Below are 57,671 nucleotides of genomic sequence, written 5' to 3' on the forward strand. Positions count from 1 at the left end.
GGGACTCTATCATTTTGCAAAGGAACCTTTTATTTATGACCGTGCCGCATTCACCGCAAACCCCGAAAGAATGCAAACGTTATATAACCTACGGATGCTTATCGTGGATCCATGGAATAAAGAGCTGGTTTGGGGTAATTCAAACATCGGCTATTATGACCAAGGTGAACTAGCTCATTCCTCTAATATCCGTTTGCCTGAAGGCTATGGTGATGGGGTCATTAACGAGCCCTCTTATTCCTGGCAGTGGATGGGCGCAACTTATCAGATGGCCGAACGGTATTATACCGAAAATGGATTGCCTATTGATGAGGATCTGACCTATGATTTCACCAACAAATATGAAATCATCAAGACACCGGCCACCAATGAAAGCGACTATACGCAATGGAACGGCTACATGCAGCCCAATACCGAAACCATCAGATTATACATGAACAGAGAGCCCCGGTTCTATGCCAATCTGGGTATTACAGCGGGTTATTGGCGGTCACATACTGTCCGCATCAATACCATGTTTTATGGAAATTCACATGGTGGCTATAATTCGTCACAGCATACGACGGACTTTTTTGCCACGGGTATCGGTACACAAAAGATGGTGCATCCAGAGTCGCAATCTGGGGCCTGGCAGCGTACGATTAAATTTCCTTATCCCATTATCCGAATGGCTGATCTGTATCTGATGAAAGCGGAAGCGCTAAACGAATATTCGGGTCCATCACAGGAAGTATATTCCCTCCTGGATCGTGTGCGAGATCGTGCCGGAATCCCTTCTGTGGAAAAAGCCTGGTCTGATGCCTCACTCGCCAAAACCGTCAATAAGCATCGTTCAAAAGAGGGGCTACGGGATATTATTCTGCAGGAACGTGGTATTGAGTTTGCATTTGAAGGCATCCATTTCTGGGATATGATGCGTCACAAACGGGCAACAGCGGCGTTTTCAATGCCAATATGGGGCTGGAACCATACCGGGACCACAGGTACTTCATTCTTTGTCCTTGATGTCAAACAGGAAAGACGCTTCACCATCCGGGACTGCCTATGGCCAATTGATCTCAATGAGATGAATACAAATGGCAAACTTATTCAAAACCCAGGCTGGTAACGTCAAATTCTTATTGTAACAATTAATAACGATAAACATGATCAGATTAAATCTCCAATATATCGCATTTAGTTTACTATTGCTTTTCTTTTCCTGTAAAGAGGTTGAGCGATTTTCTCCGGCTGCGGACGATAGTACGCCACCCGGAAAGATAGAACTGCGCAGGTATACACCTTTATACGGTGGAGCCCGCTTTTTTTACAATATACCAAAGGATGAAGACCTTATCAGCATCGATGCCGTCTATACCAATCCCAATGGCAAATCATTCACCTTTTCAGCATCTTATTTTGTAGATTCTTTAGATGTATATGGATTGCCAAGCACGGATGAATACACTATACAACTGTATGCGGTAGACCGCACCGGCAACAGATCAGAGCCACTGGATGTAAAAGTGAAGTCACTGGAACCTGCTTTTACGAGGGTGGCCAGTTCTATACAAGTGAAACCGGGCTTCAGTTCCTTCTTCCTGGACTGGGAAAATGAGCTCAAACAGGATGTCAATGTTTATGTAGACTTTACATTTAACCAGAATGGCACACCTCGCAGCCTGACATCGGTCTTTTCGTCCAATCTACCAACCGACCGTAGGTTTATAAACGACCTGGTGCTACCACCGACAGAGAAAGTAAGCGTGAAAGTTCGTGTCGAAGACAGCTATGGGAATACTACCGCTATCATAGACAAAGGGAATATTTCCCTACTTGAAGATACGAAAATACCGAAAAAAGACTGGGTATTACCCAAAACGGCTGATCTCATTGGTGGTGTCCCGATGGCTTTTGGCGACGGACTAGAAGGGCGCTCGCGCTACGTCATAGACGATATCATAGACCGTGGTGACAACCTCAACTTTATGCACACCCACGGAAGGGGACGAACCGGAAAAACGGCTGATGGCAATATGCCATGGAACTTTATCATCGACCTGGGTGCTTATTATGAGCTGAGCCGCATTATTACCGTACAACGGCACTCCGGGGGATTGGCCAATATATCCAGAGGGCAGTACTACCGCAGCGAAAATGTCGGAAGGTTCAAAATGTATATCTGGGATGATGCCAAACAAGACTGGGAACCTGTATCAGAGCACTTTATTCCGGTACCTTTTGGAATCAGTGAACTTGAATTTGTGAAGAAAGGCGAAGCTGGCGATATGGCTTATATGTATCCCGATAATCCGAAGTACACGAAGAAGACAAGATGGTTCAGGTATGAAGCTGTAAAGGGTTTTACATCTGACTATACCTTAGATGATGCGAACTGTCTTTCCGAAATCACCCTTTACGGACGCAAAAGTAACTAAATAGAGACCTCAAAGACATAAAGTATGAAAACAAAAAATAAGTTCAGAAAAATAGCTGGGTTTTTAGTTGTCTTGACGTTAATGGCTTTTAGCTTTTCCTGCAAGAAAATGTACGATAATATAAAACCCTATGCGGAGGAAACTGTGTATCCGCAACGCTATGATACCATTGCTGCCAAGATAGGCTATGAACGGGTCGAAATTGATCTGATAAAGGCAGGACGGATTCCCTCGAGTCAGATCCGGATGGGAAAATCCAAAAAAACGATTGTTGAATATGACAATCAGAAAATCATCATTGATTCATTGGTTTCCTGGCTAAATATCAAAGGACTCAAGCAGTCTAAACTATACCGCTTTAAAGTCTATACAATAGACGAATTTGACAATAAGTCGGTACCACAGCAAATCGCTGTCATTCCATTTACCGAAAGCGATGTAAAAAACCTGGTCATCGCTTCTCCGCGGATTATGACCTCGCCGAATGCGATGGTCATCGACTGGACGAGCTCGCTATCATCGATCCTCTTGACTTATAAAAGTCTTTCTTATGAATATAAAGATAAGACGGGAAAAGTAATTACAGGAACCCGAGGGGTCTCACCGCGTATATTTGCGGCAAACCTCAATCCCGGATCAACGGTGGCAATGAAGCTGTCTTATAATGTCATCCCGAAAGTAGGTGGACAGGAAATAGTAGACTCGATCACCTATACGCAGACGCTCGATATCACTTTGCCGACCGGAGAGACAACCTTCAATCCAACTGAGCGGGATATCCTCATCGCGAACGGGGTCACAACCTTCAATGCGAATGTCGCTGCGGGGATTAAGAAATTGACCTTTCCGATTCACACGAATAGTTTACAGGATTTATTCTATTTTTCAAATGTAACTGAATTGGATCTGACCGGCGGTGAGCTGTTTAACGTTAAAACCCTTGATTACAATAGAAATGGCGTGGTCAAAACGATAGGTGGTGGCAAGTTTCAGCCTTTTATACGCCATGTATCGGCCATATCAAATGCGAATGCACAAGCGATGTTAGATCTGCTGGATCTGGGGATAATCAAAAAAATTAAATATATCCCCAATTCGCTAGGAATAGACGAGTTACTGAAACGCTATGATGGCAAAAACATTGTCGAATGGGTGACACCTCCGGATGAAAGTTTGATTCCGATGAATTTCTTCCTAGACGGAAAGATTCAGGACAATAACTGGGCAACGGATATTGTCAATCCAGCGACGGACGCCCCGGCGGGAACAGATATTGTGAATCCGATGAAAATAACGTTAAAGGCAGCGAGTGCTTCCTTTGTATTTACACTTCCAAAGGAATATCGATTTAATATCGCAACCTACAAATATCTTAAATTTAAGGTCTATGCACCCGACAAATCTAAATTCACTGGCAGTTACAGCGCATTTCAAAAATTGTGGCCTAGATTTATGAACTATATGTGGGCATTTTCCAGTGAAAGTGCTTTTGGTCAGGAGTACTGGGAGCTGGACAGAAATGCCACCCCGATTCCAGACAGCGATCTGACAAAATGGAAGGATGTGACCATTGATTTGTCTTCGGCAAAAGACAAACACAACAGGGTAATTGTCATTAACATTGGTGGTGAACCTGGCGGAACATTCAGTCCACCAGCAGATATTATTTATTACTTTGCTAATTTCAGGTTTTCAAAATAACGCAAAGAAATGATCCCCTCAAAAAACCGCTAGCGTTGAATAGTCGAAAATAGACCATAAGGGGGATTCGAAAAAATGAAATAAAAAACGGGAGTGTCCAAAAAGATTGGACACTCCCGTTTTTTATTATTCAACATGAAGCATATAAACTATGCCTATATTTTTTTCTACTTTTTGTAATATCGCATTGCATTTGGAATCTGCTTCTCAATATCGGCAATACGTCGCGCATCACTTGGGTGAGTGCTCAAGAACTCTGGCTGTCCTTTTTGGCTACCCGCTGCCATGCGCTTCCAAAATCCAATGGCTTCGTTTGGATCGTAGCCCGCCAATGCCATAATAATTAACCCAGCCTGATCTGCAGAAGATTCATCGCTACGTGAGAATTTTAACTGGGCCAAGCTGCCCCCCAAACCATACAGGTTATTAAAAATCCCAAGGGAGCTACTACCAGTCATTCCTGCTGCTGAGCCCAGAATCTGACCACCCATTTGTAAAGCCATCTGGTTGGATGCCTGCGCTACGGAGTGCTCTTCAATGGCGTGGGCAATTTCGTGCCCCATCACTGTCGCCATACCAGCCTCGGTACGCGTTACCTGAAGTATTCCTGTATACACAGCAACTTTCCCGCCTGGCATACACCAAGCGTTCACATCATCACTCTTCACCAGGTTAAATTCCCAATTGAAATTATATTTATTGGCTATACCTTTGCTCTGCAAATATTGATTCACAGCTGTTGCCAATCGGTTACCTACACGTTTTACCATCGCCGCGTCAGCCGTACCGGTAATAACCTTTGTATTATTTTTTGACAAGAAATCTTTGTACGCCAGCGCAGCCTGTTGGTTGACCTGGTCAGCACTGACTAATTTCAAATATTTTTTTCCAGTAACAGCTGAAGTAGCACAACCTGACAACCCCGATGCCAGCGCTACACAGGCCAATACGATAGCCGAATACTTAAACATGCTTTTCATATGTATCTTATTATTCATCTGTGTTTGTTTCAATTACATTCATGAGCTCGCAGGCCCAGTCTCGTTTTCAATGGTTATATGAAATGTCTAGACTAGATTCGGCAGGGTCTCTGCTTCTCCAGCGCAGCTATCTCATAATATTCTATTAAATACTTTTTTAGGATGCAATTATTGTGCCTATTCTTTTGCCTTTGTTTTTTTCTTGAATAGATAAATCTTGGACTCATGTCCTTTTAGCAGGCGCTCAATATTCTTTTGATGGGTAATTAATAGCAGCGTACAGATTGCAATACCATAAAGCAATACCGAAGGAATGGTAGTTTTAAAAATAAATGCCAAGCTAAATGGAAAAGCAAACCCGGCCGAAATTGAACTTAGGGATACATAATGTGTCGTCAATAGGATAATGACAAATACCGATACACAAACTAAGGCTGCCGGCGTATGTATCGCCAGGATCATCCCACACAATGTCGCCACCCCTTTTCCTCCCCGGAAGCCCGCAAATACAGGAAATAGGTGTCCTATAACGGCAATCACTCCCAAAGCCAACTGAAAATTAACGAACTGAACATCACTGGTATTTTGGCCCAACTCAATTAGATAGGCGAGATTTGTTGCTGTCCAACCCTTGAATATATCCACAAACATCACGATAGAGCCGGCACGCGGTCCTAATACACGAAAGGTGTTAGTCGCTCCAGCATTACCACTCCCATACTCACGAACATCTACGCCATAAAATGCCTGACCTAACCAAACTGCTGTAGGTATAGAACCAAACAAATAAGCTAGTAATACTGCAATTACTAAATAAATCGATATCATTAAATTAAATCAGTTCTTATAATAATTTGGCTTTCAGACTAAGATCTAAGCTCTTGACACTGTGTGTCAAAGCGCCCACCGAGATATAGTCTACTCCGGCCTCTGCATAGGCCCGAATGGTTTCAAATGTTATTCCCCCAGAAGCTTCTGTCTTAAATCGATGATCGATAATTTTAACAGCTTTAGCCACATCCGCAGGTGAAAAATTATCCAACATGATTCGGTCCACTTCGCCAAAGTTAAGAACTTCGTCAAGTTCCGCAAAATTTCGGACCTCTATTTCTATTTCAATTGGTTTATTTAATTTCTTTCGATAGTCATTTGCGCGTGTCAACGCCGGTATAATCCCCCCACTATAATCCACATGATTGTCTTTGATCAGAATCATATCGAATAATCCAAACCGATGGTTGGTGCCCCCTCCTATTTTGACCGCTTCCTTTTCCAATACGCGAAGTAAAGGTGTTGTCTTACGGGTATCCAATACCTCTGTATCCGTACCTTTCAACAGCTCCACATATTTTCGGGTTGTCGTCGCTATACCACTCATACGTTGCATCACATTCAATACCAAACGCTCTGCCAACAGAATACTCTGGATATTTCCGCGAATGTAAAACGCGATATCACCAACTTTTACCTGGCTTCCATCGGGAATAAATACCTCACAGGCCAAGGTTTCATCGATGTAACTCATGATCGCCTGAGCAACCTCTACGCCTGCCAAAATACCGTTGTCCTTAACAATCAGTTTCGCTTCTCCCTGTGCTCCCACCTCTATCGTGGATAAAGAGGTATGATCACCATCTCCGAGATCTTCCGCGACTGATTGTTTTACAAACTGCGCCAAATAATCCTTGATTTCCTTCTCCATAAATACAATTTATAGGGCTAAGATGTGGAATAATTTTTTAATCGAAAAATAGAATGATAAAAAAATAGCGTCTGACTTAACTTTTATCGATCCGAAGTTCTTCTATTGTCTGACTATTGGATCCCGCACTTATCTTAATAAACACACGGTAATTGGCTTGTTCGGTCGCTAATGAAAAGGTGAAATACTGATAACCATTGTTTGCATTACTGGCCTGGGTCAATTTGATAGTCTTGGGTTTATGTTGGTTAAAAAATGTACCCAGCATAATCTCGGACTGGTATTTGGTATACACTCCATTTTCTCCCAATAGGGACAGGGTTAGATTGGAACCAAAATATTTCGCAATATTCTTTGCATTCCCCTCCTTTAAATAGGTTTTTAGTTCTTCGGAAATACTTCCAAAAGACTCCTCTCCTCCCCATGCAACAGGCTGTGACGAATAGTTTAAATCTTTCAAAAGATGCCCCGAGGCGTTAGTGTGTATAAAAAGACTATAAACAAATATAAAGACGCAATAGCTTAAAAGTTTCATATAGCTCAAAATAAGACAGAACAGTTTCCACAAATAGATATATCAATCATTAGGTAGCATTGCTTATACGTAAACATAAACTATGCCACAAACCTATAAAATTATTGCATATAAACAAGGGAAGTTTTTAAAGACACATTGATAGATTCTAAAATTAAGATTATCTTTGTTATACGATGAATAAGAAAAAAGTTGCACTCATGATCCTAGACGGGCTAGGATACGGAAAACATGATAAATCAAATGCAGTTGAAGCTGCAAATACCCCATTTTTAGATCATTTATTGGAAACATACCCAAATTCAAGTCTGGAAGCTTCCGGTGAAGCCGTTGGCCTTCCTGATGGACAGATGGGTAACTCTGAGGTTGGCCACATGAATCTTGGCGCTGGACGGGTTGTCTATCAAGAATTAGGGCGTATTCACAAAGCGGTAAATGACGGCGTATTCAATACAGATATCGTTATCCAGGACGCATTTAAATATGCGCTTGAAAATAATAAAAAAGTACACTTTATCGGTTTACTCTCTGATGGTGGTGTACATGCACACACCAAGCACCTAAAAGGTCTCTGTGATGCAGCAAAACATGCTGGACTAAATAGTGAGCAGGTTTTTATCCATGCTTTTCTGGATGGTCGTGATACCGACCCTAATTCGGGGATCGGCTATGTCAAAGATTTACAGGAATATCTAAAAACAACTTCAGGAACTTTTGCTTCCGCCATCGGTCGATATTACGCAATGGACCGTGACAACAGATGGGAACGCGTCAAGTTGGCTTATGATCTTTTGGTGAAAGCCGAAGGTGAAAAAACCAATGACCTGGTTGCTGCGATCCAAAGATCATACGATGCAGGGGTGACAGACGAATTTGTTAAACCAATCGCATTGGTCAATGAAGATGGCACCGCTGTAGCAACAATTCAAGAAGGTGATGTGGTCTTCTGTTACAATTTCAGAACAGACCGCGGCCGTGAAATCAGCATTGCACTTACACAGAAAGCCTTCCCTGAGTATGATCTTGTACCGTTAAATCTGTACTATGTCACGCTAACAGCCTATGACGAAACCTTCAAAAATGTACGTGTTGTTTTCCAAAAAGATAACCTGACAAACACCTTGGGTGAGGTTTTGGAAGCCAATCATAAAACACAGACCCGTATTGCCGAAACTGAAAAATATCCACACGTGACATTCTTCTTTTCGGGTGGCCGTGAACAGCAATTCGAAGGTGAGAACCGTCTTTTGGTACCTTCTCCAAAAGTGGCTACTTACGATCTTCAACCTGAAATGTCTGCAAGTGGAATCACCGAAGCAATCGTCAATGATATGGAAACTCTTCAGCCGGACTTTATCTGCCTCAATTTTGCAAACCCTGATATGGTAGGCCATACTGGTGTATTTGAGGCTGTCGTAAAAGCAGTAGAAACAGTAGATCAATGCACAAAAACAGTGGTGGAAACAGGATTGAAAAATGGTTATTCATTTATCATTTTGGCTGATCACGGTAATTCAGAATTTATGGTCAATGAAGATGGTTCTCCAAATACAGCACATACAACAAATTTGGTTCCTTGTATCTTGATTGATGATCACTACAAAAAAATCGCAGATGGTAAATTGGGTGATATCGCTCCAACCGTTCTAAAACTTTTGGGCGTAGATATCCCCGTTGAAATGACAGGAAATGTATTGGTATCAGAATAAGAATTTATATAAAAAATTAAGCAGCGCACTTCCACTACTGGTGGGAAGTGCGCTGCTTTTTTGGAGCTGTAGCTCCCCCTCAGGCCAACAGAAAGCTAAAAAGACGACGGATATATTTTCGGTAGACTCTTTTTTCAGTGCCGAAGCACAACGCTTGCAGCAACTCAACCCTTCGGTGTTAAAATCCGTCAATAAAGATGGTGAAAAGGAACAACGTGAGCTCAAAATTGAAAACTGGAAAAATGAACTTTCAGCGTTCCAGTCCGCTGATATCAGCAAAAATTTTGATCCCGCACTCTACGATGTCAAAGCCGTAGATTGTGTAACGGAATTTACTGCCAAAAAGGAAGAATTGCAAATACAAAAACTCCGAATCGAGTTTGATCGTAAAAACGAAAAGGTTAAACATATCCAAATCGATAAAAAGATCGCGAACTCCCTCTATGACAGTAATGAAAAACTAGATTATTATAGCGATTCATTGTACAGTATTGTAAAACTACAGGATGTACAAGGACTCGATGCAAACCAATATGAAATTATTGGGAGATTTGTGCAATCAAAAAAATAACTCATGCTGAAAAATGTCTTTATGCGCATTCATAAAGACATTTTTTGTTCCCCAATACAAACAAATAAATGCAACAACATTGCTTTATTTATAATTTTTCTTATATTTGCCTCATTAATTGTCTGCAAAGACATCGTATAGAAAAATAAAGTGCGCGATATTTCATTGAACAAATTAGCTGCGTTAACGCTTTTAATGACCTTTTTAATCGGTCAGTTCATTGTCTATACCCATTCCCATGAGTCGCCGGCATTAAGTATAGTGGACTGCAGCCCAAAAAAACACCATGCAGACCATCCAAAATGTTCTATTTGCGACCAAAGTTCACACCCACAGCTACTTTTCCATTTTAGCCAAAATGAAATTTCTCTTCCTGAACGGGAAATAGCATTTGGTTTCTTTGTACCCAGTGACCAGATGATCAGTGCATTGCTATCTGGCAATCGTGGTCCCCCTATTTGTTAAATTTCATCCACTATGCGACAACAAAGCTTTTATGGAAAGCCTTGTTTACTATGATCAGGAAGCAAAGGCCAACGTTTTGGCAATTGTTGCTGGCGTATTCATATTGGATCTTCCTCCTATTTAGCAATCAAGCAATTCAATGATGAATTCCTCCGTATTGAACAGGCTATTTTTTCACGACTGATGAAAATATAGGTTTAATGCGACAGGTTATCATTTGGATAGGCTCCATCGACAGATGGCATAAAAATATTTACAGATGAAACTCAAAATTAAAGGCGGCATATGTATGCTTGTCTGCTATTTCCTTCTATTCTCTGTCAACGCCGCTACTATATCGGGTAAAGTGACAGATGCAAAAACAAATCAACCGATCGCTGGAGCGACCATATCTTTGCTCCAACTCCGTTCGAGTACCTCTTCAGACCAACAGGGGCGTTATACGTTCAAATCACTGCCCTCGAGTGGACGTTATCTTGTCGAAGTACGTTTTATTGGTTACCAATCGCTGATCAAAACGATAGATCTGACATCAGCGGATGTATCGGTCGATTTTGCACTGACTGAAAGTATAATCGAGACAAATGAAGTGGTGGTTACAGGTACGCTCGTGACTGCACAAAGCCGTCGCAACAGTACCTCTGTCTCTGTTATCTCCAAAGACGAATTACAGGGTGGTGCGACAAATCTGATCGACGCGCTAGCCCGCCAGGTACCTGGTTTAAGTCAGATTACAACAGGACAGGGCATTTCCAAACCAGTCATCCGCGGTCTTGGTTATAACCGTGTTGTCACCGTCAATGATGGCGTGAAGCAAATGGGGCAACAATGGGGCGACGAACATGGTATCGAGATCGACCAAAACCAGCCCGACCGGGTAGAGGTACTTCGGGGAGCAGCTTCACTGATGTACGGATCTGATGCCATCGGTGGTGTTATCAATATCCTCGAGCCCAGCGTCCCCACTGCAGGCGAAATAAAAGGCGAGCTGCTATCCAATTATTCAACCAACAATGGACTGACCAATAATTCACTGATGCTTACAGGCAATGAAAACGGCTTTGTATGGCGCGGACGTGGATCTTATCAAAATGCATATTCCTACAATACACCAGCTGGACGCTATATGAATAGCAGTTTTAATAATACCAGCTTCAGTGGAATGCTGGGTTTAAATAAACAATGGGGGTATTCACACCTTAATTTTTCCTACCTCAAAAATAACATTGGTTTTTACGATGCCGACCCCGGAGATCCGTTATACAATACATCCAAAAGCCGGACATTGGATTTCCCCAAACAGGATATCCGCCATTATAAGCTCGCGCTCAATAATAATTTTGTGATCGGTTCAGGAAATTTAAAACTGGACCTGGGCTACCAGAAAAATCAACGTCGCGAACTTGAGGAAGCAACACCCTCGTTATTTTTTGATTTAAATACCTACTCTCTTGATGCGAAATATTACCTAGCTGAAAGAAACGGTTGGCAGCATGTCGTTGGCATTAGCGCCAGTCAAGAGCATAGTGTAAACAAGGGCGTTGAATTTCTAATCCCTGCTTATGACCAGATCGAATTAGGTGCTTTTGGCTATGCAAAAAAAACCTGGGGTGATAACACCTTCAATATGGGACTACGCTACGATTATGTCAATAGCAAGGGCAAACAACTTTTAGTTGATGATGAGGAGCAGTTCCCGGGTTTTAAAAATAAATTCAGCAATATTAGCGGTGCTTTAGGTTTCACACATAGTTTCAGCGAGGATTTCAACTTCAAAGCAAATGCAGGATCGGCTTTTAGAGCGCCCAATCCAGCAGAATTAGGTTCTAACGGTGTACACGAAGGTACATCACGCTACGAAATCGGCAATGAGAACCTCAAAGCTGAACGTAGTTTCCAAGCGGATGCAACCCTCGAATTTGGACATAGCATCGTCACCGGTAGTATCGGGATCTATGAAAATTATATTCATAATTTTATCTATGCTTCAACAAAAAAGGGCGACACAAAAACCATCATTGATGAGGACAATAATGAACAGACCTACGATGTCTATCGCTATGGTCAGGTGAACGCCAATCTTTATGGTTTTGAGGGAAGTCTAAACTTCCATCCACTGAACTGGGTACACTTGGACAACACCTTTACCTATACTCATGCACAAAACAGGACCTTTGACAGGCCATTGGCATTGATTCCGGCAGGTGTTTTACATAACACACTACGTCTCGAGCCCAAGATAAATGGATTACATGCTTTTTATGTATCGGTAGGTTTAGACAATTATTTTAAACAGAATCGCGTTGACGAAACTTTTGAAACGGCTGCAGATTCGTATTCACTGATCAATGCTGGAATAGGTACTACCCTGCACTTAGGAAAACAACAAGTGAAGCTGTACGCGGCTGCATCTAATCTTACTAACAAGCGCTATTATGATGCTTTGAGCAGACTACGTCCGGGAAGATTATCGCAGGAGAACCCCACTTATGGTGTTTATAATATGGGTAGGAATGTTACTTTTGGAATCTACCTTCCACTCAGCATAAAAAAATAGCCTTCCGGAGCTTTCCAAAAATGTAGCTTTCGGCAAATGGGCTGAATAATATTTTTAGGCTTCAATCTAAAAAATAATGTCCGAGTTCTTAATGAACTCGGACATTATTTTTATACAATTCCCTTTCTATTTAGGATCATCTGCTGTGCCTTCCCGTGCCAAAGGCACATCGTCAGGCATGCTTTCCAATGAGGAATCTAATGCAAATAACGATTCGTCTGAAGCCCGATCTCCACCTGCTATCTTTAATTTATCGATCAGCTCAAGAGCAAGTTTCTCTTCTTCAATCTGTTCTTTGACAAACCATTGTGCAAAGTTCCATGTCGCCCAATCTTTCTGCTCCATAGACAGATTGACGATATTATAAATCGCTTCGGTATTATCTACCTCATGTTTAAATACCCGTTGGAAACACTCGGTTAAGGTTTTCGGATCTGCTGGCGGTGCTGAAATGGCCTGAATCCGGGGACGCCCCCCTCTTTCCAGTATGTACCCCATAATTTTGGTCATATGATTCCGTTCCTCCTGGGCATGTCTATATAAGAAATTGGCGATCCCACCATAACCCTGATCATCGGCCCATACACCCAAAGCCAGATAAATTTGTGCAGCTTCGGCTTCTTTTGTCATTTGACTGATTAAAATATCCTGCATTTCTGCAGACAATCGATTCGTTTCCATATACTAAATTCCTGTTGATTCAATAAAAGAACAGTATTGCGAAGTATTTCGTTTGCAAATTTGTCAAAGACAGACTGGAGAGCGAATCAATCTCATCAGGAAAACCATCGGAAGCCATTGGGATAGCATGAAGAATAAAAAGAGCAGGACGGGTAATTGCACAAAAAAAGGGAAACTCAGTTGAATTTCCCTTTTTTATCTGTTCTATAGGTAAGCCTATTTCAGGTTATCTCTATATACTTTTGCTTTTTTGACTTCTGTTTGAATATCTTTTTTAGAAGAATCAAAACTCAATACTTTTTCATAATCCTTGATCGCATTATTATAAGCATCTGTAGCCATTGCTTTGTTGTAGTTAGGCGTACCAGCAGTACCGATCAAAATACCCAAATCGCGGTTTGCAACTGCTCTATTTTGATAAAATTTAGAGTCAGTAGGAGTGATTGTGATGGCTTTTGAATAATCTTCAATCGCTACGCGCAACAGCTGTTCTTTGTTTGCCGCAGACACTTTGTTTGTTTGAACTGCAAGTGTATTGTTCGCTTTCGCTTTAAAGTATAATGCATTTGCATTTTTAGGGCTTAATGCGACAACCTTTCCGAAAGTTTCAGCTGACTTTTTATAATCACCATTTTGAAATTGGGAGTAACCCAACATATACAAGACATCCGGATCTTTGCCTTCCTGTGGTAAAGCTTTTGTCAAGTATGATTCTGCATTTTTGAAGTCACCATCCAAAAGAGCTTTTTGGCCCATTCTCACATTGGCATTGCTATGCTCAGCTTGTTTTTGTTGTGCATTGGCGCTAAGTGCAACCAAAGCAAAAACTCCTGTGAACAAACCTAATTTAAGTGATTTTAAGTTCATATCTAAATAGTTACGTTTTTTCAATATACCTTATTAATGATCAATATTGATCGTTTATTATCCCTAGAAAAAATAATCTTATTGCTTCACCCCTCGCAAGAATCTGCCATCGTTTATTCTTTCACATTCCAATATTACAATTATTATGCCTATTTATCCAACAAATGGCAGATAAATTTTATTTAACCTGCCTTTTTTTCATATTCTAGAAAATAGATTAGTAATTTTGCTACCTTTTAGCAATTGGCACTTCCCTTGCAATATAGGGGAAACAATATTTGAAGCTTAAAATTTGAAGGTCTGCCGACAACATGTCAGCGACTGCCAAATACACAAAATAAACACTATGAGCAAATTCGAAACTTTTGATTTCAGTCAGGCTATTCCAATCGTTACGGAAGACACAGAATTCTTCCCCCTATTGACACAGCAGGATGAAGACGATATGGCAAATGCTGAAATTCCAGAAGCACTATCTATTTTGCCTTTACGTAATACCGTATTATTTCCCGGTGTCGTCATTCCGATCACTGTAGGAAGGGATAAATCCATCAAATTGGTTAAAGAAGCCTATAAGGGCAGCAAAACAATTGGTGTGGTCTCCCAAAAGGATATGACAGTAGAGGACCCTGGGTTTGAGGAGTTGAATAAAGTGGGTACTGTTGCCCATATTATCAAAGTGCTCCAGATGCCTGATGGAAACACCACGGTCATCATCCAGGGAAAGCAACGTTTCAACCTAGTGGAGATCTTAGAAACTGAACCTTATCTCAAGGCGCGTGTCGAGAAATTCAACGAGGCAAAACCAAAAATGACTAAACATTTCAAGGCCACAATATCCACCTTGAAGGAAATGGCATTGCAGATTATTCAGCTTTCACCCAATCTACCCAGCGAAGCCGGTATCGCAATCAAAAATATTGAAAGCCCTTCTTTTCTGATCAATTTTATTTCGTCTAACATCAATGTCGAAATGATCAAAAAACAAGAGCTTCTTCAAATTCCAAAGGTCGAAAACCGTGCAAAGCTCTTGTTGGAATTGTTGACGTTGGAAATCCAGATGCTGGAACTGAAACATCAGATCCAGAATAAGGTGCGGGTCGACCTAGACAAGCAACAACGGGATTATTTCTTGAACCAACAATTGAAAACCATCCAGGAAGAGCTTGGCGGAAATACACCTGACCTGGAGCTGGAAGAGCTTAAAAAGCGTGGTAAAACAAAAAAATGGGGCCTTGATGTCGAAAAACATTTTAACAAGGAACTTGAAAAGCTATCACGTATCAATCCAGCTGCGGCAGATTATTCTGTTCAGTTAAACTATCTTGAACTGCTTCTTGATCTTCCATGGAATGAAACGACCAAAGATAATTTTGACTTAAATAAAGCACAAAAAGTCTTGGACAAGGATCACTATGGGTTGGAAAAAGTCAAAAAACGTATCATTGAATACCTTGCAGTATTGAAATTAAAAAATGATATGAAAGCCCCTATCCTTTGTTTGGTCGGCCCTCCAGGAGTTGGTAAAACCTCTTTGGGAAGATCTATAGCCAAAGCATTGGGTCGTAAATATACACGTATGGCCTTGGGTGGTGTGCGCGACGAAGCCGAAATCAGAGGCCACCGTAAGACGTACATCGGTGCAATGCCCGGCCGTATTATCCAATCGTTGAAAAAAGCAGGAGCTGCCAATCCGGTCTTTATCCTAGATGAGATCGATAAAATGAGTGCAGATTTTAAAGGTGACCCTTCTTCTGCCCTGCTAGAGGTATTGGATCCGGAGCAAAACACACATTTCTACGACCATTATGTAGAAATGGAATTTGACCTTTCTAAAGTGATGTTTATTGCAACGGCCAATTCGCTAAGTGCTATCCAGCCAGCTTTATTGGACCGTATGGAAATCATCGAAGTCAATGGATATACCATTGAAGAAAAGATTGAGATAGCAAAAAAACACCTACTTCCCAAACAGCGTGAAATGCACGGTATGGCGGCCAAGGATGTTGCACTAAAAGGTAAGATTATCGAAAAAATCATTGAAGACTATACCCGCGAATCCGGCGTACGTGGACTGGAAAAGAAAATTGGCTCGATCGTACGTGGTATTGCGACACGTATTGTCATGGAGAAAGATTATAACCCAACTATCAACGATCAGGATGTCGTGGATATCCTAGGCGCTCCGATCTTTGATAAAGATATCTACGAAAACAATAATGTTGCTGGTGTAGTGACTGGCTTGGCCTGGACTTCTGTGGGAGGTGATATTTTATTTATCGAATCCTCTTTAAGTCCCGGTAAAGGACGCTTGAGCCTAACAGGTAATCTTGGCGATGTGATGAAAGAATCTGCTTCTATTGCTTTAGCTTACTTAAAAGCTCATGCTGCTGATTTCGGGATCGACTACAGGATATTCGATCATTGGGATATCCATATCCACGTTCCTGCAGGTGCTATTCCTAAGGATGGTCCATCTGCTGGGGTAACGATGCTGACTGCGCTGACATCTCTATTTACCCAACGTAAGGTTAAAGAGAAATTGGCTATGACTGGCGAAATTACGCTTCGTGGAAAAGTATTACCAGTAGGCGGTATCAAAGAAAAAATACTTGCGGCCAAACGTGCGAACATCAAGGATATTATCCTTTGCAAATCCAACGAAAAAGATATCCTTGAAATCAAGGAAGATTATATCAAAGATATGCAGTTCCATTATGTGACCGAAATGGCACAGGTGATCAAACTAGCACTTCTAGAAGAAAAAGTAGATGGTGCTTTGGATCTAACCCAAGGAATTGAAAACACAAAAAAAGAGGCTTAATCCCCTCTCAAGAGTTTAGATAAATTTATTCAGAAAAGCGGGGTGTCCAAAAAAGTTGGACACCCCGCTTTTCTTTTAAGATCTACATCGTTTAGACAAGCATGAGTGTCCGGTTTTGTAAGATATCAACCAAGTTTCTCATGGAGAACTTCCTCATCCAGGCTATTTTCATATTTGGAAATCACGAGTGTTGCTGCCGAATTGCCAATCAGATTGGTGATGGCCCTTGCTTCACTCATAAACCGATCCACCCCAAACACCAATGCCACGGACTCAACAGGTACATGTCCGACTACAGGCAAGGTTAGCGCCAAGGTCACAAAACCACTTCCCGTTACACCCGCAGCTCCTTTGGAGGTTAGCAACAGGACCAACAGTAAGGTAATTTCCTGCTGCAAGGTCAGGTGCATATTGAGTGCCTGCGAAATGAATACCGCTGCCATAGTCAGGTAAATACTCGTACCATCTAGGTTAAAGGAATATCCAGTCGGGATCACCAAACCTACCACGGACTTCGCACAACCTGCATCCTCCATTTTCTGCATAATGCCAGGCAATGCCGATTCCGAAGAAGAGGTTCCCAATACAATCAAAATCTCATCTTTGATATATTTCAGGAATTTGAAAATATTAACCTTTAGATAGAAGTGTAATACCGCCCCGATGACAATTATGACAAAGATAAAACAGGTTAGATAGAAACTTAACATCAACATACCCAACTTGGTCAGCGCCTGAATACCAAACTTTCCAATGGTAAATCCCATCGCCCCCATGGCTCCCAATGGGGCCAGATACATCACCATCTTAATAATGGAGAAAAGTACCTTTAGAAAAGATTGCAGCACATTGATAACGGGTTCAGCAGCTTTTTGACCGATCTTGGTCATCCCTATCCCAAAAAGCACCGCAAAAACCAGCACTTGCAATATATTATCTGAGGCAACCGAAGCTATAACGTTCTCCGGAATAATATCCATGATAAAGTCCATGAAACTGTGTGGTTTCTGGGACTCGGTAATATAATGTGATACCGAAGATGTATCCAAACTCGCCAGATCGGCATTCATGCCTGTCCCGGGTTGAATCAGGTTGACAAAGATCAAACCGATAATCAATGCAATCGTGGTCATGACTTCGAAATAGATAATCGATGTCAGTCCAATCTTCCCTACTTTCTTTACGTCCTGCATCCCCGCAATACCGATCACGATCGAACTAAAGATCAGAGGTGCTATCACCATCTTGATCAATTTGATAAAGACATCACCCAGCGGCTTTAGTTTAACGGCAAAATCTGGGAAATAGACCCCACAGAAAATACCGATCAATATACCAACGATAACCTGAAAATAGAGACTCTTAAAAATATGCTTCATTGTCTTAACGATTGACGGCAATTCCCTCCGCCTTCAACATGGCCTTGAATTTGGGGTTCCGGATGTATTTATTAAAATCGTGGCTCTGCATACCTGTAAAATCAGTATACTTCATCATCGGGTAATGCTTTACCAACTCATTACAGACATCAGCTTTATAGCCCAAATCTGTAGCCTTCAATTTATTGGACAGAAAACCAACAAACTTCTTTAACATCACATCGGTATTGTTAATGGTAATATGGATCTTCTTAACTTGCTTGCTCAAGTTACAGAATGACTCTGTTCCCTTAGCGACATCTCTTATCTTAAAGTCCTCCAGCCCTATTGCTGGAGCTAGCATAATACAGGTAATGTCATTGCCGTTTTCAGCAAGCTTTTTTGCCCCATCGACGTCTACGTTGTGGTTCTCCAGCGTACCTTTGGCAAAACTCTCACTAAAGGTTGCACTGCTCAAAGCACTCAACACGACTGATGCACCACGGCTATGTGAGATCAGAATAATCTTCTTATTACTGATGCTATTCAGGAGGTTACGCAGTCCAAACTCACCCGCCATTTGGCTGAATGAGGTTGCGGAAAACCAAACTTTGGCGCCACCAAAGGGATTGGTTGTATGTAAACCATCCCAATAAAACTTAACGACTTCATCATTATTGGGATTGAGCTTCAATAATTTGCGCATATACTCGTAGCTCTCATTGACCTCGTCTGATGGCGCATTGAATCCATGTACAAATATAAATACACGGTCTTTGGCCTTCACTTTGCTGCCCACAGCCAACATTCGGGTCTTCTCAAAAGCTTTCAGCTGGCTTTCAATTCCTTTTTCTGTTGCGATCTTCATCAGGGAATAGGCATTGACATCACCGCTTTTAGGCGGTTCACCATAAGTTTTGCGCCAATTGTCTGGATAGAAGTTCCCATTCTGATCCACGAAGGAATTCACGATATTTGGCTTGTCAAATGAATTGGGGTAAGGATCCTTGGGCACATTATGGGCTATGTCACAGGAAACCATTGAAAAAAGAAGAAAAAGATAGAAAAGTTGTCCTCTCATGGAGCTATTTATTTACGCTGTTAAAAACCTTAATTTCAGTAAGGCTAAAGGTTGATTGAATCATAAAAGTATATATTGGCAAAATACAGCAAATACCTTATGATGCGCCTGCTGTGTCATTATAATTAATTCCGTATTACGAATATATAAAAAAAGAAGCTGTACAAAAAGTAAAAGCGTCCCTTGAGAATTGAATAATAAAAAAGAGACTGGAAAGGAGTATGAGGAAATACAAAAAATAAAAGAGACCTCCTTGGGTCTCGAATATAAAAAATGACCTCGCAGCATAAAAACAAGATGAAAGAAAAAGGGGGCAGTCCTTTTTGAACGCCCCCTTCTCCTGATATTTTTATACTTAGTTGCTGAAGTATGCACGTACATTTTTACCTTCAATCCAGTTCATATAGGCTTTATTAACAACCTTATTACCACCTGGAGTAGGGTAATCACCGGAGAAATACCAATCACCGCTATGTGCTGGACATGCTTTATGCAAATTATCCAAGGTTTGATACACCACCTCAAGTTCGGCTTTCAAATGGTGAGGTCTAACGATACGGCCAATTTCTTCGGAAATCTCTTCATCTGTAAATGGCGCATAAATGGCTTTTACATAGTTTTCGATTTCATTGACATCCTGCGTCATCGACAATAGACATTTTTGATACACTTCATCAATAATATGTGCCATGCCGCGTTGTTTCAACAGGTTGATCGCCGCTTCGAATGCAACGAATTCACCCATACGTGACATATCGATACCATAACAATCTGGGTAGCGAATTTGTGGTGCGGAGGAAACGATTACAATTTTCTTCGGATTCAAACGATCTAAGATCGTCAAGATACTTTGCTTCAACGTCGTTCCACGTACAATGGAATCATCGATTGCAACGATCGTATCTTCATGATCTTTAACAATGCCGTAAGTGGTATCATACACATGTTGTACCATATCTGTACGATCGGCGTCCTGTGTAATGAAGGTACGCAATTTAGCATCCTTTACATTCAGTTTTTCAAAACGAGGTTTGATGCTCAAGATCTCATCCAATTCCTCGTCAGAAATTTTCTCTGCACGTTTTAATAAGGTCTCTTTTTGAAAATCCCTGACGTAGGTATTGATACCATCCATCAAACCGTAGTACGATACTTCGGCCGTATTGGGGATAAAAGAGAATACGGTATTCTTAATATTACTTTTAACAGATTCAAGTACCTGTGGCACTAATAATCTACCCAATTCTTTACGCTCTTTATAGATATCAGCATCTGACCCACGGGAGAAATAGATACGCTCAAAAGAACAAGAACGTTGTTCAACAGGCTGTCTAAACATTTCCTGTGACACAGTACCATCTTTTTTAGCAATCAAGGCATGGCCCGGCTTAATTTCTTTCACGGCACCGATAGGCACATTGAATGCAGTCTGAATGACTGGTCTTTCGGAAGCTACAACTAAAATTTCTTCATCTTGATAGTAGAATGCCGGACGGATACCCGCAGGATCACGCATCACGAAAGCATCGCCATGACCAAAGATACCAGCGATGGTATAACCCCCATCCCAAGTCTTCGCTGAACGCTTTAAGATCTTGGAGACATCGATATTTTTGGCAATCAATGAACTAATCTCGACATTGGAATACCCTTCTTTTTTGAAGTGATCAAAAAGCTCCTGGTTTTCATCATCTAAGAAATGTCCAATTTTTTCCAAAACGGTTACGGTATCCGCTTTTTCTTTTGGATGTTGTCCCAACTCATACAATTGTTGCAAAAGTTCATCCACATTGGTCATGTTGAAGTTACCCGCAACAACAAGATTGCGTGACATCCAGTTGTTTTGTCTTAAAAATGGGTGACAGCTTTCGATACTGTTCTTTCCATGCGTTCCATAGCGCAAATGTCCTAAAAGTACTTCTCCAGTAAAACTGACATTATCTTTTAACCATTGGGTATCCTTTGACTCATCTGGAAATGCCTTCTGAACAGAAGCAAATTTTTTCTGTACATATTCGAATATGTCTGCCACAGCAGTTGAGCCCATAGCTCTGTAACGCGAAATGTAACGATTTCCAGGTTTAACATCAAATTTAATGGTTGCAATTCCAGCCCCGTCTTGTCCACGGTTGTGCTGTTTTTCCATTAATAGGTACAATTTGTTGATGCCATAGAATGGCGTACCATATTTTTCCTGATAATAAGATAAGGGTTTTAACAGGCGAATTAGTGCGATTCCGCACTCGTGTTTAATAGCGTCGCTCATATCTTGATTTGATGACGCAAAAGTAAGAATTATTTAGCACTTAGCGATCCCTCCCTACACTTTTTCCGCAATAAAATTACAGTGAATAGACAGTGGCTCTTTGGGATAGGTCTCCAAGCCTTATTGTGCGATAAAAACCGGAACTTTTACAGCATGACGCAACTTGTTTACTGTCTCACCAAACACAAAGTCTTTGACTCCGGTATGACCATGGCTCCCCACGACCAAGAGGTCTGCATGGTATTTTTCGCAGACTTCGGCAATGCTCTTGATCCGATTGTTATAGCCGAGTTCGTATTCCGTTTGATGTCCTTTGGACAATAAAAAGTCAGCATACAGCTTTAGGCGTTCCAAATCTTGTCGTGACTCAAAATCATCGGTAGACTCACCTGTATATTTGACGGAGGCGCTTTCGACAATGTGGACAACGACAAAGCTGGTATCGGCATCTGACAGTTGCAAAGCATACTGTATCACTTTCTGATCTGAACTAGAATAATCTAAGGCAATTACCACCTTCTTGAAAGACCCTCTGTCCTCAAAATGTAAAGCTTCAAATGGTGGGTGCACTTCCAACTCGATCGGTTTTGATTTGCGCATAATAGGAATTAACACCGTCATGATCAGCAGAAAGAGCAGACCAGCGGCTCCCAGAATAAGTAACACTGTTACAAAAAGATTGTTTGCTTCAGTAATCCATCCAGTGACCTCGTCATAAACCAACTTAAAATTCAGTACGGCTATCACAGCGGCTATCAACCAGGCAAAAGCTTTGGTCAGGGGTTTTATAGCAAAGATTCCCATCTTTGCCTTGTCGCTGACAAAGTGAATCAGTGGTATGACCGCAAAGGCCAGCTGCATACTCAAGATCACCTGACTAAAGATCAACAACTGCCCTACTCGCCCTTCACCGGAAATCAGGATCACCAGGACGGCGGGTATAATTGCCAAAAGCCGCGTGATAATCCGGCGCAGTGTCGGACTGATCCGCAACCGTAGGTAACCCTCCATCACGATCTGTCCAGCCAGGGTTCCCGTGACCGTAGAACTTTGACCCGCTAGGATTAATGCCACAGCAAATAGCTTCGAGGCCCATTCTGTACCGAGTAAATTGCCCAATAGGTGGTAGGCGTCTTCCAATTCGGCGACATCATGCATACCATTCTTATGAAATACGGATGCGGCAAGGATCAATATTGCTGCATTGACCAGGAATGCCAGATTTAATGCAATGGCACTATCCCAAAAATTATATTTTAATGATTTTCGTATGGAGACTTCATTTCGGTCAATCTTTCGGGTCTGTACCAGGGCGGAATGCAGGTAAAGGTTGTGTGGCATGACAGTAGCACCAATAATACCAATCGCTATATAAAGCGCGGCACTATTGGGGATGCTCGGAATAAAACCTGTGACTACTTCGGAGAAATCAGGCTTGGCCAAAAACATTTCCACCATAAAGCACATGCCGATCATGGATATCAAACCGATAATAAAGAGTTCCATTTTGCGCATGCCTAACTTCTGTAAGTAGAGTAACAGGAAGGTGTCGGCAAAACTGATCAGTACCCCCCAGAGTAGATCAATACCAAACAGCAGGTTAAGACCAATGGCCATACCCAATACTTCGGCCAGATCACAGGCTGCAATAGCAATCTCGGCTAGGACATATAGCACAAAATTCATACGCTTGGGGTAAGTCTCGCGGTTACATTGCGCCAGATCCTTACCTCTCACGATCCCCAAACGTGCACAGAGGTTTTGCAGCAATAGTGCCATAATATTGCTCATCAGCAAGACCCAGATCAAAGCATAGCCAAACTGACTTCCCCCAGCAAGGTCCGTCGCCCAGTTGCCCGGATCCATATACCCCACACTGATCAGATAGGCTGGGCCGAAAAAACTAAGTACCTTTTTGAATTTGGATTTTCCTTGATTGACATCCACACTTTCATGGATATCAGATAATGATTTATGATGGGAGTCGTCGTGATGCATAGCTTACATTAGGACAATATCTTTTATTGCTAGGGCTAAAGATAAAAAGCTTTACATTACTAGACAATTAAACAGCCATATAATTAGAATTTAAATGAAAGTTGCCCGGAATTTTCTTTCGACTGATTACCAAATTTGACAAAATCAACGGGCTCATACTGTCCCATGTCGGGATTAAAGCGACGGATATGCACACCGGCACACATAAAACTCAAATCAACCGAGCGCAATATTTTTTTTGCGAAATTGAGCCGTTCCGGCTCCAATCTACGTCCAATAGAAATATGCGGTTCATCACTAATCTCGATCAGATCAAATGAGCTGAGGGTATGTACCACCTTTCGGGTTCGATCCTTTAGGTAACTTCGGGCATGTACTGTGGGGGCAATATAAAAAGCTCCTCCAGCGAAAGAAGAAAAATGGTCAAAATAGACGTACTGACTACGTTCATATAGCATCGTTTGTTGCAAAGCTGCAATAGCCTGTGCCAGTGTTTCCTCGTTTCCGGCAAAAGCACAGATGGTCACATGAGCTTTGGAATTGCAGCTGTGGTACCAGCCTTTGTCCTTATCTGGAAACTCTTCGGCTAATGCCGCTCTCAACTGCTGCTTTAAACCATCCACTAATACTAAACCCGCTTCATCAGGTTGAAAAACAAACGAATACTTATTGACACTACCCTCCATAACAAAAAATCACCTTTTGATCAGTAGGTAAGATACCAAATACGATGGAGATAACAAAACGATGTTACTTTTCTGTTCAGGCTACCATCCTATTCCATAGTCCTCCCCATTATTACTACTACCGCCCCAGAGTGTACCATGCTGCTGATCGAAATAGATCGCATTGATCGGACCACTGTTTCGTTCGCCGAGCTGTATGCTATAGCCCATTGTCTTAAGCTTTTCGACAACTTCCTTCGGAGTACGTTTATCCAGTAACAAGCTTCCGGCACGAGGTTTTCGGTCGCCAATTTTGGTACCACCCAAAGATAACCACAGTTGATTACTATTGATATTCGGCGCCTCACTTGCCTGTTGTGGTGTCATGCCGAACTCCACGGTATTCAGAAAGAATTGCAACAGATTCTGGTCCTGTGTGTCACCACCCTGCACCGCAAAAGAAAGATATGGTTTTCCCTCTTTTAGCGCCAGCGCGGGTGTAAGCGTTACACGTGGTCTTTTGCCCGGTGCCACGACATTGAACGGATTGATCAGCGAATCGAGGACAAAACTTTGTAAGCGTTGGCTCATCCCTACCCCAGTATTTCCAGCGATACAGGCAGGTAGCCAACCTCCACTTGGTGTGATCGAAACAACCCAACCTTCGGCATCTGCCGCTTCCACACTGGTCGTTCCACGCAATAGCCGATCCATATAGACACTATCTGTTGCCAGAGAGGCCCATAGGGTTGTATCCGGCAGCGATGACAATGATGATGTTGAATTCGCATCGTGCTTGGGAACAAAATCTTTTTTTGACTCCGTATCCGGAGTGAATTCTTTGCTACGTTGTTGAAGTAGCTTGGCAAAAGGATTCTTCTTCCCTTCATAAGGATAAGGATCGCCAGGAAGAACCTGTGGATTGTTCTGCTTTGGATCAATCGTAGCGGCCCGTCCCTTGGCATAAGACTCACTTAATAGACCTTGAATAGGTGCCTTAGGTTTGAAATAGGGATCCCCATAATAAAAATCCCGGTCTGCAAAGGCCAGATTCATGACCTGATATATTGTATGTATATAGGGCGCAGAGTTATAGCCCATAGCTTTTAGATCAAAATTTTTCAGCAGCTGTAAACTCTGCAGCATGGCCGGTCCCTGCGTCCACTCCTGTAATTTATAGACATCTATCCCCTTATAATTGACATGCAAAGGTTCTTCTTCAATGGGTTTCCAATTGGCAAGGTCTTCTTTGGTAATCAAGCCCCCCTGTTCTTTACTTCCACGGACAAATTCATCCGCGATATCTCCTTTATAAAAGCGGTCGTAGGCAGCCATAATAGCGGCTTTTCTATCCTTCCCGGCGGCAATAGCTTTCTTCTCGGCCTCAACCAGTTTTGAAAGTGTCTGCAGTAGATCTTGCTGTACAAAGATTTCGCCGGCTTCGGGAGCTTCCCTTTCTTTCCCTTGATGAACCAAGAAGACTTTTTTGCTGTATGGCCATTCTTTGATACGCTCTTTACCACGTTCGATACTGTTAGCTGTCTGTGCATCGATGGGATAACCGGCCGCCATTTCTAGCGCTGGTGCAAGCACTTCGGCCAGACTCTTGGTGCCATATTGAGCCAGCATGTAACATAAGCCCCCCGGTGTGCCAGGCGTAACTGCGGCAAGAGGGCCGTATTCTGGAGGAAATTCATAACCCTTTGACCGAAAGAAATCAACCGTTGCCCCTGTCGGCGCAACACCGAGGGCATTGATGGCAATCACCTTCTTTAATTTCGGATGATAGATTAGCGCCTGTGTCTCTCCTCCCCAGCTAAGCACATCCCACATGGTACAGGTTGCAGCGAGCATTGCACAAGCGGCATCAACAGCATTGCCCCCTTGATGGAACAACTGGGCTCCAGCGGTTGCAGCCAAAGGCTTTCCTGTAATCGCCATCCAATGTTTACCATGCAATGGCGGCTTCTCGGTACGTTGTGCCTGCCCCTGAACTGGCGCAAATGCTGTTATCATCCCAGCAAAAACGGTAAATAGCGCATATCTTCTTTTCATCTGTGTTATTCTTTTAGCGTGTTGATTTTCTAAATAGTTATTGAAGACAAGATAGGAATTTTTTAAAAATCATCTGACTACTGGTGTAAACCCTCAGGATAAAACGGTATAAATTTTTAAAAACAAAGAGCCCATATCAACTGCAGTCGATATGGGCTCTCTATATTGCTTTTTTGATGATCGGATTACCAATAGATGGAATACAATGCTGTCACCAATAAGGCAACAATCAATGCTCCGATCAAAAATGCTTTATGTGGTTTAAACATCGTTGTATCTACTTCCAGACCGGCAGGTACTACTCCGCGTTTGTTGTCAATCAAACTGATAATGATCATACCGATGATACAGATTGCAAAGACAAAGCCCATTCGGTCCAAAAACGGAATTTCGTAAATCCCCGTTGTCGGATTTGGAATAGAGAAGCCAGTAGAAGCCAAGAAGGAAAGATCCGCCCAATCTGGTAATTTTTTGAAAATAATGGATAAGATAAATCCACCGATCGTTGCAAATAATGCAGCATTTGATGTTGTCTTTTTCCAGAAAAATCCCAAGATGAACATGGCAAAGATACCCGGTGATACAAATCCGGTATACTCCTGGATGTATTGAAATCCACCTTTTTTGTCGATACCCAAATGTGGCGCGATAATCACAGCCAAAATCATGGCAACAACAACTGTCAATTTACCAATATTGACCAATTTCTTGTCAGAAGCTTCGGTATTAAATACCTTTTTATAAATATCCAATGAAAAGATCGTGGCAATACTATTTGCTTTACCCGCCAATGAAGCAACGACCGCAGCTGTCAAAGCCGCAAATGAAAGCCCTTTCAGTCCTGCAGGCAACAAATTCAATAAAACGGGGTAAGCATGATCCGGATTTACCTCACCATGTTGCATCATTTCATTTTGAAATAAGCCATCTTTCCACATGACATAAGCGGCAATACCCGGCAATACCACGATAATCGGCATCAACAACTTCAAGAATGCGGCAAACAAAATCCCGTTACGTGCAGTCTTCAAATCAGCTCCCAAAGCGCGCTGTGTGATATACTGATTACAACCCCAATAGTTCAGATTCACAATCCACATACCACCGATCAGAACTGTCAGTCCCGGTAAATCCAGGTAGTTCTCGTTTTTACGGTCTAGGATCATATGGAAATGATCAGAAGCTTTCTCGGTCATCAGGTGATAGCCCTCCAATATGCCCGAACCACCATAATGTTCTGAAACTAGATTCAATGCCAAATAGGTTGTTGCCAAACCACCCAACACCAAAAAGAACACTTGAATAATATCCGTATATCCAATCACCTTCATACCACCCAGTGTGATGATAACGGCAAAAATAGCAATAGCATACATACAGGCATCCAGGCTAATACCAGAGATACTGCTCACCGCAATAGCACCTAAGTAAAGGATAGAAGTCAGGTTGACCACCACATATAATAGTAACCAAAAGACAGCCATAATCATGGCTACAGTACCATTATAACGTTTGTGCAGAAATTGCGGCATCGTAAAGATCTTATTCTTGAGGTATACCGGAATAAAAAACACCGCCACAACAATCAGGGTAATTGCCGCCATCCACTCGTAAGTCGCAATAGCAAGTCCCATCTTGAAGCCCGACCCACTCATGCCGATAAATTGTTCCGCAGAAATATTGGATGCAATAAGGGAGGCTCCAATCGCCCACCAAGTCAGGGATCCTTCGGCAAGGAAATAATCCTTGGAGCCTACAGATTCAGACTTTTTGCGATAATACACCCATAATCCATAACCTGCGACAATGACAAAGTATATCAGGAAAACGATGTAATCTTTTGTACTTAAATAATTATTCATGTATTTGGTAATTGGTTTAATTTGATCGCCTAATATAGAAATATTTTAAATAACTATATATATCTATTGATCAAATTTTCTAAATACTCCTGTCTTCCACTGATCGTTTGTGGCTCACCAAATTCTACAGCTAAATCTCTTAAAGACTCCAAAGTCAGGGCACCTTTCTCAAAAGAGGCACCATTGCCACTATCGAAGGACGCATAACGGTCTGTTCTTATTTTACGGTATTCACCGTCTTCCAAGATACGTTCAGCAGTAAGCAAAGCCCGTGCGAAAAGATCCATTCCGCCGATATGTGCGTAGAATAAATCTTGAGGATCAGTCGAGTTACGACGGATTTTGGCATCAAAATTAACACCACCACCCTGGAAGCCGCCACCTTCTAAAATGATCAGCATGGACTCGGTCAGTTCATTGATATCATTAGGAAATTGGTCGGTATCCCAGCCATTTTGATAATCACCACGATTGGCATCAATGGATCCCAGTTTTCCGGCATCAATAGCAACCTGCAATTCATGTTGGAAGGTATGCCCAGCTAAAGTTGCATGGTTTACTTCAAGATTGAGTTTGAAATCGTCCAATAGATCATACTGTCTCAAAAAGCCCAATACAGTGGCCGCATCATAGTCATATTGATGTTTGGTCGGTTCACATGGTTTTGGTTCGATAAAGAATGTTCCTTTGAAACCATTTTTTCGGGCATAATCTTTAGCCAGATGTAAAAACTGTGCAAGATGTTCCTGCTCCCTTTTCATATTGGTATTCAGCAAGCTCATGTAACCTTCCCGTCCACCCCAGAACACGTAGTTTTCACCACCAAGTGCAATGGTAGCATCCAATGCCGCTTTTACCTGTGCAGCACCATGAGTCAATACCTGAAAATCCGGATTGGTCGCGGCGCCATTCATGTAACGTCTGTGACTAAAGAGATTGGCTGTACCCCAAAGAAGCTTGACACCGCTCGCCTGCTGTTTCTCTTTCGCGTAGTCAACGATTGTTGCCAGTCTTTTTTCGTTTTCCAGCACATTATCCGTATAATCCACCAAGTCTACATCATGAAAACAGTAGTATGGAATATTCATTTTGCTGATAAATTCAAAAGCAGCATCCATCTTATCTTTTGCACGTGTGATCGGGTCATTACTCTCATCCCAGGGGAATCTGTGGGTTGACCCGCCAAATGGATCGGATCCGTCACCATTGAAGGAATGCCAATAGGAACAGGCAAATTTAAAATACTCTTCCATCGTTTTACCTGCAACGACTTGTTTTGGGTTGTAATAACGAAAAGCAAATGGATTTTTACTTTCCTGTCCTTCAAATTCGATCTGTCCGATTCCTTTAAAAAACTCTTTTTGTCCTTTGATAATATTCATTTTATTTTGTTTTGATTTTTGTTTCTAAAATTCCTTTCCATTGTTGATAATTTTCATCATATTGATCAACATGTTTAGGTGCTACGGAATACACGGGCTTTAAGTTCCTGAAAGCTTCGGTGAGATCAGTATAATAGCTGCTGCCGATGCCTGCTCCCATGGCTGCACCAACACTTCCGTCATGATCATATACTTCTACTGGGACATTCGTAGCACCCACAAAAGCCTCCCGGAATACTGGACTGAGGAATAAATTGGCGTGTCCGGCACGGATCATCTGCGGATATAACCCATTTTCACGCATAATATCCAGTCCATAGCGAAAGGCAAATGCTATTCCCTCCTGAATCGCCCGCAGGATATCTGCGGTTTCATGTCTATTCAGATCAATGGATGTGATCGATGCACCCACCAGTTGATTATTCAACATACGTTCGGCTCCGTTTCCAAATGGGATAACCTGCAATCCCTGGCTTCCAATAGGTGCGGTTGCAGCCATAGTATTGATCTGATCGTAGGATAACTCTTTTCCCAAGAGCTTCCGGCCCCAGCTGTTCATAATCCCGGTACCATTGATACAGAGCAATACACCTGTCCGGACTTCATCTTTGCGGTAGTTGACATGTGCAAATGTATTGACACGTGACTCGCGGTCGGCAATCAGTTGGTCGCTTACCCCATAGATAACACCCGAAGTACCCGCTGTGGCTGCTACTTCACCGGGGTGAAGTACATTCAAGGAAAGCGCATTATTCTGTTGATCTCCGGCCTTGTAATTGATCGTTACTTGGGGTGATAACCCCAACTCTTCTGCCACAGCGCGTTTAACTTGACCGTGCTCAGCAAAAACAGGTAGTATTGCCGGAATCAGATTTGGGTCAAAACCATAATAGTCCATCAGGGTAGCCGACAGCTCATTCTGTTGAAAATCCCAGAATATGCCCTCCGATAAAGCAGATATGGATGTGCTGATGGTGCCTGAAAGTTTCATGGCAATAAAATCACCAGGAAGCATGATCTTGTCAATTTTCTGATAGATTTCGGGCTCATTCGCTTTTACCCAAGCCAGTTTGGAAGCTGTAAAATTACCCGGAGAATTGAGATGGTGTGTTAAGTTAAAATCCTTCCCTATCTCTTCAAAAGCTTTATTTCCCAACGTGACAGCACGACTATCACACCAGATAATCGCATTGCGCAATACCTGCTGATCCTTATCGACAACAACGAGTCCATGCATTTGATAAGCGATACCAATCGCTGTGATTTGTTTGGGATCATACAGCCCGGAAGCATTTGCCTTGGAAAGGGCCTGTTTGAAATAGACCCACCAATCGCAGGGATCCTGCTCTGCCCAACCGGGTTGTGGCGAATAAATGGGTGCTTCAACAGAGGGATACTGCGCGGAGCAGATCTTTCGTTGTGAGGATGCTTCGACAATGGAAACCTTTACTGAAGAAGTACCAATATCTATACCTAAAAAATACATCTGATTTTTTTAAACTGGTTATTAAAACAAATAGCGGAAACAATTTTGCAACCGGTTGCATAAAAGTAGGATATGTTTCTGAATTTTCCAAAATATTCAATAAAATTATTTACTTTGGGGCGTGAATAAAAAAACAACGATTTATGATATTGCCCGGGCACTTGGAATCACGGTTTCAACGGTTTCCCGTGCCTTGAATAATGTACCCACCATTAGTGAAGCTACGCGACAGTTGGTCCTTGCGAAAGCAAAAGAGCTGAATTACAGTGTCAATAAAATCGCGTCTTCACTCTCTTCGGGGCGCTCCAATACGATTGGTGTTATCGTACCTACAATGCAAATCCATTTTTTTGCTGAGGCTGTTCACAGTATTGAAAAAGAATTAAAGAAACACAACTATAGCCTGCTGCTTTATCAATCGAATGAATCTTATTCGGATGAGGTAAATGGTGTCAAAACCTTACTGGAAGCACAAGTGGATGGTATCATTGCTTCAATCTCTTTAGAAACTCAGCAAATAACGCATTTTCAGGAGGTCATCAAGCAGGGCAAATGTCTAATCATCTTTGACCGTACACACCGGGACATTGCGGCGCCAGTAGTCAAATTGAACGATTTTGAGGCGGGCTATCTGGCGACCAAACACCTGATTGAACAAGGGTATAAAAATATTGGCTTTATCACCACAAACAAAGAAATCGCTATCTTTCAAGATCGTTTCAGTGGTTTTGAAACAGCCTTAAAAGAGGCTAATCTTCCGCAACTGGATGATCTTATTGTCCGTGGGGAGCTATCTATTGAAGCGGGGATTAAAGGTACGGAACAGATCTTGCAATCTTCCATTCAACCGGATGCTATCATTGGTGGTGACGACTTTACAGCCGTGGGGATTATCCAAGCGCTGAAAGCAGCTGAGATTGCTATTCCAGCGACCGGTGTCATCGGTTTTGCGAACCAGACTTTCTCTTCGTTTATTACGCCGACTTTATCAAGTATCGATCAACAGGCCAACAAAATGGGCGAAGAATGTGCTAAACTCTTTTTGAAGATGGTCAAACAAAAAGATCCTTATGAAGATATCGAGCAAGTTGTTCTCGACCCAATTCTGATAAAAAGAAAATCTACCTGTAGAATAGACAAATAATTGATAACATTTTGGCGATATCCAACAGTTTGTGCCCGATCCGATCCTGATAAAAAGAAAATCTACCTATAGAATAGACAAATAATTGATAACTTTGCCGAAATTTGAAATAAATGCAAGCCAGGCAGAAGTTTAGAATTTTAAGTATTTGCTTATTATTTGTTATCCAGGCACTCTTTCTAGTCGCCATCTTTGTTGAAAACACCAACTCATATATTGTACTGTCATTCATCGGATTACTTTCCCTATTCATCTTATATAGTTATCTCAAATCGCCGATACACCACCACATCCATGAATATGAGTCGATCAAAATTGCGGTTTGGGTGCCAATAGGTGCTATCATCTCCTATTACTTTAATCAGATTTTTGGTCTCGGGCCAGTCATGGGGGCTGCACTGACGGGTACATTGGCGTCGTTCATTCCCAATATCAATAAAGATTCCGGCTACCTTCCCCATCTTCCTGCAGCCATCTATTGTGGTGCTTTTGTAGGTATGTCGAGTTCCCAAGTTGCTCATGGTTTTTCTTTTATATTGACGGCGAGTGTCTTTACCGCAGTCTTTCTGGTCATTTCAAAAAGCTTACTGAATGGTGTCGGTGGCAAATTGGGGACACTGGCTTTCCTCGGTGTTTCGCTTACCTATTTACTACTTTATCTTTTCAAATAACATGGAAACATTCATTCTATATCTTGTTGGAATTATCGGAAGTACAGCGACATATTATGTAAACACAAAATACAAACAGGGCGCAGTACGCTCCTCCGCATTACTGACGTTAATCGTATCCGGCTTCCTATATTTCTTTCCCCATCTACTCTCCACCTATCTCACACAGTATATTCCGGCCGTATTTATCGGTGCATCTTTTATTGGTATGGTATCCAAAACACAGCTGTCTACCTATTTTGGACTTTCGCTAGCGGGTGTTATCTTTACCACCATCCTACTCAACACCAGTAAGTTTTTCAATGGATATGGTGGTGCATTGGGAACATCGGCCTGTATATCCTTGCTTGTGATATTAAGTATCCCCTATTTCAAATCGCCAAGAAAAATGACAGTTGGCTTACTCCTATTGAGGAAAACGATATTGAAAAAAGGACGTAAAGCATCCCGCAGGGATGTAGATTTGTCTAAATAATATGCGTAGATTTACCATAACAATGCGAATGGATTTACTGCAATAATACAACTGAATTTATTGCAATAACTAGTATAACCACATGAAACCACTATTTCTTCTCTTTCTCGCTCAGGTCTTTCTTATTGAAAGTCTATCTGCACAAAAAAACACAATTCAGCTGTTGAACCAAGAACGCAATAGCAGCTATCGGGGACTAAGTGTTGTCGATGACCAAACACTTTGGGTCAGCGGAAGCAATGGCACAGTAGGCTTGAGTACCGATGCTGGAAAAAATTGGCAGTGGGTCAATCCAATCGGTTATGAAAAGATAGACTTTAGGGATATCGAAGCTTTTGATGAAAATCAGGCCCTCATTATTTCAGCAGGTTCTCCAGCCTTAGTATTGCTTACAACTGATGCGGGTAGAAGCTGGAAAGAGGTTTTTAAAGATACACGACCTGAAATATTTTATGATGGCTTTGCTTTTACACCAAAAGGTGTTGGTATCGCTTTTGGCGATGCCATCAACGGGAAGATGCCTCTATTAAAAACAACAGATTTTGGAGTGACCTGGAAGGATATATCCTCCAATCTAAGCTATACCATTTTAGAAGGTGAGGCTGGTTTTGCCGCCAGTGGTACATCCATATTTAGTCTTGCAACCGGAGATTTCTGGATCGCAACTGGCGGAACGGTTTCCAATATTTACACGAGCAGTGATCAGGGGGACACCTGGCAGCGTTACAGTTGCCCCATCACGCAAGGGCAAAATAGCACTGGCCCTTTTTCCATTGCATTTAGTTCACCTAAGTCAGGGATCGTCGTTGGTGGTGATTACAGAAATGACAAAAACAAGGAAAAAGCCTGTTTTTTGAGCAATGATGGTGGCAAAACCTGGCAGGCTTCAAGTCAACCAGTATCGGGTTTTAAATCAGCTGTAATTTATCTTTCGAACAAACAACTGATCTGTACCGGAACCTCGGGAACGGATCTGTCAGCGGACAAAGGAAAAACATGGCATACGATCTCCCAGGAAAGCTACAATGCGGTGCAGAAGGCTAAGAAAGGTAAAGCCGTCTTTCTGGCTGGAGATAAAGGAAAAATAGCAAGGCTGGTCCAATAGACCAACCTTGCTATTTTTTGAGCCTTTGAGCCTTTAGGCAGTTTTGAGCCTTCCGGCATTTGGAGGAAGAATCAGCTTATTTGCGCGTCAGGCGCGACTCTTCTAAATCCAATGAATATTCCAGATCTTTGATAACATCACTGTCGTACTCTTTGCTTTCTTTCATCTTCGCTAATCCGTTGCGACGTACAACCAGAATTTCGAGCATAATTTTATTGTACAATCCCCGAACGGCTGATAGCTGTGCTCGGGTATCCTCTTCTTTGGCCCGTTCAGATGCATTTATACTTCGGATAAGCTGTTCTTTTACCCGTGCGATTGTCTCGTACTCCATCATCTCCTTGGCATAATGCTTATCGAGATAGGCTATAGCGTCTCTACCGAGCCTAACACGGATTTCATCAATTTGCTCTTCCATCGGCACCTGCTCATCAACCTCCTCGATCTTGATCAATTTTATCAGCAGGGGCAGTGTAAGTCCCTGAAACACCAGAGTCACCAGAATAACGACAAAAGTGATAAACAAAATAAGATTACGATGCGGGAAAGCTGTTCCATCATATAACGTCATCGGGATAGCCAGGGCTGAGGCAAGTGAAACGACACCTCGCATACCAGCCCAACCGACGATCAATGGCAGTTTCCACCCCGGACCTTTTTCTCTGATGCGAACTCTTTTGAACAATAAGCGTGGAACATAAGCCGAAAGATAAACGGCCACCAATCGCAAAACAATAACAATAACACAGATGGCCAAAGAAAAATCGATAGCCTCTTCCATGGAGTATTCACCCAATCCATTGATGATCACCGGAAGTTCAAGACCGATCAGAATAAAAACAAAACCGTTCAGTAGAAACCCTATTGTTGCCCACACCTCCTTGGTTTGGATACGAGTATGATAATTGAGATAATCACCTGCCCGGAAAGAAAGAAATAAACCACCACTGACCACTGCCAAGACGCCTGACCATTCAAAATGTTCGGCAACGATATACATTAGGTAAGGGGCGATCAGTGTAATGGGGGTTGATATACTGGAGGACTTAGCGACATAACGCAAGAAGAAATACAAGATATGGCCGATCACAAGTCCAACAACAACACCCATGACTGACAGCACAAGAAATTGAGTTGTTGCTGTACCCATCGCAAATTGCCCCGTTAGGATAGCGATGGAAGCAAACCGAAACACTGTCAAAGAAGCCGCATCATTAACCAAACTCTCCCCCTCCAGGATAGCGATACCGCGTTTGGGTATACTCACGCCTTTTAATACTGAACTTGCGGCTACAGCATCCGGTGGAGAAATAATACCACCCAAAAGAAAACCTAAAGCCAAGGTGAAGCCTGGAATAATACTGACTGAAAAATAAGCAATTGCCAAGGATGTAAAAAAGACAAGACCAAAACCCATGATGAAAATAGATCGGCGCCATTTCAGAAAATTGTTCCAGTTGGTATACCAGGCTGCTTCAAACAGCAAGGGTGGCAAAAACACCAAAAAAACAATATCGGGATCTATGCTTATCACGGGCGCTCCAGGAATAAGAGAAATCCCTAAGCCCCCAATAACCAATAAAATGGGATAGGATATCTTTAACCGTTGACTTAGGACAAACAGCATCGCCATAAAGAAAAACAACACCATTACCAGGAGTACATTATTATGAACATTGTGCCCCAGCTTTCCGCCAATAGCAGATTTGACCTCCTGATAAGGTGCGAGCATAGACAGATTATATTGTTGAATTTTCCATTCATGGTCTATTTTGCTCAATACACCAGTACCACGAAAGTACTTTGTGTTTATCTTAAAGGTTTCGTCAAACCATGCTGTTGTACTGTCGTTATTAAAATGGACAGATCTGTTTTGGTAGGTATAATTCCAGGCATATTTGGGGTTAAAATACTGCTCAGAGAATTTATCGCTATGGTTTTTATCCCAACGTTCCTCCCGGTCGGCACCCAATATTACCGCATCTGTCGCAAGTGAATTGATAAAGGGGCCAAACTTCACCTCGCCTGAAGATTTGTGCCAGGTATCTAATGTCTTATTGATCGCATCAAGGGGTTCCTGGGCCATCAGGGGAACCGTAAATAAAAATAGACTCAAAAAACAATAAATCGCTATAAAGGTTTTTTTTATCATAAATTATGAAAACGTGTTTTTATTTTGTGGAAATATCTTTCCATGTAGATCATAAAACAAAAAGCTGCGGATGCAGCTTTTTGTTTTTATTTAATTATTTCTTCGATCTCGCGAATGATTTTCTGCGCAATCTGCTCAGCGGCTTCCGGTGTCGGTCCTTCAGAGTAGATCCGAATGATTGGTTCGGTATTGGATTTACGCAAATGCACCCATTCATTTTCAAAGTCTATTTTCAGACCATCGATGGTACTGTGTTCTTCATTTTTATATTTCTCCTCCATTTTCGCCAAAAGATTGTCGATATCCAGTTCTGGAGTCAACGTGATCTTATTCTTAGACATGAAATATTGTGGTAGTGAAGCACGGTATTCAGAAGCTTTCTTGCCCAATTTAGCCAAATGCGTCAGAAAAATAGCTACACCTACCAAAGCATCACGACCATAGTGTGAGGCTGGATAGATTACCCCACCGTTACCTTCACCACCGATCACTGCATCTACTTCTTTCATTTTAGTAACCACATTGACCTCGCCAACGGCAGCAGCATAATATTCACCACCATGTGCTTTGGTTACATCGCGCAATGCACGTGTAGATGATAAATTGGAAACCGTATTACCTTTTTTATGTTGTAAGAGATAATCTGCAACTGCAACAAGTGTATATTCCTCACCAAATAACTCCCCATCTTCCATCATAAAGACCAAACGGTCCACATCTGGATCAACGGCAATTCCCAAATCAGCTTTATTTTCGATTACAGCAGCAGATAAATCTGTCAAATGTTCTTTTAAAGGTTCTGGATTATGCGGAAAATTACCATTAGGCTCACAGTGAATTTTATAAATTGTCTGCACACCAAGCGCATCCAACAAAGCCGGGATAAATGTACCACCCGTGCTATTCACCGCATCCAAAGCAACTTTAAAGTTCGCCGCTTTGATTGCTTCCTTATCTACATATTCCAATGCCAAAACAGCATCAACATGTTTTTGTAGGTAAGAATAATCTTTGTGCACTGATCCTAGTTCTTCCACAGCAGAAAAATCAAAATCCAGGGATTCTCCAAGGGCTAATACTTCCTGACCTTCCGCATCAGATATAAATTCGCCTTTCGCATTTAACAGTTTAAGCGCATTCCATTGTCCTGGGTTATGCGACGCTGTCAGGATAATACCACCAGCTGCTTTTTCCAGGGGAACAGCAATCTCTACTGTTGGTGTTGTCGATAATCCCAAATCAATCACATCAACACCGATACTTTGCAGGGTTCCAATAACCAGGTTGCTGACCATTTCGCCAGAAACACGGGCATCCCTTCCAACCACAATTTTCTTTATTCCGCTTTGCTTTACGATGATAGTTCCGTAAGCAGCTGTAAATTTAACGATATCTATCGGCGTAAGTCCTTCTCCCGCACGACCGCCTATCGTACCTCGGATTCCTGAGATTGATTTAATTAAAGTCATTTCCTTTGAATTGATTAACGTGTAAATTTAGCATTATGGCAATAAAATATCGAATTAAAATTATAATTATTGAATATTTAATGTACCTTTGTTGCAACAAAGTTGTTTTTAAAAGAAACAATCGTTTGCAATGAAATTATTTTTACTTTTGAAAAGCGAGTTTTTAAAAGTTTGGGAATTTCATTGTAATCAACAAGATTTATGATTCAACAATTAGTACACATCGACCAAGAAATTTTTCTTGCCATCAATCAAGGTTTAAGTAACCCTGTATTTGATTGGCTGTTGCCTATATTGCGTAATCCGTACACATGGGCTCCATTGTATCTATTTCTGGTTATTTTTTTCATCAAAACCTATGGAAAAACAGGTATACTGATTGTGGCGATGACATTGGCTACTTTCGGTATTTCCGATGGTATCTCATCTCATTTGATCAAAAAAACTGTCAAAAGAATCAGGCCCTGCAATGATGTGGAGTTTAAGGAAAATGTCAATATCCGGGTACGATGTGGCTCCGGATTTAGCTTTACATCCTCTCATGCGGCCAATCACTTTTCCTTGGCTTTCTTTTGGATTGTGCTATTCCGAAGAAGATGGAAATATGTACTTTGGTTGTGTATTGCCTGGGCATTCCTGATTTCAGTCTCCCAAATCTATGTTGGTGTTCATTACCCGTTTGATATACTCTGTGGCTCCGCGTTGGGAATCCTCGTTGGGTTGGCTACAGGCTATCTGTTTAAGCGGTTCGTGCCTAGCTTTTTTAAAACTGAACAAGTATAATGAATTCAATTTTATTGATTTTAATTTTATTCGTACCTGCATTTGCAAGTGGTATCGCTGTCTTTTTTGTACAGAAAAAAGGGACAAATTTTCTAAAATTGATCCTTTCTTTTAGTGGGGCTTACCTATTCTCCATTACTGTACTGCATTTAATTCCACATGTTTATCAGTCGACAAACACCTCACCCGAAATATTGGGTATCTATGTACTTGGAGGCTTTCTATTCCAGTTATTCCTTGAGCAATTTTCGCAGGGAATTGAACATGGGCATATCCATACCGAAAATGAGAATGGTCATCACAGCCATAGTTTTCCGATCGGTATAATGTTTAGTTTATGTCTACATGCCTTTCTGGAGGGAATGCCATTGGCGGCAACACATCAGACCGAACTTGCATTAGGGATTTCGATCCATCATATTCCAGCTGCATTTGCCCTAGGCAGCATCTTGATCAGCACACACCTGAAAAAAAATACGATTATCATCACACTGGCGCTCTTCGCCGCTATGACTCCTTTCGGCTTTCTATTGAGTAAAGCAATTAGTGCCGGTGAGGTGGGTAATATTCAACAATATTTTGATAAAATCATGGCTGTGGTAATTGGTATATTTCTGCATATATCCACGACAATATTGTTCGAGTCCGGATCTATAGACCATCATAAATTCAACAAAAGAAAGATGATTGCAGTAATTGCCGGTGTGGCCATTGCTCTGGCAAGTTTTGCTTTTGGCGGTGAACACGACCATGCACATGGACATGATGAAGGCCATCAAGAGTTGCATGATCATGACCACCATGACCATGCACATTAATTAGCCTCTTAGCTTGTCCAATAAAGTGCTGAGCTGGATTGCTTCCTTTTCACTGATTCTATTGGTTAAAATATCCGTCATCAGCATCGGCTCTTCGAGATTTTCAAGGATCTTCAGGCCTTTATCGGTGATAACCAGATCAACGGCGCGTTTATCACCACCCGATTGACAGCGGGAAACAAGTCCTTTCGTCACCATCCGATCTATCATACGGGAAATATCGGGTGTTGTACTTAGCATTCTTGATTTGATCAGGTTATTGGTTGCAGGTTTTGGATATTGGCCTCGGAGGATACGTAAGACATTAAATTGTTTCAAAGTGATCCCTTCTTCGGCTGCTCTTTGTTCAAGTTCATTATTCAGCCAATTGTACGTATATAGAATGTTTACGGTACAACGATGCCATTCATTACTGAATTTACTTACTTTGATTTCGTCCTCGATTTTCATTTTGGTTGATAATTAATCCCTTTTACTCGTAAAGATAGCTGTTTTTTGCGCTAAATACATAACTATGACATTAGAATCATTCTAAATGGTAGAAAATCTGTATATTTGGAGAATACAAAAAATTAGGTAGATGCGTAATAAAACTAGCTTAGACAAGCTAAAAAAAGGGGAAAAAGCGGTGATTATTGATTTTGATTCGCACGATATTCCAGCTAAATTTTTCGAATTAGGTTTTGTGCCTGGTACAGAAGTAGAAGTGAAACATATCGCACCTTTAGATGGTCCTATATGTTTAAATATTATTGCTAATAACGCCTTGATTGCCATTCGCAAATCCGAAGCTAAAGTCATCCTTATTGATCAGAAATAATGAATAACCCGATTATTGCACTTTTGGGTAATCCAAACGTGGGTAAAACATCCCTTTTTAACCGGATTACAAAATTAAATCAGAAAGTAGGAAACTATCCTGGTATCACTGTAGAAAAACGTGAAGGACAAGTTAAAGCCAACAACAAAACCTATCGTATTATTGACCTTCCAGGAACCTATACCTTGTTTCCGAGTTCAATGGACGAAGAAGTCGTCTTCAATACCTTGGTCAACAAAGAAAACAGTTTTAGACCAAACCTTGTTATTGTTGTCGCCGAACCAACAAACCTGAAAAGGTCTGTCATCCTCTATCAACAAGCACGAGAGCTCGGGCTTCCGGCCATCTTTGTCATCAATATGATCGATGAGGCCAAAGAAAAAGGAATAAGTATAGATATCCCAAAGCTTGAACAGCTACTTAATACAAAAGTTTACGAAACAAATGCACGTACGGGACAGGGTATCGATCAGTTGATCAAGAATTTCGATGCTACCCCGCCGATGTATGTCAGCAAATTTCAGTTGCCCCCAATAGCAAACGAAGCATTGGAAGAAACCAAAAGACTGTTTCCTTTGGACACTGAATACCATACCTGGCAGTATCTGGCTAAAGGGGAGGTCTCTTTTCTATCGAAAGAAAAAAACGATTCGATTCAGCAAATTCGGGACAAGCATCAGTTAAAAGCGGAGAAACTACAGAAAGAAGAGGCCATTCTTCGAAGCAAATCCTTAGATGGCAACTTAGCTGAAATCTATACCAAGGACGATGCTTCCAACAAAAACAAGACAAACGCGATCGACAAAATATTGCTCCATCCAATCTTTGGGTATCTGATCTTCTTTGGTATTCTCTTCCTGATTTTCCAGGCGATCTATACCTGGTCAGGACCGGCTATGGACTTTATTGATGGTCTCTTTGGCGATTTCGCAGCCTACACCCAAACAACCTTGCCAGCAGGACCTCTGACGGATCTGTTGAGCAATGGTATTATCAAAGGTATCGGTGGTATCGTAATATTTATCCCACAGATCGTAATTTTATACATTTTTATTTCCATTATGGAAGAGACTGGCTATATGAGCCGTGTGGTTTTCCTGATGGATCGTTGGCTCAGACCTTTCGGGTTAAACGGAAAATCCGTTATACCTTTAATCTCTGGTGTAGCCTGTGCTGTTCCAGCGGTCATGTCTGCACGTAATATCGAAAATGCAAAGGAACGACTTGTCACCATATTGGTCACGCCGTTCATGACCTGTTCTGCCCGTCTACCCATCTACATCGTATTGATCGGATTGGTTATTCCAGACACCAAATATGCAGGATTTCAATTGCAGGGTATGGTTTTATTTGTCATGTACCTCCTCGGGATATTTGCAGCATTGTTTTCGGCCATACTCTTGACCAAAATCATTAAATCCAAACACAAGTCCTTTTTAATATTTGAACTTCCGACCTATAAATCTCCAGACTGGAAAAACGTTGTTTTAAATGTTTGGGAGAAAACATCAAGTTTTGTCTTCGGAGCAGGTAAAATTATCTTGGCAATCTCTGTTATTCTGTGGGCACTAGGTAGTTTTGGCCCGAACGACAAGTTCAGTAAGGCCGAGGAATACGTGACGCAAAACAACCCTAATCTTTCGGGAGACGACCTTGACCATGAGATCTCTTCTTACCGACTGGAACACTCCTTCCTTGGCTATCTTGGCATGGCAATTGAACCTGTTGTAGAGCCTCTAGGTTATGACTGGAAAATGGGAATCGGTTTGATCTCCTCATTTGCGGCAAGGGAAGTTTTTGTCGGAACAATGGCAACTGTGTACAGCCTTGGAGACGAGGTTGATATCGAAGATGAAGCCAGCAAGACAACGGTATTGAGTAAGATGCGCAGCGAGATCAATCGTAACACAGGCTTACCGGCCTACAATTTTGCTTCGGGTATATCGCTGCTTTTATTTTATGCTTTTGCCATGCAATGTATGAGTACAATAGCCGCGGTAAAAAGGGAAACAGGATCGTGGAAATGGACATTAATTCAAGTTGGTTTTATGACAGGCCTGGCTTATTTCAGTGCCTTGATTGCCTATCAGCTATTAAAATAAATTGACAGATTGTGGATTGGGGAACTTTTCAACTTTCACAAATAAAAAATAAAAGATCATGGATAATTTAACAGTACAATATCTCATCGTTGGAATTTTGGTGTTAGCGGCTGTATGGTATGTCGTTAGAAATGTCCGTAAATCACTGAAAGGTAAATCAGGTTGCTCCAAAGGTTGTGGATGCAGCTGCGGAACAGTGGAAAAACCACAGAAAGCAAATTAATTTATCTTTTATTGTATCATTTACAAACAAAATTTCGTTCTAAGGTGGAGTGGCCAAAAATCACACTAGCTACGAACAAATGAAACGCTACCATTCTCATGGTAGCGTTTTCTATTAAAAACCTGTCTTTCAGTAGTATTAATCAAGATTACTTTCTAGTCCAGCAAAAAGCAAAGCCTAAGCTGCATAAAAATACCTAAGTGTTTATTAACTTTATGCACTTAGGTCAAAATGCGGTAGTATCAAATTAAATAATTTGTAGTACTTTGCAGATAAACCGATTTTCATCTCAATCCCGCGTTGGAAAAGAGATGAGTAGAATATTCAGGACCAAGACTGGTCGACACTAAATAAGTAACCGTATTAACCATACAAATGGAGAAACAGAATAACAAGGATTCGAAACAATTAAAAAGGGGACTTCAAAATAGACATATTCAGCTGATCGCTCTTGGTGGCGCCATTGGAACTGGATTGTTTCTTGGAATAGGAAAAGCTGCTACACTAGCGGGACCAGCGGTGATACTTGGTTATGCCTTTGCAGGGATAATTGCTTTCTTCATTATGCGCCAATTGGGAGAAATGGTGGTTGAAGAACCTGTATCTGGTAGCTTTAGTTATTTCGCTAATAAATATTGGGGTTCTTTTGCCGGTTACGCCTCTGGCTGGAACTACTGGGTGCTCTATATTTTAGTAAGCATGGCCGAACTAACAGCCATTGGAGTATATGTCCAATTCTGGTGGCCGGAAATTCCATTATGGGGATCAAGCTTATTTTTCTTCTTCGCTATCAATGCCCTGAACCTTGCTTCTGTAAAAATTTATGGCGAGACAGAATTTTGGTTTTCAATCATTAAGGTTGTCGCTATTATTGCCATGATTGTCTTTGGTGTCTATCTCCTGGTTAGTGGTACAGGAGGTGAACAGGCGAGCCTGAGCAACCTCACTTCGCATGGTGGATTTTTTCCAAAAGGCTGGTTTAACCAGACTGGAGATGGCAGCTATGAGGGTCTGCTATCCGCCATGGCACTGATCATGTTTTCTTTTGGTGGACTCGAATTGGTAGGTATTACTGCTGCCGAAGCCGAGCATCCGGAAAAAAATATCCCCAAAGCGACCAATCAGGTTATCTACCGGATATTAATCTTTTATGTAGGCGCTTTGATTATCTTGTTTTCGCTTACTCCATGGACAAATATCAACGCGGATACAAGCCCTTTTGTGCTGGTGTTTGACAAACTCAATGGTTTTGAATTTACATTATTCGGAAAAACATTCTATTTCACAAAAATTATCGCAAATGCACTCAATCTGATCGTGCTCACCGCCGCCTTATCAGTTTACAATAGCAGTGTCTACAGTAATAGTAGAATGCTCTTTGGGCTTGCTGAACAGGGTAATGCACCCAAGTTTTTGTCTAAGCTAAACAAAAATCATGCACCTATAAATGCTATTTTGGTTTCGGCAGTATTTGCTGCGATCTGTGTTTTTATCAATTATGTCGCACCTAAGAATGCATTGGAGATCCTGATGTCGCTGGTTGTATCTTCGTTGATCATCAACTGGGTAATGATTTCAATCACGCATTTATATTTTAGAAAAAACAAAATCGATGTACATGTAAAAACGAAATTCCCTTCGTTTCTATATCCATTGAGCAATTATATCTGTCTGATCTTTCTGATCGCTGTACTGGGTATCATGTGGTTAACAGGCATGAAATTGCCAGTTGAACTGATCCCTGCCTGGTTATTATTGCTATATATCAGCTATATATTGATTAAAAGAAAAAAGTAAGAATTTGTGAGTCAGTTTTATCGGCTTCATAATTTCGGAGGCTATCAGTCTTCGGTCAAAATAAAGGGCCAGATTCGTTTAGGAATCTGGCCCTTTATTTTATTAAAACAATCCCAACTGCATTCCCGCATCGGGCAAGCGGAAAAGATCCCTTCTCAGGGGCGGAAGCACCCCGTTATCCATATATTTCTTAACAGAAAGCTTAAATAAATGCTGCAGGCTCTCTGCCATATTACCATCCCCTTTTATCCGCCGTCCGAAATCAGTATCGTTAATTTTTCCACCATGACAAGCTTCGATCCAATGCAGGACCTTCTCGGCGCGATCGGGATAATTCTGATACAACCACTCCTTAAAGATACCACCGATCTGTCCATTGAGCCGCACAATCGTATAGGAGGCCGTAATTGCTCCCGCATCTGCACCCGAGCGGATCAAATCTGAAATTTCGTCGCTATTGATTCCCGGGACAATGGGTGCCATCATCAGCATCACGGGTACGCCTATCCCCGTCAATCCCTCGATCAGTTTTAACCGCGCAGATGCTGTAGCGGTCCTGGGCTCCATCTTTTGGCGTACCTCTTCACGAAGCGAATTGATGGTCACGGCAACAGATACCAGATTTAGTGCTGCAAGCTCACCTAGGAGATCAAAATCTCGTCGCATCAATACATTCTTACTGATAATGGAAACTGGATTCCTGTATTTAAGCATCAATTCTAAAAGTGAGCGTGTGATCCCCAATTTCCGTTCAATAGGTTGGTAGCAATCCGTATTGCCTGAGAGCATAATCAAATCAGGCTGATAGCTTGACTTGCGGAATTCATGTTCCAAGAGTTGAGAGGCATTGTGTTTGACCAGGATTTTGCGTTCGAAGTCTAATCCGGCACTAAAACCCCAATACTCATGCGAATTGCGGGCATAGCAATAAATACAACCATGCTCACAGCCTTGGTACGGATTAATTGACCTTTCAAAGCGTAGGTCTGGGCTATTGGATTTGGAGATAATGGACTTCGGATGTGTCGGAATAAACTGTGTTTTTTCGGCCCCAAGAAATTCTTCGTCCAAACCTTCAATATGTTCCTGAACATATTGATTGGAAAAAAATTTGTTATTGGGGTTGATCTGTGCCCCTCTGCCTTTAAAATATTCTGACGGATTCATAATTTAAAATTACTAAAATTATTAGTAAATAGAAAATAAAAATCTGTCTTTAAATATTCTCATTTGAACGATTATGGATACAATCTCGGCCACTTATCCATGTTCCAGATATCGATAAGTTTGAGGGCTTGCAAACGGCAGGCATAGTTATTCTCTTTCTTCTAGCAGAACCATGTGAAATAAATATGCTAGTTCAATAAACTTAGTACAATTCGTTTTTAAATCCCGCCAGCACAATAGCTGCAAATAACCTTAGAAATCCCTTATGAAACTAGAGTAGCACGATCGTTTACGCTGGGCGCACAAATAAAAATCCCTATACTGCATCTACAGTATAGGGATTAGATTTCTTCTGCTGAATTTCAGATCAGCTTTTATTATTTCATCAAGAAACCACCGCCTAAGAGATCATTTCCTTCGTAGAATACGGCTGATTGTCCCGGTGCAATACCTTTCACATTGTGCACAAAGTCGATACGCACTTTATCACCCTCTTGGGAGATGGTAGACAAAGCACCTGAATCTTTATACCGTACTTTTGAAATTGCCTCCATTGGCTGGTCAAGACCTGCATATTTGACAAAGTTCACATTGCGTACATAGGCATGCGATTTTTCAAGCTCATGCTCCTCACCCAATACGACAGTATTACTTTCAGGGAGAATCTCAATCACAAACATCGGTTTACCCAAAGCAATACCTAAACCTTTACGTTGACCGATGGTAAAATAAGGGTAGCCAATATGTTTACCGACAACTGTTCCGTCTGAAAGGATAAAATTACCCGGACCGATCTGCTGATCTAATGTAGGTACTTTATGTCTCAGAAACGCACGGTAATCATTGTCTGGCACAAAACAGATTTCGTAGCTTTCCGATTTATTGGCAAGCTCCTTCTGTCCCATGTCAAGCGCCATTTGACGGATTTCTTTTTTCGTAAAGGATCCTAATGGGAACTGTGTCCGCGCCAGATTTTCCTGCGATACACCCCATAGGACATAAGATTGATCCTTATTTTCATCTTTACCCTTTGATATGACATAACGGCCATTGTCGTGCATACGAATATTGGCGTAGTGTCCTGTGGCGATAAACTCGCAATCCAGTTTATCAGCACGTTTCATCAACGCTTCCCATTTGATGTGGGTATTACAAAGAACACAGGGATTGGGAGTACGCCCAGCAATGTATTCCTCTACAAAATTATCAATTACAAAGTCTCCAAACTCATCGCGTATATCTAATATATAATGAGGGAAACCATAGTTTACGGCTAATGTACGAGCGTCATTGATACTGTCGAGGCTACAACATCCAGTCTCCTTAGACGAACCACCTGCAGATGCATAATCCCAAGTCTTCATCGTGATACCTATGACCTCATATCCTTGTTCGTGGAGCATGACAGAAGCAACGGAGCTATCGACCCCTCCACTCATTGCAACTAAAACTCTTCCTCTTTTACTCATCGCTATTTATTGAAATGCAAAGATACAGCTTATTCCTTTTTCTCTATGTTAGTTTCTTGTAATTTTATCTCGATCAAAATCAACACTTTCGAAAAAAGAGCAAAAATAATCCACATAAAAATTTTAGAATTCAAATTATCACACTATATTTGCATCGCAATAGGGGAACAAACCCATAGCAGAAAGCGGTGCCATAGCTCAGCTGGTAGAGCAAAGGACTGAAAATCCTTGTGTCCCTGGTTCGAACCCAGGTGGCACCACGCTTCAATCTGATGATCACAGATTTAAATAAAAGGTCAACTGGTGCCATAGCTCAGCTGGTAGAGCAAAGGACTGAAAATCCTTGTGTCCCTGGTTCGAACCCAGGTGGCACCACAAAAAAAGCCTGTTCATTTGAGCAGGCTTTTTTTGTTTCTTAACTACCATACATTGGTAAAAGACTACAAGCCCTTCCCCTGCAAAAAATCCGTTCCATAGTGGTCTAATATTCGATTATAGGCTTCCGCTGCCGCGCCATTGCCCCAATCATAAATGGTAAACTCCCCTATGCCCAGACCTTTTGCATTTGTCTCGCCACCATGGCCATAGTTTTCCATCATAAAGCCATAATCTTCTTTTCCAAAAAATGGCCACGCTTCCTCCCATTGTACTTGGGTATCAGGGTTTTCAGGACAATACATCATAACAAAGGAGGCCCGTAAAGCCGCTAAACCACGCTGGAGGTATTCCTTTTGCTTCAATTCCTTACCATAGCGAATGATCAACTCAGCAAACAAACTCTGCCTGGCATCGTTCCATTCTCCATCTGCATTCATCACGCCAAATCCGCCCAAAGCTTTTATCGGAATAAAATGAGGCTGCCATGCGGCCTGTGTCATCAACAGCTCGTCCAAGGAGCGCTGGCCAATCTTGAGGTATTGTTTCGATCGAGTGGTTTGATAACATTCCAATAGCGCCTCCGCTGTCCAAAACATAGAAAAATTATTCTGCTTGTACATGTCGTTGCGTAACACCTTTTCCCCTACCCAATCTTCGGCACCGACACGCGAACAGGACCAATAGGTTTCAAAATCTTCCCAGCGGCCATTGGGTATAATTTCCTTCATAATAGCTTGCATTGCTCGTAGAGCCGCTACTTTATACTCCTCCTTTTGCGTCATGCGATAAAGAGTCAATAAAAAGGTAACCGACAACGCGCTTTCGGGTGAATCATTTAGGTGAGTAAGAGGCTTTAATGTCTCTACATCAAGCCAGCCTGGAAAAAATCCATCCGCTGATTGAACTTCGAGCAGAGACCTCGCGTAATCTTCGGCATAAGCGAGCAAACGAGGGTCTTTTTCGAGCTCATCGTACCAACGCAACATCAGCAACGCTGTCCAACTCATATCCAATAGATGAAAAGGGGATTTACGGGCATCCCAGGTATAAGGATTTCGATTTGAATTTCCCCAATAATAGTGTTCCCAACCTTTACTACGAACGGATTTTTTATCGCCTTGTCCGTCGATAGTTTCTTCCATTTCAGTTCCGATCAGACCATAGAAAAATCCCCCCTTTTTGGGATAGGATAGCGCCAGTTCCTTGGTTAGATTCGCCTTATCCAGGAGTTCAGAGTCTCCTGTCCGCTTTGCAAAGCGATATAGGCCACTGGCTGAACGTAAAGAACTAAACCAGGCCTGATTCCATATTGAACGAAATTCCCGTTCATTGGTTTTCCCAGGATAATTGGGGCTTTGTGTGGTATTGACGATAAAAGTCGGTGCACCTACTTTTTTTCCATTAATTTCAAACGACTGCCATACCTGCTTGACCCAGGATTGAAATGCCCAGTGATAGCTATGCCGCACATAGGCTTCCATATCTCCGGAGATTGGTTCGCCCTTCTCAAAAAGACCTGCGCCCCAATTTTTCCAGTAGAAAGCCAGCGGCCTACGAAAGGGATTTTCTGCCACTTCCCGATCGTCAAATGCAAGAACATAAAATGCAAATTCAAATTTACCACGCGTGTATGTATTTCCGGATTTCCGTTTGAATAAAACATGTTCGCCAACCTGCGCCAGCGACCGTCCCAGTGTTAACTGTTTTTTTTGCGCGTCCATATCCATATACCAATCCTTGGCCAAAGTACTATTCAACAGATCTACATCGGGAATAATAACAAGTTGCTTCCGTTGATCAGTTAACATTATCATCGGCGCCCTAAAGACATGCTGTGCAATAATATGGCTATCCGAAGGTGTCAAATGTGGTGCCCAATGAAATGTGGGCTGAAATGCTGGCAAAATTCGGATCCGCCAATCATCACAACGCACATCTTCCGGCAGATCTACCGAAACCCGCACCTTCACTACCTGACTCGCAATTTTCTGATAGCTCAATTGGGGCAGTTGCCCCCCTATACTATCAACTTTAATTGCTTTAATCAATGCATTTATTTTCCCCGGATCCACATTCGCCCAGCACTGCTGGTATAAGCAACATAATGTCAACAGTATCAACAAACAGTAAGGAAATACATTATTCTTGATCAATAATTTTATCATCACACTTCGGTTTCATTTATAGTTAACTAATAGCCAGGATTTTGTACATAATTCCCTTTGGCCCAGTTAATCTGAGGTTGAGGAATCGGAAAATATTCATCACGTCCTGCTGTAAAACGTCCTGCTCCCAGCCACTTAAACCTATTTTTTTCTACTGAAAAGTAGGCATTCATTGTTGGCTCCAATATTCCCCAGCGTTGCAGATCAAAAAAACGGCGCCCCTCCGCGGCCAGCTCGAGACGATTTTCCCATTGTAATGCCTTCCAGGCAAAAGCTTTATCCCAAGTACAATTGACACCAGGTTGATAGGTCGCAATTTTGTAATTGAGAACCGGCGAACCATCCTTTTTCACTAACCTCGCTGTGCTTTTAGCAGCTCGTTCACGGATCTTGTTGATCAGTATCAATGATTCGTTCCAACGGTCCAGTTGAATCAGTACCTCGGCTTTCCAAAGTAAAACCTCATCATAGCGAATCATTTTCTTGTTCATCGAGTTAAATTGCCAGCCATCATATAACAAACATTTACAATCTGGTTGTGGCAATTCCTTAATAGATTTCAAGTAACCATACTCGGCACCATTTCGAATTCCCTTTGTTTCAAAAAGAAGATTCGGATTATATTTCCAAGGCTGCCCCGGCGCGGCGACAGTATGGCTAAATCGCGGATCAAAGCTGTTCCCACCAAAAAATACAGCGTCCCCATCCGCGTAACTCCCATTATTGTATGTATCAAATAAAGGAAGACCGTTTGTTCCAGTTTTAAATGCATTTGCCATCGTATAGCTGATCTGGTGAAATCCGCAACATTGAAAACCACCCCATTGGAATGGGTGATTTAATCCCTCACCTCGATTGATCTTACCTCCACTCGAACTTCCATCATCAATGGAATATTGAATCTCCCAAATAGATTCTTTTGTCTTGTTATCAAAATTTATGTCAAAATTTTCGGCAAAATCTGTTTGCAAACCAACCTTCCCTCCTTCCTGGTCGGTCAATTTGTTGAGATAAGTCAATGCTTCGCTCAACCTTTCTTTATTAATATTTACAACAGTATGTTTATCATTTTGTTCATACGCCATAAATAACAGCGTTCGGGCAACCATCGCTGTTGCCGCATTTTTATCAACACGTCCTTTCTCAGGCTGCGTCGCTGGTAACAACTGTTCGGCCTCTTTAAAATCAGCCAATATTCTTCCCCAAAGATACTGATCGTTGGGTTGGTCTTTTTCTCTATTCGGTACCGCTTCAAAGTCTGCACTGGTGCCAACGACTTTTTCATCAATATAAGGAATGTATTTCCAAAATTGCTTTAGCCTAAAAAAGGTGAATGTCCGTATAAATTTCACCTCTCCGAGACGGGCATTCTTTTGCGGAAAGTCTTCCTCCTTGATCTGCTCCAATTTTTGTATCGCCGTATTGCAACGTTGAATAATCTGGTAAGAGACATACCAGGGATAGTCTAGGGGCCATCCATTGGGATTGACTCCAACAAAGATTTCCATATTATGCCAGCCATCACCATCCCATGTTCCGCCACCACCTTTATAGGAATCATCTGCCCGCATAGAACCCGACCACCAGGGTGCAAAAGGTGAATCAAATGACGGAATATCGGTCATCCTTGCATAGGCGGCGGTCACAAAACCGTCCATATCCTCTGGTTTAACCAGAAAAGATTCGTCCAGCACCTGTTTGGGTGCAATATCAAGGGAATCAGTACAACTTACAATAGTTAATAGGAAAAGCGCAAGGCATATTTTTATTTTATACGTTTTCATAATAGGGAAGTTTAAAAGGTTACATTGATACCAAAGGTTAAAAACATCGGAGTCAGATAGCCATAGTCAGGCATTTCAGGATCAAAACTGGTATATCGGTCTTTTCCCCAACCTTTTTTGAATGTCAGGAGATTACGGCCAGAGACATAAAATCTTAAATTATTCATGGCTGCTTTCTTGGAAATCGCTTGTGGAAGTGTATACCCAAGTTCTATATTCCTCAATTTCAAATAAGATCCATCCTCCACAGTATAACTGGAGGGGCGCTGTTCCGCATTAAGGGTGGAATTGGAAATCGCCGGAATATCAGCATCCATCTGATCAAAATACCATCCATCCAAAATACGTGTGGGATGATTTTTATGTGCTGGGACATTGATATTCCACAGGTCAGATTCCAATTTCCATAGGTTATTCACTTTATTGCCAAAGACCCCCTGGAAGAAGATATTAAGGTCAAAATTGCGGTAACTAAAGTCAAAGGTTATCCCACCGAAAAACTTAGGATCTTTGACTCCAATATAAGTCCGGTCATAAAACTCTTCGATCTTTCCATTGCCATCGATGTCTTTGTAACGTATCCGCCCCACTGCCTTTCCAGGCTGCGCAGCATGATTATCAACATCCTCTTGTGTCTTAAAGATACCATCTGCTACCATGCCATACAAGATATTTGGTGTCCTACCTAACACAAGGTCATTGACCCCATTTCCCGGGTATTTATTGATGACATCTTTAGGAAGGCTCACGATTTTGGTCTTATAAGTTCCCAGATTTGCAGAGATGGTATACCGAAACGCATTTTGCGGATTGTTGTGATAACTAATATCCAATTCTATCCCGCGGTTATTCATACTTGCACCATTGATCCAGGGTTCCCCGCCTTCACCCATGGCGGCAATATATGGGGTCCGAACCAAGATATCTTTTGTTTTCTTAAAATAGTAACCAAAAGATCCGCTAAGCCTACTATCAAATAGGCTAAAATCCAGGGCGACATCAGTTTGTGTGGTTGTTTCCCATTTGAGATTAGGGTTGCCTAACCAGGTCCGTCGATATCCCGAAAATATTGGTCCGGTTTCATTCCCTTCGATCGGGTAAGATGTTCCAAAATAGTCTGTTGTAAATGGTGTCGAGGTATAACCTCTTGGCAGCCCCTGTACACTTCCATTAGCTCCCCATCCGCCACGCAGCTTAAGGTCAGATATAAATGCATATTTTTTCATAAATGGTTCGTTGCTGATCCGCCAACCAGCAGAAAATGCTGGGAACATGGCGAATTTGTTGTTTGCGCCAAAAAGTGAGGATCCATCCCTACGCAAAGTCGCCGACAGCAGGTATTTTTGGTTATACACATAGTTGGCTTTGGCGAAATAAGACAGGTATACATATTCGTCGGCCGTGCTCCCAAGTGAATATTTGGTCCCATTGGTTACGCCAATATGCGCAAAATCACGATCTTCCAGATATATTCCTTCCCGTCGGGCAGAGAAACCTTCCTCGACAAATCGTGTGTATTCAGTTCCCAACACCGCATCTAAGCTATGTTTATCATTCTGTAGGCTGTAAGAAAGCGTATTTGTCCACACATAACTGAGGGGATGAGACTGGGTATTCCCCACATAATTTTCATCGTCACTATTTCGTCCACCTGTTTCCGACCATTTCTTCTCCACATTCCTTCGATAGGCATTCCCATAGTCTATACCAAATTGTGAGCGGGCAGAAATTCCCTTCCAGATATTTAGATCCACAAAGACATTACCGATCATTTTGACATAATTATTTACATTGTCTTTGTTATCGGTCAGTACACGCACAGGATTTGTGAAGTCGTCAAAACCCGCCGCACCAGCCCAGCCGCCATAAATATCATGTACAGGAACAGCTGGTGGATTGATCAATGCCCAACGCATTTCGTTTGCATCACGGTATCTTAAATACGAAACCGCAAAATTCTCCCCTACTTTTAGGCGGTTATTGATTAAATTAATCTCATTGTTAGCACGCAGTGAAAACTGTCTAAAAAAGGTATGGATCTGTGTTCCTTGGTTTTCAAAATAACCCAATGAAAACATGCTTTTTGATTTTTCCGTCCCACTGGAAACAGATACCTGATGATTTGTCATCAGGGCTGGACGGAGAATTTCATCAAGCCAGTCAGTATCGGCGCTTTTCACCGTTTTCTCGGCATTGAGATACTCCGCTGGTTTAACAGCATCGAGCACAGCGCGTCCTTCAGCATCCCTATGCCAGGTAAAATCATACGTTTTGGGCAAAGTCAATGGCACCCCATAGACCGCCTCATCGTAGGCATAAGCCCGAAAGGTCGCCCGCCCATATTCCTCGGCATTCATCAATCTGGGCTTGCGCACAATACTGCTTACTCCAACGCTACCATTATAGTCCACTTTTGTCTGTCCAATTTTGCCCTTCTTAGTTTGGACAAGAATAACCCCACCGGAAGCCCGTGCACCATAGATACTTGCGGAAGCCGCATCTTTCAGGACCTGAATAGATTCAATATCTGCTGCATTGATGTCGCGTAGATTGAGATTCTCGGTAGGCATACCATCCAAAACAATGAGCGGTTTAACTCCGCCGGAAAGTGACGACAAACCTCTGATCTGTACGTTCACACCCTCTGCCGGATTTCCACCATTGGTGGTGATGTGCACACCCGCTAATTTTCCCTGAAGTGATTTCATGGCATTCGCCGATGGGTTCCTAGCAATATCACTCGCATTTGCGATAGAAACGGAGCCTGTTAAATCGGCTTTCCGTTGCGTCATATAACCGACATATACTTCGGCAAGCATATTGCTCTCATCCGTAAGGCTCACATTAATCAAATCGTTTTCACCCACTAAACGTTCTTCAGTCTTCTTCCCGGTATACGAGAAAACAAGTACACTTTCTTTGGAGTCAATCGGGATTTCATATTTTCCATCTGAGGTGGTGATAGTCCCGCCTGTTTTCCCTTTGACCTTCACATTGACGCCTGCAAGTGTTGTATTCGTACCACTTTCCCGCACTTCGCCCCTGATGATCCTCTGCTGTAATACGGTCGAGGATTCTATAGCTTTTGCATGCAAAAAAAATGTACAAAACAGAAAGGCTATACAGAGCCAGTGTGCTAAATTTAGGTAGCGTTTCATAGTCATTAATATTAGGTTTTATTAATCAGTTTATACTACGGCACAAAAATTTAATCGTTTAAGCTAAATATCGGTAATGATGCAGCAACTATATACTTAATACGTTCGATCATACGAAATCCTCTGCTGGGAAACTATTTTTTTATTAAATCAACCCGTTCTGCGGGTGGATTCGTTTTCTCGTTGGTTATTGTTTCGTTGGTTAATGTTTGATATGCTGGATGAATGCTTCGGCCGAAAGCGGCGTAATACCAAAAATAAAGGAATCTCCTGCCTTAAATGGTTCCTTCAATTCAAAATTTTCAATGGAGACGCCTCCGGGTATGGGTTCTTTACTCGCCCAATAAGTGAATCTTCCGGTTAGCAGTCCATTGAGCTGCTCGCTGGGATTCTTTTTTATCCAGTATTGGGTCGCCGGTTTACCCCGATACTTCCAATGCTGATTAGTCCCAGCTGTATAAACGGTTTTGAGATAATCTGCTTCATCAGGAGCTGCAATAAAATAAACACGCCCTTTTTTGTCTCTGATCATACGTTGTTGCGGAAAATAGGCATGTGGCGTAAAATGGATGTCTTTGTAATCGGACCATAACTCCAGCGAGGATTCTTTTCCATCTTGCAAGAAAAGTGTCCTTAGCCTAGGTTTATTGCCCATTGTCGCGGTTAGTATGAAATAATCCAGTTCTTCAGATCCTTCATAGGTATAGGTCGCCAATTCAAATTCATAGGGTCTGGATGCAAAAAAACGAAGCCTAGCATAAACTTTTGCACCATTGTCAAAGGGTTCTGCAAATAGATATATTGTTAGGGTCTCCTCACCATTGTTTTGGGCAACGATCCCCCGTGCTGGATATCTTCCATCCAGGGCTGATACCCCTGTCGGATGGTCTGTACTCCAAAAATGCTTTCCGCGTTTTCCGGGATGGATACTACTCATTTCAAGTTCGGAAAATCCACGGGCCTCCTTTCCCTTGGGAATAGGCTCAAAGGCAATAAAATTCATGACTTCCGGAAACCCATAATTTAAATAAGGGGTATAAATCCGGATTAGTCCTCTTGGTCCCGGCAAAGGATCTAATCCGATCCTTATACCATTTACATGTCCCCAAACTGGCATTGCCGGCTTTCCCTGTACAGGTTGTACCCAAGCCCCTATCGTATCCGGTGGTGCCAGTTCCTGCCATGACATGGAACTTCCCTGACCATATAAAAGGTCTGCCACCAACACTAGTAAAGGGAGTAATAGCCGTTTCATTTTTATTTTTGACAAGACTTTCGTGCAACGATTTCCACATCCAACATAACCTTCTGTTCGCTGGAAACTTTCCCACGTAATTGTTCAAGCAATATCTTCACTGCTTCTTTCCCGATCATGGACAATGGTTGTTTGACATAGCTTATTGGGCAATAAAACAGATCATAGGCTTCACTCTCATCAAAGCAAAAAACTGCTAAATCATCTGGAACAGTAATATTCAGTTCGTTGATAATCTTTAAACCCATAATAGATAGGGTATTTGTTGAAAAGAGAATAGCGTCTACACCCCTATCCGGCTGCAACAGCTCGATAAATTGCTCCCTAAAGTAAGTCGCATTATTAAACTCCACCTCACATACCAAGCTACTGTCCTCGGTATTCCCCTGATCTAGTAACGCTTGCAGGTAACCGCTATAACGATCCTCTGTATGCTGCAGCTGGTTTTTATAACAGACATAGGCAACTTTAGTATGCCCTTGGTTCAGCAGCAGCTGGGTAGCCTGATAAGTTGCGTTAAAATTATCAACAACCACATAACTGGTTTCCAAATCCTTAAAATAACGGTCAATGAGTACGAAAGGAATATTGGCTTTCTTCAGATATTCCAGTTGCGAAGCTGTACCCTCCGCTGGTGCTATAATAAAACCGTCTATCTGCCGATTGATGAATGTATCGATCAATCGCTGCGAGTTTTCTAGATTCTCATCAGAACTTCCAAAAAGCACACTATAACCATGTTTTTTAGCTTCATCCTCTATCGCACGAGCGAGATTCCCAAAAAAAGGATTGGAAATATCAGCCACCAATAATCCAATCGCCTGCGACTTACCGCTTTTTAAGCTTTTCGCAATCTGATTGGGTTGGTAGTTCATCTCTTTTGCCATCTCCCGTATACGTTTTGCCGTGTCTTTATTTACCCTTGTCTGTTCGTCTTTATCGTTCAATACATAAGACACTAATGCGGTAGAAACGCCTACCGCTTCTGCTATATCCTTCAGTGAGATCTTCTTGCTCATATTTTTATACTAAATAGTGTGGACACCGTTATCATATTAGTTCCAATTCACTTTAATAAACTGCATAGCCTTAACGATGTGGTCACTTATTGTTGATGGTGAAATATGCAATAATTCGCTTACTTCTTCATAACTCCTTCGCTCAAATTTACACAGTTCAAACACCTGCCTTCTTCGCGGGGGTAATTTATTGATAATTCCTTCTAATTTAGAATATTTGTCCTCATGGAATATACATTCCTCATCAATTTGATCCACCACATTTATAAAATCACGATAGGTCAATGTAAAACCTTGCTCCCTTTTTTGCCTACGATAGTGATCCATAATTAAATTTCGGCCAATCTGAAACAGATAGCTTTTCAATGATTTTTCGGTCTTGATCGTATCCCGCAATTGCCAGGTCTTCAAAAAAACATCTTGAAGAATATCCTCTGCTGTCTCTTGAAAATTGAGCAGAAACATAAACTTTTTATACAAAGTCCCCTGATAGGTTGTATAGACCAGATTAAAAGTATCATGATCCAGAACACCCTGCAGCCCGCCCATATGGGC

At 41.8% G+C, this 57,671-nt stretch carries 43 protein-coding genes and 2 tRNA genes (2 of these 45 only partly in view); 19 read left to right on the forward strand and 26 right to left on the reverse strand.

The window, feature by feature from the left end:
- The 3 genes in view from OGI71_RS14125 to OGI71_RS14135 are tightly spaced (at most 37 nt apart) and all read left to right on the forward strand, a layout consistent with a single transcriptional unit that may run on beyond the window.
- On the forward strand, positions 1 to 1,108 hold the 3' portion of the coding sequence (locus OGI71_RS14125; RefSeq protein ID WP_282249763.1) for a RagB/SusD family nutrient uptake outer membrane protein. 848 nt of this gene lie to the left of the window's left edge; the window shows 1,108 of its 1,956 coding nt (coding positions 849-1,956); the start codon falls outside the window, past its left edge; its stop codon occupies positions 1,106 to 1,108.
- A 37-nt stretch (positions 1,109 to 1,145) separates the two neighbouring features.
- On the forward strand, positions 1,146 to 2,417 hold the full coding sequence (locus OGI71_RS14130; RefSeq protein WP_282249764.1) for a DUF4959 domain-containing protein: 1,272 nt from the start codon (positions 1,146 to 1,148) through the stop codon (positions 2,415 to 2,417).
- A 24-nt stretch (positions 2,418 to 2,441) separates the two neighbouring features.
- On the forward strand, positions 2,442 to 4,118 hold the full coding sequence (locus tag OGI71_RS14135; protein ID WP_282249765.1) for a DUF4998 domain-containing protein: 1,677 nt from the start codon (positions 2,442 to 2,444) through the stop codon (positions 4,116 to 4,118).
- Positions 4,119 to 4,285: 167 nt separating this feature from the next.
- On the opposite strand, the gene OGI71_RS14140 is transcribed toward OGI71_RS14135, so the two are convergent.
- The 4 genes from OGI71_RS14140 to OGI71_RS14155 all read right to left on the reverse strand — a co-directional run bounded on the left by OGI71_RS14140 (position 4,286) and on the right by OGI71_RS14155 (position 7,260).
- Positions 4,286 to 5,116, reverse strand: a complete 831-nt coding sequence (locus tag OGI71_RS14140) for a M48 family metallopeptidase (protein ID WP_223583481.1) — start codon at positions 5,114 to 5,116, stop codon at positions 4,286 to 4,288.
- A gap of 159 nt (positions 5,117 to 5,275) precedes the next feature.
- Entirely contained in the window at positions 5,276 to 5,926 is a 651-nt protein-coding gene (gene plsY / locus OGI71_RS14145) for a glycerol-3-phosphate 1-O-acyltransferase PlsY (protein WP_282249770.1), read from the reverse strand.
- Positions 5,927 to 5,942: 16 nt separating this feature from the next.
- Positions 5,943 to 6,800 carry a carboxylating nicotinate-nucleotide diphosphorylase gene (gene nadC, locus OGI71_RS14150; protein WP_282249772.1) on the reverse strand — a complete coding sequence of 286 codons (858 nt, stop codon included), beginning with the start codon at positions 6,798 to 6,800 and terminating at the stop codon, positions 5,943 to 5,945.
- A gap of 76 nt (positions 6,801 to 6,876) precedes the next feature.
- Complete coding sequence (locus tag OGI71_RS14155) at positions 6,877 to 7,260, reverse strand: DUF4783 domain-containing protein (protein WP_282249773.1); 384 nt, start codon at positions 7,258 to 7,260, stop codon at positions 6,877 to 6,879.
- Positions 7,261 to 7,511: 251 nt separating this feature from the next.
- Between OGI71_RS14155 and gpmI the strand changes: the two genes are divergently transcribed.
- The 3 genes from gpmI (at position 7,512) to OGI71_RS14170 (ending at position 12,637) form a co-directional block, all read left to right on the forward strand.
- Positions 7,512 to 9,044, forward strand: a complete 1,533-nt coding sequence (gene gpmI, locus OGI71_RS14160) for a 2,3-bisphosphoglycerate-independent phosphoglycerate mutase (RefSeq protein ID WP_282249774.1) — start codon at positions 7,512 to 7,514, stop codon at positions 9,042 to 9,044.
- Positions 9,025 to 9,615, forward strand: coding sequence for a hypothetical protein (locus OGI71_RS14165; protein ID WP_282249775.1), 591 nt, complete (start codon positions 9,025 to 9,027; stop codon positions 9,613 to 9,615). The genes gpmI and OGI71_RS14165 overlap by 20 nt, the downstream gene beginning before the upstream one ends.
- A 724-nt stretch (positions 9,616 to 10,339) precedes the next feature.
- On the forward strand, positions 10,340 to 12,637 hold the full coding sequence (locus OGI71_RS14170) for a TonB-dependent receptor (protein ID WP_282249776.1): 2,298 nt from the start codon (positions 10,340 to 10,342) through the stop codon (positions 12,635 to 12,637).
- Positions 12,638 to 12,763: 126 nt separating this feature from the next.
- Here OGI71_RS14170 and OGI71_RS14175 read toward each other — a convergent pair whose 3' ends face one another.
- A complete protein-coding gene (locus OGI71_RS14175) occupies positions 12,764 to 13,318 on the reverse strand; it encodes a ferritin (protein WP_282249778.1) in 555 nt (184 codons plus the stop codon).
- Between the two features lie 216 nt (positions 13,319 to 13,534).
- Positions 13,535 to 14,185, reverse strand: a complete 651-nt coding sequence (locus OGI71_RS14180) for a tetratricopeptide repeat protein (protein ID WP_282249779.1) — start codon at positions 14,183 to 14,185, stop codon at positions 13,535 to 13,537.
- A gap of 346 nt (positions 14,186 to 14,531) precedes the next feature.
- Here OGI71_RS14180 and lon point away from each other — a divergent pair, with 346 nt between their 5' ends.
- Positions 14,532 to 17,009: an endopeptidase La gene (lon, locus tag OGI71_RS14185; protein WP_282249781.1), complete on the forward strand. Its 2,478-nt coding sequence runs from the start codon at positions 14,532 to 14,534 to the stop codon at positions 17,007 to 17,009.
- Positions 17,010 to 17,134: 125 nt separating this feature from the next.
- Here the strand turns inward: lon and dctA are convergent, their stop codons facing one another.
- From dctA to OGI71_RS14230, 9 genes are all read right to left on the reverse strand, one after another.
- A complete protein-coding gene (gene dctA / locus OGI71_RS14190) occupies positions 17,135 to 18,388 on the reverse strand; it encodes a C4-dicarboxylate transporter DctA (RefSeq protein ID WP_282249782.1) in 1,254 nt (417 codons plus the stop codon).
- Positions 18,389 to 18,392: 4 nt separating this feature from the next.
- Positions 18,393 to 19,448 (reverse strand): alpha/beta hydrolase, encoded by a 1,056-nt coding sequence (locus tag OGI71_RS14195; protein ID WP_282249783.1) that lies wholly within the window; start codon positions 19,446 to 19,448, stop codon positions 18,393 to 18,395.
- A 355-nt stretch (positions 19,449 to 19,803) separates the two neighbouring features.
- Positions 19,804 to 21,714, reverse strand: a complete 1,911-nt coding sequence (locus tag OGI71_RS14200) for an amidophosphoribosyltransferase (RefSeq protein ID WP_223583468.1) — start codon at positions 21,712 to 21,714, stop codon at positions 19,804 to 19,806.
- A 120-nt stretch (positions 21,715 to 21,834) separates the two neighbouring features.
- Positions 21,835 to 23,712 carry an Nramp family divalent metal transporter gene (locus OGI71_RS14205; RefSeq protein WP_282249784.1) on the reverse strand — a complete coding sequence of 626 codons (1,878 nt, stop codon included), beginning with the start codon at positions 23,710 to 23,712 and terminating at the stop codon, positions 21,835 to 21,837.
- 83 nt (positions 23,713 to 23,795) lie between these two features.
- Positions 23,796 to 24,398: a 2'-5' RNA ligase family protein gene (locus tag OGI71_RS14210; RefSeq protein WP_282249785.1), complete on the reverse strand. Its 603-nt coding sequence runs from the start codon at positions 24,396 to 24,398 to the stop codon at positions 23,796 to 23,798.
- Positions 24,399 to 24,479: 81 nt separating this feature from the next.
- Complete coding sequence (locus OGI71_RS14215; RefSeq protein WP_282249786.1) at positions 24,480 to 26,432, reverse strand: gamma-glutamyltransferase; 1,953 nt, start codon at positions 26,430 to 26,432, stop codon at positions 24,480 to 24,482.
- Positions 26,433 to 26,617: 185 nt separating this feature from the next.
- Positions 26,618 to 28,294 carry a sodium/sugar symporter gene (locus tag OGI71_RS14220; protein WP_282249788.1) on the reverse strand — a complete coding sequence of 559 codons (1,677 nt, stop codon included), beginning with the start codon at positions 28,292 to 28,294 and terminating at the stop codon, positions 26,618 to 26,620.
- Positions 28,295 to 28,347: 53 nt separating this feature from the next.
- On the reverse strand, positions 28,348 to 29,676 hold the full coding sequence (xylA, locus tag OGI71_RS14225) for a xylose isomerase (RefSeq protein ID WP_282249789.1): 1,329 nt from the start codon (positions 29,674 to 29,676) through the stop codon (positions 28,348 to 28,350).
- A gap of 1 nt (position 29,677) precedes the next feature.
- On the reverse strand, positions 29,678 to 31,162 hold the full coding sequence (locus tag OGI71_RS14230) for an FGGY family carbohydrate kinase (RefSeq protein WP_282249791.1): 1,485 nt from the start codon (positions 31,160 to 31,162) through the stop codon (positions 29,678 to 29,680).
- 121 nt (positions 31,163 to 31,283) lie between these two features.
- On the opposite strand from OGI71_RS14230, the gene OGI71_RS14235 reads away from it, so the two are divergent.
- From OGI71_RS14235 to OGI71_RS14250, 4 genes are all read left to right on the forward strand, one after another.
- Positions 31,284 to 32,306, forward strand: coding sequence for a LacI family DNA-binding transcriptional regulator (locus OGI71_RS14235; protein WP_282249792.1), 1,023 nt, complete (start codon positions 31,284 to 31,286; stop codon positions 32,304 to 32,306).
- Between the two features lie 113 nt (positions 32,307 to 32,419).
- The gene (locus tag OGI71_RS14240; protein WP_282249793.1) at positions 32,420 to 32,977 is read left to right on the forward strand and encodes a hypothetical protein; all 558 of its coding nucleotides are present in this window, start codon (positions 32,420 to 32,422) and stop codon (positions 32,975 to 32,977) included.
- A gap of 1 nt (position 32,978) precedes the next feature.
- A complete protein-coding gene (locus OGI71_RS14245; protein ID WP_282249795.1) occupies positions 32,979 to 33,452 on the forward strand; it encodes a hypothetical protein in 474 nt (157 codons plus the stop codon).
- An 82-nt stretch (positions 33,453 to 33,534) separates the two neighbouring features.
- Entirely contained in the window at positions 33,535 to 34,557 is a 1,023-nt protein-coding gene (locus OGI71_RS14250; protein WP_282249797.1) for an oxidoreductase, read from the forward strand.
- Positions 34,558 to 34,633: 76 nt separating this feature from the next.
- On the opposite strand, the gene OGI71_RS14255 is transcribed toward OGI71_RS14250, so the two are convergent.
- Both OGI71_RS14255 and glmM read right to left on the reverse strand, forming a co-directional pair.
- Positions 34,634 to 36,709, reverse strand: a complete 2,076-nt coding sequence (locus tag OGI71_RS14255; RefSeq protein ID WP_282249798.1) for a Na+/H+ antiporter — start codon at positions 36,707 to 36,709, stop codon at positions 34,634 to 34,636.
- An 86-nt stretch (positions 36,710 to 36,795) separates the two neighbouring features.
- Positions 36,796 to 38,178, reverse strand: coding sequence for a phosphoglucosamine mutase (gene glmM, locus OGI71_RS14260; protein ID WP_282249799.1), 1,383 nt, complete (start codon positions 38,176 to 38,178; stop codon positions 36,796 to 36,798).
- Positions 38,179 to 38,379: 201 nt separating this feature from the next.
- Between glmM and OGI71_RS14265 the strand changes: the two genes are divergently transcribed.
- Positions 38,380 to 38,961 carry a phosphatase PAP2 family protein gene (locus OGI71_RS14265; protein WP_282249800.1) on the forward strand — a complete coding sequence of 194 codons (582 nt, stop codon included), beginning with the start codon at positions 38,380 to 38,382 and terminating at the stop codon, positions 38,959 to 38,961.
- Positions 38,961 to 39,779, forward strand: a complete 819-nt coding sequence (locus OGI71_RS14270) for a ZIP family metal transporter (protein ID WP_282249802.1) — start codon at positions 38,961 to 38,963, stop codon at positions 39,777 to 39,779. Before OGI71_RS14265 ends, OGI71_RS14270 begins: the two co-directional genes overlap by 1 nt.
- Here the strand turns inward: OGI71_RS14270 and OGI71_RS14275 are convergent, their stop codons facing one another.
- Positions 39,780 to 40,229, reverse strand: coding sequence for a MarR family transcriptional regulator (locus OGI71_RS14275; protein WP_282249803.1), 450 nt, complete (start codon positions 40,227 to 40,229; stop codon positions 39,780 to 39,782). It abuts the gene before it with no gap.
- Between the two features lie 130 nt (positions 40,230 to 40,359).
- On the opposite strand from OGI71_RS14275, the gene OGI71_RS14280 reads away from it, so the two are divergent.
- The 4 genes from OGI71_RS14280 to OGI71_RS14295 all read left to right on the forward strand — a co-directional run bounded on the left by OGI71_RS14280 (position 40,360) and on the right by OGI71_RS14295 (position 44,721).
- The gene (locus OGI71_RS14280; RefSeq protein WP_223583452.1) at positions 40,360 to 40,599 is read left to right on the forward strand and encodes a FeoA family protein; all 240 of its coding nucleotides are present in this window, start codon (positions 40,360 to 40,362) and stop codon (positions 40,597 to 40,599) included.
- Positions 40,599 to 42,701: a ferrous iron transport protein B gene (feoB, locus tag OGI71_RS14285; RefSeq protein ID WP_282249805.1), complete on the forward strand. Its 2,103-nt coding sequence runs from the start codon at positions 40,599 to 40,601 to the stop codon at positions 42,699 to 42,701. Before OGI71_RS14280 ends, feoB begins: the two co-directional genes overlap by 1 nt.
- A gap of 58 nt (positions 42,702 to 42,759) precedes the next feature.
- Positions 42,760 to 42,924, forward strand: coding sequence for a FeoB-associated Cys-rich membrane protein (locus OGI71_RS14290; protein ID WP_120259094.1), 165 nt, complete (start codon positions 42,760 to 42,762; stop codon positions 42,922 to 42,924).
- Between the two features lie 375 nt (positions 42,925 to 43,299).
- Positions 43,300 to 44,721 (forward strand): amino acid permease, encoded by a 1,422-nt coding sequence (locus OGI71_RS14295; protein ID WP_282249808.1) that lies wholly within the window; start codon positions 43,300 to 43,302, stop codon positions 44,719 to 44,721.
- Positions 44,722 to 44,823: 102 nt separating this feature from the next.
- On the opposite strand, the gene OGI71_RS14300 is transcribed toward OGI71_RS14295, so the two are convergent.
- A complete protein-coding gene (locus OGI71_RS14300) occupies positions 44,824 to 45,888 on the reverse strand; it encodes a PA0069 family radical SAM protein (RefSeq protein ID WP_282249809.1) in 1,065 nt (354 codons plus the stop codon).
- Between the two features lie 377 nt (positions 45,889 to 46,265).
- Positions 46,266 to 47,357 carry a tRNA 2-thiouridine(34) synthase MnmA gene (mnmA, locus tag OGI71_RS14305; RefSeq protein WP_046672147.1) on the reverse strand — a complete coding sequence of 364 codons (1,092 nt, stop codon included), beginning with the start codon at positions 47,355 to 47,357 and terminating at the stop codon, positions 46,266 to 46,268.
- A gap of 187 nt (positions 47,358 to 47,544) precedes the next feature.
- On the opposite strand from mnmA, the gene OGI71_RS14310 reads away from it, so the two are divergent.
- Together OGI71_RS14310 and OGI71_RS14315 are read left to right on the forward strand one after the other, a co-directional pair.
- Positions 47,545 to 47,617, forward strand: a tRNA-Phe gene (locus tag OGI71_RS14310).
- A 42-nt stretch (positions 47,618 to 47,659) separates the two neighbouring features.
- A tRNA-Phe gene (locus OGI71_RS14315) sits at positions 47,660 to 47,732 on the forward strand.
- A gap of 65 nt (positions 47,733 to 47,797) precedes the next feature.
- Here the strand turns inward: OGI71_RS14315 and OGI71_RS14320 are convergent.
- The 6 genes from OGI71_RS14320 to OGI71_RS14345 all read right to left on the reverse strand — a co-directional run.
- Entirely contained in the window at positions 47,798 to 49,900 is a 2,103-nt protein-coding gene (locus tag OGI71_RS14320; RefSeq protein ID WP_282249814.1) for a hypothetical protein, read from the reverse strand.
- A 26-nt stretch (positions 49,901 to 49,926) separates the two neighbouring features.
- Positions 49,927 to 51,684 carry a RagB/SusD family nutrient uptake outer membrane protein gene (locus OGI71_RS14325; RefSeq protein ID WP_282249815.1) on the reverse strand — a complete coding sequence of 586 codons (1,758 nt, stop codon included), beginning with the start codon at positions 51,682 to 51,684 and terminating at the stop codon, positions 49,927 to 49,929.
- An 11-nt stretch (positions 51,685 to 51,695) separates the two neighbouring features.
- On the reverse strand, positions 51,696 to 54,842 hold the full coding sequence (locus OGI71_RS14330; RefSeq protein ID WP_282249816.1) for a TonB-dependent receptor: 3,147 nt from the start codon (positions 54,840 to 54,842) through the stop codon (positions 51,696 to 51,698).
- A gap of 202 nt (positions 54,843 to 55,044) precedes the next feature.
- The gene (locus OGI71_RS14335; RefSeq protein ID WP_282249817.1) at positions 55,045 to 56,097 is read right to left on the reverse strand and encodes a hypothetical protein; all 1,053 of its coding nucleotides are present in this window, start codon (positions 56,095 to 56,097) and stop codon (positions 55,045 to 55,047) included.
- Positions 56,098 to 56,099: 2 nt separating this feature from the next.
- Positions 56,100 to 57,116, reverse strand: coding sequence for a LacI family DNA-binding transcriptional regulator (locus tag OGI71_RS14340; protein WP_282249818.1), 1,017 nt, complete (start codon positions 57,114 to 57,116; stop codon positions 56,100 to 56,102).
- Positions 57,117 to 57,152: 36 nt separating this feature from the next.
- On the reverse strand, positions 57,153 to 57,671 hold the 3' portion of the coding sequence (locus OGI71_RS14345) for a sigma-70 family RNA polymerase sigma factor (RefSeq protein ID WP_282249819.1). It continues 24 nt past the right edge of the window; only the last 519 of its 543 coding nucleotides appear in the window; its start codon lies beyond the right edge, outside the window; it ends in the stop codon at positions 57,153 to 57,155.

The organism is Sphingobacterium sp. ML3W (genome assembly GCF_029542085.1).
Taxonomy (GTDB): Bacteria; Bacteroidota; Bacteroidia; order Sphingobacteriales; family Sphingobacteriaceae; genus Sphingobacterium.

What these genes read in the sequence shown, in the direction of transcription:
- OGI71_RS14180 (WP_282249779.1), bottom strand. Translation starts at nt 14,185, where the DNA reads ATGAACTTAAAATCACTTAAATTAGGTTTGTTCACAGGAGTTTTTGCT.
- gpmI (WP_282249774.1), top strand. Translation starts at nt 7,512, where the DNA reads ATGAATAAGAAAAAAGTTGCACTCATGATCCTAGACGGGCTAGGATAC.
- OGI71_RS14245 (WP_282249795.1), top strand. Translation starts at nt 32,979, where the DNA reads ATGGAAACATTCATTCTATATCTTGTTGGAATTATCGGAAGTACAGCG.
- OGI71_RS14210 (WP_282249785.1), bottom strand. Translation starts at nt 24,398, where the DNA reads ATGGAGGGTAGTGTCAATAAGTATTCGTTTGTTTTTCAACCTGATGAA.
- OGI71_RS14335 (WP_282249817.1), bottom strand. Translation starts at nt 56,097, where the DNA reads ATGAAACGGCTATTACTCCCTTTACTAGTGTTGGTGGCAGACCTTTTA.
- OGI71_RS14255 (WP_282249798.1), bottom strand. Translation starts at nt 36,709, where the DNA reads ATGATAAAAAAAACCTTTATAGCGATTTATTGTTTTTTGAGTCTATTT.
- OGI71_RS14200 (WP_223583468.1), bottom strand. Translation starts at nt 21,714, where the DNA reads ATGAGCGACGCTATTAAACACGAGTGCGGAATCGCACTAATTCGCCTG.
- OGI71_RS14280 (WP_223583452.1), top strand. Translation starts at nt 40,360, where the DNA reads ATGCGTAATAAAACTAGCTTAGACAAGCTAAAAAAAGGGGAAAAAGCG.
- OGI71_RS14240 (WP_282249793.1), top strand. Translation starts at nt 32,420, where the DNA reads ATGCAAGCCAGGCAGAAGTTTAGAATTTTAAGTATTTGCTTATTATTT.
- OGI71_RS14330 (WP_282249816.1), bottom strand. Translation starts at nt 54,842, where the DNA reads ATGAAACGCTACCTAAATTTAGCACACTGGCTCTGTATAGCCTTTCTG.
- OGI71_RS14220 (WP_282249788.1), bottom strand. Translation starts at nt 28,294, where the DNA reads ATGAATAATTATTTAAGTACAAAAGATTACATCGTTTTCCTGATATAC.
- OGI71_RS14290 (WP_120259094.1), top strand. Translation starts at nt 42,760, where the DNA reads ATGGATAATTTAACAGTACAATATCTCATCGTTGGAATTTTGGTGTTA.
- OGI71_RS14130 (WP_282249764.1), top strand. Translation starts at nt 1,146, where the DNA reads ATGATCAGATTAAATCTCCAATATATCGCATTTAGTTTACTATTGCTT.
- OGI71_RS14230 (WP_282249791.1), bottom strand. Translation starts at nt 31,162, where the DNA reads ATGTATTTTTTAGGTATAGATATTGGTACTTCTTCAGTAAAGGTTTCC.
- OGI71_RS14175 (WP_282249778.1), bottom strand. Translation starts at nt 13,318, where the DNA reads ATGGAAACGAATCGATTGTCTGCAGAAATGCAGGATATTTTAATCAGT.
- OGI71_RS14325 (WP_282249815.1), bottom strand. Translation starts at nt 51,684, where the DNA reads ATGAAAACGTATAAAATAAAAATATGCCTTGCGCTTTTCCTATTAACT.
- OGI71_RS14295 (WP_282249808.1), top strand. Translation starts at nt 43,300, where the DNA reads ATGGAGAAACAGAATAACAAGGATTCGAAACAATTAAAAAGGGGACTT.
- OGI71_RS14300 (WP_282249809.1), bottom strand. Translation starts at nt 45,888, where the DNA reads ATGAATCCGTCAGAATATTTTAAAGGCAGAGGGGCACAGATCAACCCC.
- feoB (WP_282249805.1), top strand. Translation starts at nt 40,599, where the DNA reads ATGAATAACCCGATTATTGCACTTTTGGGTAATCCAAACGTGGGTAAA.
- lon (WP_282249781.1), top strand. Translation starts at nt 14,532, where the DNA reads ATGAGCAAATTCGAAACTTTTGATTTCAGTCAGGCTATTCCAATCGTT.
- nadC (WP_282249772.1), bottom strand. Translation starts at nt 6,800, where the DNA reads ATGGAGAAGGAAATCAAGGATTATTTGGCGCAGTTTGTAAAACAATCA.
- OGI71_RS14265 (WP_282249800.1), top strand. Translation starts at nt 38,380, where the DNA reads ATGATTCAACAATTAGTACACATCGACCAAGAAATTTTTCTTGCCATC.
- OGI71_RS14205 (WP_282249784.1), bottom strand. Translation starts at nt 23,712, where the DNA reads ATGCATCACGACGACTCCCATCATAAATCATTATCTGATATCCATGAA.
- OGI71_RS14140 (WP_223583481.1), bottom strand. Translation starts at nt 5,116, where the DNA reads ATGAATAATAAGATACATATGAAAAGCATGTTTAAGTATTCGGCTATC.
- glmM (WP_282249799.1), bottom strand. Translation starts at nt 38,178, where the DNA reads ATGACTTTAATTAAATCAATCTCAGGAATCCGAGGTACGATAGGCGGT.
- mnmA (WP_046672147.1), bottom strand. Translation starts at nt 47,357, where the DNA reads ATGAGTAAAAGAGGAAGAGTTTTAGTTGCAATGAGTGGAGGGGTCGAT.
- OGI71_RS14250 (WP_282249797.1), top strand. Translation starts at nt 33,535, where the DNA reads ATGAAACCACTATTTCTTCTCTTTCTCGCTCAGGTCTTTCTTATTGAA.
- OGI71_RS14275 (WP_282249803.1), bottom strand. Translation starts at nt 40,229, where the DNA reads ATGAAAATCGAGGACGAAATCAAAGTAAGTAAATTCAGTAATGAATGG.
- OGI71_RS14215 (WP_282249786.1), bottom strand. Translation starts at nt 26,432, where the DNA reads ATGAAAAGAAGATATGCGCTATTTACCGTTTTTGCTGGGATGATAACA.
- OGI71_RS14135 (WP_282249765.1), top strand. Translation starts at nt 2,442, where the DNA reads ATGAAAACAAAAAATAAGTTCAGAAAAATAGCTGGGTTTTTAGTTGTC.
- OGI71_RS14165 (WP_282249775.1), top strand. Translation starts at nt 9,025, where the DNA reads ATGTATTGGTATCAGAATAAGAATTTATATAAAAAATTAAGCAGCGCA.
- OGI71_RS14195 (WP_282249783.1), bottom strand. Translation starts at nt 19,448, where the DNA reads ATGAGAGGACAACTTTTCTATCTTTTTCTTCTTTTTTCAATGGTTTCC.
- OGI71_RS14340 (WP_282249818.1), bottom strand. Translation starts at nt 57,116, where the DNA reads ATGAGCAAGAAGATCTCACTGAAGGATATAGCAGAAGCGGTAGGCGTT.
- OGI71_RS14320 (WP_282249814.1), bottom strand. Translation starts at nt 49,900, where the DNA reads ATGATAAAATTATTGATCAAGAATAATGTATTTCCTTACTGTTTGTTG.
- OGI71_RS14170 (WP_282249776.1), top strand. Translation starts at nt 10,340, where the DNA reads ATGAAACTCAAAATTAAAGGCGGCATATGTATGCTTGTCTGCTATTTC.
- xylA (WP_282249789.1), bottom strand. Translation starts at nt 29,676, where the DNA reads ATGAATATTATCAAAGGACAAAAAGAGTTTTTTAAAGGAATCGGACAG.
- plsY (WP_282249770.1), bottom strand. Translation starts at nt 5,926, where the DNA reads ATGATATCGATTTATTTAGTAATTGCAGTATTACTAGCTTATTTGTTT.
- dctA (WP_282249782.1), bottom strand. Translation starts at nt 18,388, where the DNA reads ATGAAGCATATTTTTAAGAGTCTCTATTTTCAGGTTATCGTTGGTATA.
- OGI71_RS14270 (WP_282249802.1), top strand. Translation starts at nt 38,961, where the DNA reads ATGAATTCAATTTTATTGATTTTAATTTTATTCGTACCTGCATTTGCA.